This window comes from Halovulum marinum, assembly GCF_009697225.1.
In the GTDB taxonomy this organism is placed as follows: Bacteria; Pseudomonadota; Alphaproteobacteria; order Rhodobacterales; family Rhodobacteraceae; genus Halovulum; species Halovulum marinum.
The window spans coordinates 1-54,955 of the sequence record NZ_WIND01000019.1 but is presented as its reverse complement, the minus strand read 5'-3'; the positions used below and the strand labels follow the sequence as shown (position 1 = coordinate 54,955).

Genomic DNA, 54,955 nt, shown 5'->3' with positions numbered 1-54,955 from the left:
CGGCGTCGCAGAGGAAGCTTTGCGGCCGGTGCAGCCGCAGATAGGGCCGGTCCTCGCCGGCGACGAACTCCTCGGCGAAGCGCGCGAAGTCGATGCCGTCGGTCGAGACCTCCGGCTCCCAGTCGCCGGGCCGCGTGCGGTAGCGCCACCAGCTCTCCAGCCAGTCGACCGGGTGGCGCAGCTGGCAGACGGTGTCGATGTCGGCGATGCCGCTTTCGTCCAGCCACGGGCGCAGGAAACGTTCGAAGTGATGCGCGGGCATGTGCGTGGCGCGGTGGTGGCGGGTGAACATCACGTGGCAATGCCGGCGGATCGCGTTCTCGACCGAGGTCGAGCCGGTCTTGGTCATGGCCAGATAGGCAAATCGCCCGTCGATGTTCAGCAACACGCCCGCAGTCCTTTCCGCGCGAGCCGGTCGCGCCTTCACGCTTTGTTAAACCAAAGCCCCAAAGCTGGGGACAGTGAAAATTTGCCTTGCAATGTTCATCAATTGTCCTCATGTTCTCGAGAACAAGAGGCGAACAGAGCAGGATCCCGCCGCCCGATTGCAGGGCCGTGCGAGACGTGAAATAAGAGGTCGAACGCGATGGCAACCCCCCTTCTCGATTTGAAAGACAAGCGCAGCATGGACAAGCAGAAGGCGCTGGAATCGGCGCTCAGCCAGATCGAGCGCAGCTTCGGCAAGGGCTCGATCATGAAGCTCGGCCAGGGCGGCGCGGTGATGGAGATCGAGGCGACCTCGACCGGCTCGCTGGGGCTCGACATCGCGCTGGGCATCGGCGGCCTGCCCAAGGGCCGGATCGTCGAGGTCTACGGTCCGGAAAGCTCGGGCAAGACCACGCTGGCGCTGCATGTGATCGCCGAGGAGCAGAAGAAGGGCGGCGTCTGCGCCTTCGTCGACGCCGAGCACGCGCTGGACCCGCAGTACGCCAAGAAGCTGGGCGTGGACATCAACGAGCTGCTGATCAGCCAGCCCGACGCCGGCGAGCAGGCGCTGGAGATCACCGAGACGCTGGTGCGCTCGGGCGCGGTTTCCTGCGTGGTGGTCGACTCGGTCGCCGCGCTGACCCCGAAATCCGAACTGGAAGGCGACATGGGCGATCACCAGGTCGGCGCCCAGGCGCGGCTGATGAGCCAGGCGATGCGCAAGCTGACCGGCGCGATCAGCCGCTCGAACTGCATGGTGATCTTCATCAACCAGATCCGGATGAAGATCGGCGTCATGTTCGGCAGCCCCGAGACCACCTCGGGCGGCAACGCGCTGAAGTTCTACGCCTCCGTGCGGCTGGACATCCGCCGCATCTCCTCGATCAAGGACCGCGACGAGACGGTGGGAAACCAGACCCGGGTCAAGGTGGTGAAGAACAAGGTCGCGCCGCCGTTCAAGCAGGTCGAGTTCGACATCATGTACGGCGAGGGCATCAGCAAGATGGGCGAGCTGGTCGACCTGGGGGTGAAGGCCGGCGTGGTCGAGAAATCGGGCTCGTGGTATTCCTTCGGCGACGAGCGGATCGGCCAGGGGCGCGAGAACGCCAAGACCTTCCTGAAGGAGAACCCCGACATCGCGCTGGTGATCGAGGACAAGATCCGCGCCGCGCACGGGCTGGACTTCGCCATGGGCGAGGACACCGGCGAGGTGGTCGAGGACTGAACCGCGGCCGCCGCCGCGCCCGCCGCCGGGTCGCGGGCGAAACCGGGTGCGGGGCTTGTGGACAGCCCCGCCTATCCAAGCTAACACCGCTCCTTGACGATGGGCGCGCCGCTGCGGGCGCCGCCGACCGAGGAGTGCCATGACCAGCCTGAACGACATCCGCTCCACCTTCCTGGAGCATTTCCGGGCCGCCGACCACGAGGTCGTGCCCAGCGCGCCGCTGGTGCCGCGCAACGACCCGACACTGATGTTCGTGAACTCGGGCATGGTGCCGTTCAAGAACCTGTTCACCGGCGTCGAGAGCCGCGACTACACGCGCGCCACCAGCTGCCAGAAATGCGTGCGCGCCGGCGGCAAGCACAACGACCTGGACAACGTCGGCTACACCGCGCGGCACCACACCTTTTTCGAGATGCTGGGCAATTTCAGCTTCGGCGACTATTTCAAGGAAGCCGCGATCCCGCACGCCTGGGACCTGATCACCAGGGATTTCGGGATCCCGAAGGACCGGCTCTACGTCACCGTCTACCACACCGACGACGAGGCGGCGGAGATCTGGAAGAAGTACGCCGGCCTGCCGGACGAGCGGATCATCCGCATCGCGACGGACGACAATTTCTGGATGATGGGGCCGACCGGGCCGTGCGGGCCGTCGTCCGAGATCTTCTTCGACCATGGCGAGCACATCTGGGGCGGCCCGCCGGGCAGCCCCGAGCAGGACGGCGACCGGTTCATCGAGATCTGGAACCTGGTGTTCATGCAGTACGAGCAGTTCGAGGACGGCAGCCGCAGGCCGCTGCCCAAGCCGTCGATCGACACCGGCATGGGGCTGGAGCGGATCGGCGCGACCCTGATGGGCAGCCACGACAACTATGCCACCGACGTGTTCCGCGACCTGATCGAGGCCAGCGCCCACGCCACCTCGGTCGATCCGGACGGCGCGCAGAACGTGCACCACCGGGTAATCGCGGATCACCTGCGCTCGTCCTCGTTCCTGATCGCCGACGGGGTGCTGCCCTCGAACGAGGGGCGGGGCTATGTGCTGCGCCGGATCATGCGCCGGGCGATGCGGCACGCGCATCTGCTGGGCGCGCAGGACCCGGTGATGCACAAGCTGGTGCCGGTGCTGGTGCGGCAGATGGGCCAGGCCTATCCCGAGCTGGTGCGCGCGCAGAAGCTGGTCGAGGACTCGCTGCTGCGGGAGGAGACCCGCTTCAAGCAGACGCTGGACCGCGGCCTGACCTTGCTGGACGCCGAGCTGGAGCAGCTGACCGAAGGCGCGCCGCTGCCCGGCGCCGCGGCGTTCAAGTTGTACGACACCTACGGCTTTCCGCTGGACCTGACGCAGGACGCGCTGCGCGAGCGCGGCCGCGGGGTCGACGTCGAGGGGTTCGACGCCGCCATGGCCGAGCAGAAGGCCAAGGCACGCGCCGCCTGGGCCGGCTCGGGCGAGGAGGCCGACGCCAGCGTCTGGTTCGACATCACCGACCAGAACGGCCCGACGGAGTTTCTGGGCTATGATGCCGAGACCGCCGAGGGGCAGATCCTGGCGGTGGTCAAGGGCGGCACGCTGGCCAATGTCGCCGAGGCGGGCGACGCGGTCGAGGTGGTGCTGAACCAGACCCCGTTCTACGCCGAATCCGGCGGCCAGGTCGGCGATGCCGGCGAGCTGCGGACCGAGGACGCGCGCGTGCGGATCACCGACACCCGCAAGACCGCCGGCGTGTTCCGCCACATCGGCGAGGTCGTCGAGGGCACGCTGAAGCCGGGCGAGCCGGCCGAGCTGACCGTCGATCATGACCGTCGCAGCGCGATCCGCGCCAACCACTCGGGCACGCACCTGCTGCACGAGGCGCTGCGCCAGGCGCTGGGCGATCACGTCGCGCAGCGCGGCTCGCTGAACGCGCCGGACCGGCTGCGCTTCGACTTCAGCCACACCACCGGCCTGACCGGAGAGGAGCTGGACCGCGTCGAGGCCGAGGTGAACGCCTATATCCGGCAGAACGCGCCGGTCGAGACGCGGATCATGACCCCGGACGACGCCCGCGCGATCGGCGCGCAGGCGCTGTTCGGCGAGAAGTACGGCGACGAGGTGCGCGTGGTCTCGATGGGCCGTCAGGACGGCTCGGGCAAGGGGATCGACAGGACCACCTATTCGATCGAGCTGTGCGGCGGCACCCATGTCGGGCTGACCGGCGAGATCGGCCTGTTCGTGATCCTGGGCGAGAGCGCCTCGGCCTCGGGCGTGCGCCGGATCGAGGCGCTGACCGGCGAGGCGGCGCGCGCCTACCTGGAGGAGCAGGACCGCACCGTGGCCGAACTGGCGGCGCTGCTGAAGACGCAGCGCGCCGAGGTGCCGGGCCGGGTGCAGGCGCTGATCGACGAGCGCCGCGCGCTGCAGGCCGAGGTCGCCGAGCTGCGCCGCAAGCTGGCGCTTGGCGGCGGCGGCGCGGACGGACCGCAGGCCGAGGAGGTCGCCGGCATCAAGTTCCTGGCGCAGGCGCTGACCGGCGTGTCCGGCAAGGACCTGCGCGGGCTGATCGACGAGCAGAAGAGCCGGCTGGGCTCGGGCGCGGTGCTGCTGCTGGCGGACACCGGCGGCAAGGCCGCGATCGCCGCCGGGGTAACCGACGATCTGACCGGCCGCGTCTCGGCGGTGGACCTGGTGCGCGCCGCGGCCGAGGCGATGGGCGGCAAGGGCGGCGGCGGCCGGCCCGACATGGCGCAGGGCGGCGGGCCCGACCCGTCCAAGGCCGACGACGCGATCCGCGCCGCCCGTGCCGTGCTGGAGGCCTGAGGATGGCGGCCTATCTGATCGCGCAGATCACCGTGGACGATCCGGACGAGTACGTGAAGTACGCCTCGCAGACCGTTGCGCTGGCGGCGGAATTCGGCGGCAGGTTCCTGGCGAAGGGCGGCGGCGCCGAGCAGCTCGAGGGCAGCGGCCCGGAGCGCAACGTCATCATCGAGTTTCCCGACCGCGACGCGGCCCTGCGCTGGTACCGGTCGGACGCGTACCAGGCCCTGGCCGCGATCCGGCGGCGCGCGGCCAGCGTCTCGAACATGGTTGTCGTGGACGGCGTCTGACGCCGCCGAAGGAAAGGAAAACTCATGCCAGCACTCTGGATCGCCCATGCCGACGTCACGGACCCCGAGGCCTACGGCCGCTACGCCGAGGTCGCGAGCCGCGTGATCCCCGCCCATGGCGGCAAGTTCATCGCCCGCGGCGGCAAGTACCGGCAGCTGGAGGGCCGGGACTTTCCGCGCAACGTGGTCGCGCGTTTCCCCAGCTTCGAGGCCGCGGCCGGCTGCTACGATTCGCCCGAGTACCAGGAGGTCGCGGCGCTGGCCGCGGGCGCGGCGGAGCGCAGCGTGGTGATCGTCGAGATCGACGAATAGCGCGCTCCGGCCACCGCCGGGCTGCCTCGGGCAGGGATACTTCGCCAAACTAAGCCGCGCCTATTCCGCCGGCGTGTCGCGGGTGCGCCCGGCGCGCCGGGCGCGGGAGCGGTCGAGTTCGTCCTGCGACGGCACCGCGGGCCGCACATGGCGGAAATATTCGCGGATCAGCGCCAGCCGCATCGCCAGGCTGTCCTTGCCGGTGCGCATCTGGCCAAGCGTCAGCTTGCGCCGCCGCACCACGATGCGGGCGATGCGGTAGTCGAAGCGGCGCTTGCGGGCCAGGTATTCCGGCGGCAGCCGGTCGCGGATCATGCCCCAGATCCGGTATAGCTGCATGAAGGCGATGGTGCGGAACAGAAGCTTCTGCACCGTCTTCCAGATCATCGTGCCGAATGCCGTCGCGGCGGCGATGATCCAGAACGGCACCTGCACCGAGAAGATCAGCAGCCACAGGCTCATCGAGGTGATCGCCAGCGCCAGCGTCGCGCACATCGCGATCAGCACGCTGATCACCCTGACCGCCAGCGGCAGCTGCTTGTACCAGGCCATCATCGAGCGGTAGCGGCCGGTCGCCGCGGTCTTGAAGGCGGCGACGAAGCCGGCGATGCGGCGCTGGTTCGCCGCGCCGATCAGCATCGGCACCAGCGATTTCAGCACCCAGCGCTTGGCCAGTTCCACCCGGGCGAAGTTCATCCCCTGCGCCTTGAGCCACAGGACCAGACCCTTGCTGCCGATCGACAGGGTCTTGGCCAGCACGATCTTGGCTTGGCTGATGATCATCCCGAGCGCGGCCAGGACCTCGGCCCCGAACATGTAGCTGAGCGCCACCGAGGCGGAAGCGACGAGCCCGAGCAGGATCAGTGCGCGTAGCAGCATGCGTCATCCGTCGTTGCCGCGGCCCCCGGGCCGCGTCGGGTCATCTTGTGCGACTCAAGATGGGCGACAGGATGGCACGGCGGCAGGCCGCTGTCAGTGCCGGGCCGCACCCGAGAACAGCTGGATCACGACGATGCCGCACAGGATCAGCGCCATGCCCAGCAGCGCCGGCGTGTCCAGCCGCTGGCCGAACACCACGCGCCCGATGGCGGCGATCAGCACGATGCCCAGCCCCGACCAGATCGCGTAGGCCACGCCGACCGGGATCGTGCGCAGCACCAGCGACAGCAGGTAGAACGACAGCGCGTAGCCGATCACCACCAGCGCCGAGGGCAGCGGCCGGGTGAACTGCGCGCTGGCCTGCAGCGCGGAGGTGCCGATGGTCTCGGCGACGACGGCGAGGAACAGGAAGAGATAGGGCATGGCAGACCTCGGGTGGCGATGTAGCGGTCGCGTCGGTGGTTGATGACGATCACCAGGTTCAGAACCGCCGCGCCCGGCGGCGACGGCAGCACGGACCGGGCGGGAAACGGCAGCGCGGCGACGGCGAACGGCGCCGGGTCGAAGCGGAGCCGGGCATAGCCGACCCTGACGGGGCGGTGCGATCTGACTGCCCCTTACCGGATGTGTTGCCCCACACCGAGCAGCGCACATCTCTGAAGATTTCTGCGGGGCGCCGCCATCTCGAATGTCGGGTATGGGGGCCGAAGCTGCCGTTGGCCTCACTTTCCGGTGTCAATTCACATCAAGCTCGACGGTAAAGCCGCCTGCGATGAGTTTCTTGCCGTCGAAAATCGGCTCTTCGTCTACAGTGGCCTGGATGCGCGGGTCGGATACCGCTGCTTTTACACCACGGTCACGCGCTTTGCGGCTTGGCCACTCCGTGATGGTCAGGACAATGGTTTCGTCGCTCGCTGCGCCCGCTAGTTTGCGGAAATTTGGAAGGCTTCCAGTGTCATAGGTAGCCAATGCATTACCTGCATGGAAATTAGCGCCGTCGCTGGCATCTTCGTCTTGCCAGAAACCTGTGACGCGCGACGCTCCGAATTCGCGGTAGATCACTGCCATCCGTTCAGAAAACTTCTGATACGCACTCTTCTTCTCCGTCGGAACTGGCACGATTGAAATGTCACAGAAAGGCATGCCGAAACCTTTATCGAGTTCGCTTAGTTTCACATCCAGGTGGAGGATAGCACGGAATGAGCAGTGTTCTATTGGATGCGGGGATGTCGCTTGACGGCTTTTGGGCAGATGCGGATGGGACGAGCGTCTTCCCGGTAGCGGAGATGCGCGAGGCCGGTTTGATCGCACCTCTGGTATTGCGGACCGGTGCGGTGGTGATGAGCCGGACATCGTTCGACATGGCCGACGATCCCGACTGGTTTGCCGACAATTACGAGTATCAGGTTCCCATTTTCGTAATCGGGGGCGCGCCTCCGGCAAGACCGCCACGTGAGAACGGCCGAATTTCCTTCGATTTTGCGATGACCTTCAAGTCGGCCTTGGCTGCTGCGCGCAAAGCCTGTGGTGGTCGTGATGTCATGATCATCGGAGAGGCATGCGCTGCGCAAGCCGCAATGGCCAGTGGGGAAGTGGACGAAATCTACCTGCGGATCGTCCCGCGCGTCATGGGACGGGGGATTCCGCTTTTCGACGGATCTGCGCCAGACCGCGGCTATCTTCGCAGCAGCGTCACATTAACGGAAGAAGCGATACACATTCATTTGAGGGCGCGCCGTTAGGGCAGGCCATTTTCTTGCAGATTCGACCACGGCTGCACGGGACAAACCCGACAAAGGGCTCAAGGCGGCCAGTGCCCGCGTGCTGGTCGCGCAGGCGGTGGCGCGCGACCAGCAACACATCCGGCGAGGGGCTTGCCGAACCGACCGCCCCCCGGGAATTGCGCAACGGCGGCCTGCGTCAGCCGGCCAGCGCCTTGTTCAGGTTCTCGTCGACCTTCTCGAGGAAGCCCATGGTGGTCAGCCACTTCTGGTCGGGGCCGACCAGCAGCGCCAGGTCCTTGGTCATGAAGCCCGACTCGACGGTGTCGACCACCACCTTCTCGAGCGTCGAGGCGAAGGTCATCAGCGCGTCGTTGCCGTCCAGCTTGGCGCGGTGCTTCAGCCCGCCGGTCCAGGCGAAGATCGAGGCGATCGAGTTGGTCGAGGTCTCCTTGCCGGCCTGGTGCTGTCGGTAGTGGCGCGTCACCGTGCCGTGGGCGGCCTCGGCCTCGACGATCTTGCCGTCCGGGGTCATCAGCTGCGAGGTCATCAGCCCGAGGCTGCCGAAGCCCTGCGCGACGGTGTCCGACTGCACGTCGCCGTCGTAGTTCTTGCACGCCCAGACGTAGCCGCCGGACCATTTCATCGCCGCTGCGACCATGTCGTCGATCAGCCGGTGCTCGTAGGTCAGGCCGCGCTTCTCGAACTCGGCCTTGAACTCGGCGTCGTAGATTTCCTGGAAGATGTCCTTGAAGCGGCCGTCATAGGCTTTCAGGATCGTGTTCTTCGTCGACAGGTACACCGGGTAGTTCCGGGCCAGGCCATAGTTCAGCGAGGCGCGGGCGAAATCGCGGATCGAGTCGTCGAGGTTGTACATCGCCATGGTCACGCCCGAGCCGGGGGCCTGGAACACCTCGCGCTCGATGGTCTCGCCATCCTCGCCGACGAACTTGATCGACAGGGTGCCAGCGCCGGGGAACAGGAAGTCGGTGGCGCGGTACTGGTCGCCGAAGGCGTGACGGCCGACGATGATCGGCTGGGTCCAGCCCGGCACCAGCCGCGGCACGTTCGAGCAGATGATCGGCTCGCGGAAGATCACCCCGCCCAGGATGTTGCGGATCGTGCCGTTCGGGCTGCGGTACATGCGCTTGAGGCCGAATTCCTCGACCCGGCCTTCGTCGGGCGTGATCGTGGCGCATTTCACGCCGACGCCGATTTCCCTGATCTTCTCGGCCGCGTCGACGGTGATCTGGTCGTCGGTGCGGTCGCGTTCCTCGATGCCCAGATCGTAGTAGAGCAGGTCGATGTCGAGATAGGGCAGGATCAGCTTGTCCTTGATGAACTGCCAGATGATCCGCGTCATCTCGTCGCCGTCAAGCTCGACGACGGGGTTCTCCACCTTGATCTTGGTCATGTCTGTCCTCGTTGCGAAGGGATTCGTCGGCGCCGGTATAGGCGAAAGCGGAGCCCAGGGAAAGCCCGGTATACGCAGGTATACCGGTCGGTCATTTCGGCGGCAGGCCGGTGACGAAATCCAGCGCCAGGCGCAGCACCGCCTCGCGCCGGGCGTCGTCCTCGAGCAGCTCGCCCTCGGCCTCGACCATGCCACCCATCGGCCGCCCGGTGAAGGCCATCGGGCGCACGCCGTCGATCTTCAGCGCCGCGGCGTGGTTGTCCTTGCCGACGCGGAACATCGCGCCGCCCCTGTGCACGCCGCACAGCATGTTGCCCTGAAGCATGAACGCCAGACCGCCGAACATGCGCCTTTCCTCGATGCCCTGAAAGCCGTCGAGCCGGTCGCGCAGGATCTGCGCGCTGTCCTCGCTGTAGGCCATTGCCGCCCCCCTGGTGCCGGTCGGCGCGAGTCTAGCACGCGCGGGCGGCTTGCGCGCGCATCCGCGATCGACTAGGCCGCTGCCGCGGAGCGGAGGTGCGAGATGGCGGAAACCGGGACGGGGCAGGGCGAGGATCCGGGCGGGCCGCAGCCGGCGATGGTGCTGGTGCGTCCGCAGATGGGCGAGAACATCGGCGCGGCGGCGCGGGCGATGTGGAACTTCGGGCTGGACCGGATGCGGCTGGTGGCGCCGCGCGACGGCTGGCCGAACCCGGCGGCGGTGGCGATGGCCTCGGGCGCGTCGCTGGTGCTGGACGCGGCGCGGGTGCACGCCGACACCGACGCCGCGATCGCCGATCTGGCCTATGTCTACGCCACCACCGCGCGGCCGCGGGATCTGACCAAGGCCGTGTTCACCCCCGAGCAGGCGATGGCCGACGCCCGCGCCCGCGCCGCGCGCGGCGAGCCGGTCGGGGTGCTGTTCGGCGCCGAGCGCGCCGGGCTGGAGAACGCCGACGTGATCCGCGCCAACGCGGTGATCACCGTGCCGGTGAACCCGGCGTTCGCCTCGCTGAACCTGGCGCAGTGCGTGCTGCTGACCGCCTACGAGTGGCGCCGGGCCGGCGGCGCGGGCCTGCCCGAGCGCCCCGGCAAGGCGCGCCCCGCCACCCGCGAGGAGGTCACCCGCATGGTCGAGGAGTTGTCCCTCCGGCTGGACGCGCGCAACTTCTTCTGGCCCGCGCACAAGCGGCAGAGCCTGGAGGACAACCTGCGCAACCTGTTCCAGCGCATGGACCTGACCGATCCGGACGTGCGCACGCTTTACGGCGTGTTCCGCACCCTGGCCGAGAAGCCGCCGCGCGACTGAGCCGGCGCCGGCCGGATGCGCCGGTCTGTCCGCTTGCCTGCCTCGCGCCCCCGGCTTATGTCCGGGGCAGACGAGGAGCCGGGCATGAGCGAGAAACGCAGCATCTTCCAGGAGGTCGAGACGCGGGAGCAAGCCGCCCCCGCGCCGCGCCGCGCCGACCCGCGCGAGGGCGCGCGCGCCGCGATCCGCGCCTGGCTGCTGGTGCTGTTCGCACTGGTGGTGGTGATGATCGCCGTCGGCGGGCTGACCCGGCTGACCGACAGCGGACTGTCGATCACCGAATGGCGGCCGGTGACCGGGGCGATCCCGCCGCTGAGCGCCGACGACTGGCAGGCCGAGTTCGACAGGTACCGGCAGATCCCCGAGTTCCAGCTGCAGAACAGCGCGATGACGCTGGACGGGTTCAAGACCATCTACTGGTGGGAATGGGGCCACCGGCAACTGGGCCGCGTCATCGGCCTGGTCTGGGCTCTCGGCTTCCTGTGGTTCCTGGCGCGCCGCCGCATCCCCGCGGGCTGGACGCCGCGGCTGCTGGGGCTGGGCGTGCTGGGCGGGCTGCAGGGCGCGATCGGCTGGTGGATGGTGGCCTCGGGGCTGGGCGGCGAGCGGGTCGACGTCGCCTCGTACCGGCTGGCGACGCATCTCGGGCTGGCGTTCCTGATCCTCGGGCTGATCGCCTGGTACGCGTTCCAGCTGTCGCACAGCCAGATGGCGCTGATCCAGGCGCGGCGGCGGCGCGAGCCCGGGCTGGGCACGTTCGCCGGCGTGCTGGCGGCGCTGGTGTTCGGGCAGATCGTGATCGGCGCGCTGGTCGCGGGCATCGACGCCGGCCGCAGCTTCATCGACTGGCCGCTGATGTACGGGCAGGTGCTGCCGCCCGACATCTGGTCGCTGCGCCCCGGCTGGCGCAACCTGTTCGAGAACCCCGGCCTGGTGCAGTTCGTGCACCGGGTCTGGGCCTACGGGCTGCTGGCGGTCGCGGCGGCGCTGTGGTGGCGGGCGCGCCGCTCGCCGGTGGCGGCGGTGCGGCGCGGCGCGGACTGGGTCGCGGTCGCGGTGTTCGCGCAGGCGGTGCTGGGGATCGTGACGCTGATCAACGCCTCGCCCTGGCAGATCGCGATCCTGCACCAGCTGGGCGCGGTGGCGGTGTTCGTCGCGGTGCTGCGCGCGCGCTTTCTGGCGCTGTACCCGCCCGAGCAGCGGATCGCCCGTGGCTGACCGCCCCGTCGTGCTGCAGGCCGGGCCGCTGCTCGCCTATCTGGCCGAGGTGTTCCCGCAGATGGAGGGCCGCTTCACCATCCTGTCGCTGGAGCCCTGCCGCCTGGTCTGCGAGATGCGCGTCGGCGAGGCCGAACTGCGCCCCGGCGGCACGGTGTCGGGCCCGGCGATGTTCACCGCCGCCGACTGCGCCTTCTACATGGCGACGCTGGCGATGATCGGCACGCAGGCGCTGACCGTCACCACCAGCGCCACGATCAACTTCATGCGCAAGCCGGCGCCCGGACCGATCCGAGCCGAGGCGCGGATCCTGAAGCTGGGCCGCACGCTGAGCGTGGGCGACGTGCTGCTGTATTCGGCGCGGGACCGGGCGGGAGACGCGGCGCCGGTGGCGCAGGCCAGCCTGACCTATTCGATCCCGCCGGCGCGCTGAGACCGGCGCCGGAGCGATCAGCCGGCGCGGGCGGCCTGCAGCAGCCAGTCCAGCGCAATCCCGACCGAGCGCGCGCGCACGCCGGCGCGGCCGATCGCGCCGAACGCGACGCGCCGGGTCTGCACCGGGCGGCCGCGCAGCGCCAGGCCGAAGCAGACCAGCCCCTCGGGCTTGTGCGCGCTGCCGCCGGGGCCGGCGACGCCGGTGACCGAGACGGCGAGATCGACGCCGGCGCCGGCCAGCGCGCCGGCGGCCATCTCGGCGGCGGTCTGCTCGGACACCGCGCCGTGCGCGTCCAGCGTGGCCTGCGCCACGCCCAGCATCTCGGTCTTGGCGCGGTTGGAATAGGTGACGAAGCCGCGCTCGAGCACGTCGGAGCTGCCGGGAACCTCGGTCAGCGCGGCGGCGACCAGCCCGCCGGTGCAGCTTTCGGCGGTGGCCAGCATCCAGCCGCGCGCGCGGCAGGCGTCCAGCACCTGCGCCGCGGCGCTCATGCGCCGAACGCCCCGTGCGCGACCGCGGCTGCCAGCGCGACCGCCAGCGCCGCCAGCACGCCCGCGACGACGTCGTCCAGCATCACCCCCAGCGGCCCCGGCAGCGCGTCGGCGCGGCCCACCAGCCAGGGCTTCCAGATGTCGAACAGCCGGAACATCAGGAACGCGCCGACCCAGCCCGGCCAGGGAAAGGTCCACGGCGCCGCGCCGGCATACCACAGCCCCGCCGACAGCGGGAACAGCGCGATCCACTGGCCGGCGACCTCGTCGATCACCACCCAGGACGGATCGTGATCGCTGCCCGGCGGCAGCTTGCCGACCGCCCACAGCCCCAGCACGAACACCAGCAGCGTCGCCGCCGCCAGCAGCGGAAAGCCGCCCAGCGCATGCAGCACCCAGGCCCCAGGCAGCGCCGCCAGCGAGCCGAAGGTGCCGGGGGCGAACGGGATCAGCCCGACGAAGCCGACGCTGGCGATGGCGCGGATCATGCCGACACCAGCGTCGCGGTGGCCTGCGCGGCGATGCCTTCGCCGCGGCCGGTGAAGCCCAGCCGCTCGGAGGTGGTCGCCTTGACCGAGACCCGGTCCGCGTCGATGCCGCAGATCCGCGCCACCTGCGCGCGCATCGCCGCCGCGTGCGGGCCGATCTTCGGCCGCTCGCAGATCAGCGTGCAGTCGACATGCGTCAGGCGGAAGCCGCGTGCGGCGATGCGTTCCACCGCCCTGGCGAGGAACCGGCGCGAGTCGGCGCCCTTCCACCGCGGGTCCGAGGGCGGGAACCACTGGCCGATGTCGCCCTCGGCCAGCGCGCCGAAGATCGCGTCGGTGATCGCGTGCAGGCCGACGTCGGCGTCGGAATGGCCCTTCAGGCCGCGCTCGTGCGGGATCGCGACGCCGCACAGCGTCACCGCGTCGCCGGGCCCGAAGGCGTGCACGTCGTAGCCGTTGCCGGTTCTCACATCCATCGCCGCGGACCGCGCCTCCTGTTGCAGCAGCCGCTCGGCGCGGTCGAAGTCGCCGGGCAGGGTGATCTTGAAGTTGTTGCCGTCGCCGGGAACCACCGCGACCGGCAGCCCGGCGGCGCGGGCGATGGCGACGTCGTCGTCGGCATCGCCGTCGGCCGCCCGGTGCGCGGCCAGGATCGGTGCGAACGGGAAGCCCTGCGGGGTCTGCGCGCGCCACAGGTCCGCGCGCGGCTGCGGCGCGGCGACGATGCCGTCGCTGGCCCGCCACAGCGCATCGACGATCGGCAGCGCCGGGAACGCCGCCCGGTCCGGTGCCAGCGCCGCCAGCACGCGGTCGATGACCGCCGCGGTAACGAACGGGCGCGCGGCGTCGTGGATCAGCACCCGGTCCGGGGCGTGCGGCTCCAGCGCCTCGAGCCCCGCCAGCACCGAAGCGCGCCGCGTCGCGCCGCCGGGCACGGGCGGCAGCAACTTCGGCAACTCCCGCGCGGCCGCGCGGTACAGCGCCGCATCGCCGGGGTAGATCACCACCTGGACCGCGGTGCAGCCGGGATGCGCGGCCAGCGCCGCGACCGTGCGCGCCAGCACCGGCCGGCCGGCCAGCGTGCGGTACTGCTTGGGGATCTGCCCGCCGGCGCGGGCGCCGCGCCCGGCGGCGACGATCAGGGCGGCGAAGTGCATGGCGTCTCCGGGTTTTGCGCGCCATCTAGGGCGAAGCCGGGGCCCGGCACAAGTGGATTGCCGACGCCGCGCGCTTGCGCTAAACCGGCGGTATCGTTGCACAAGGTTTGAGCAGTTGTCCCCGAGCGTTGGATCAGAAAACCTGCAATCGCCTGTTTTTCTGGCACCCATGGCCGGAATCACCGATCTGCCGACCCGGCGCCTGGTCCAGGGCTTCGGCGCCGGGCTGGTGGTGTCCGAGATGGTCGCGAGCCAGGAAATGGTGCAGGCGCGGCCGCAGGCCCGCGCCCGGGCCGAGCTGGGCCTGGGGCTCGAGGGCACCGCGGTGCAGATCGCCGGGCGCGAGGCGCGCTGGATGGCGGAGTGCGCACGCATGGTCGCTGACATGGGTGCGCGGATCGTCGACATCAACATGGGCTGCCCGGCGAAGAAGGTGACGAACGGGCTGTCCGGCTCGGCGCTGATGCGCACACCGGACCACGCCCTGAGCCTGATCGAGGCGGTGGTGGGCGCGGTCGATGTGCCGGTCACGGTGAAGATGCGGCTGGGCTGGGACGATCGCAGTCACAACGCCGACCGCATCGCGCGGCGGGCACAGGATGCGGGCGTTTCGATGGTGACGGTGCACGGCCGCACCCGCTGCCAGTTCTACAAGGGCCGTGCCGACTGGGCCGCGATCCGGCCCGTGGTCGACGCGGTGGACCTGCCGGTGATCGCCAATGGCGACATCGTGGACGGGGCGACTGCCGCGCTGGCGCTGAAGAAATCCGGCGCGGTCGGCGTCATGGTCGGGCGCGGCGCGCAGGGGCGGCCGTGGCTGCTGGCGCAGATCGCGCACGGGCTGGGGCAGGGGCCGGCGCCGCATGTCCCGCAGGGCGCGGCGCGGATCGAGATGATCTGCGCCCACCACGAGGCGCTGCTGGCGTTCTACGGCACCGAGCTTGGCCTGCGTTGCGCCCGCAAGCACCTAGGCTGGTACATGGACGATCTGGACACGCCCCGGGCGCTGCGCCGCGAGGCGCTGACCGCCGCCACGCCGCGCGCCGCCGTCGCCGCGCTGCGCCGGCTGGACCCGGCCTGCGAGAGGGAAGCCGCATGAACCTGCACAGCGATCCGTTGTGGAGCGCCGTTCCCTACCCGGCGGTGCTGATCTCGGCCGAGGCGGCGGTGCTGTCGTGCAACGGCGCCGCCGAGAACGCGTTCTCGATGTCGGTGCGGCAGATGCAGGGCCGGCCGCTGGCCGCGTTCGTCGGCGCCGACAGCCCGATCATGGAGAGTATCGGCCAGACCCGCGCCGGCGTCGCCTCGGTGGTGCAGTACAACGTCGAGGTCGGCTGGGCCGAGCGCCCGCAGCGGCCCTACACGCTGCACGCGGCGCAGGTGCAGGATGGCACCGGCACCGTGCTGCTGCTGTTCCACCCGCTGGGCATGGCCGAGCAGATGGACCGGTCGCTGTCGCACCGCTCGGCGGCGCGCTCGGTCACCGGCATGGCGGCGATGCTGGCGCACGAGATCCGCAATCCGCTGGCCGGGATCTCGGGCGCGGCGCAGCTGCTGTCGATGAACCTCGGCGAGGAGGACCAGGAGCTGACCGAGCTGATCCGCGCCGAGACCGACCGCATCGGCAAGCTGGTCGAGCGGGTGGAATCGTTCGGCGACATCCGCCCGGCGGCGCGCAACCCGGTCAACATCCACGACGTCATCGACCGCGCCAAGCGCGCCGCCGAGGCCGGCTTTGCCCGCCATGTCCGCTTCATCGAAAGCTACGATCCGTCGCTGCCGCCGACGCTGGGCGATCCGGACCAGCTGATCCAGGTGTTCCAGAACCTGTTCAAGAACGCCGCCGAGGCCTGCCCGGCCGTGGGCGGTGTGATCCGGATCCGCACCGGCTACCAGCCCGGCGTCAAGCTGTCGCTGCCCGGCCGCCGCGCCGAGAGCCTGCCGCTGCTGGTGTCGATCGTCGACAACGGCGGCGGCATTCCCGAATCGCTGATCCGCGACGTGTTCGAGCCTTTCGTCAGTTCCAAGGCCAACGGCTCGGGACTGGGCCTGTCGCTTGTCAGCAAGGTGCTGAGCGACCACGGCGGCGTGGTCGAGGTCGACAGCCAGCCCGGCCGCACCGAATTCCGCATCCGCCTGCCGCTGATGACCGGCGCGGCCGATGCCCAGCAGGAGGTCGCCTGAATGGAAGGCACCGTCATCGTCGCCGACGACGACCGCACGATCCGCACCGTCCTGAGCCAGGCGCTGACCCGCGCCGGCTGCCGGGTGCGCTCGACCGGCACCATCAGCACGCTGTGGCGCTGGATCGAGGAGGGCGAGGGCGACTGCGTGGTCTCGGACGTGATGATGCCCGACGGCGACGCGCTGGACCTGCTGCCGGCGATCCAGCGCAAGCGCCCGGACCTGCCGGTGATCGTGATGTCGGCGCAGAACACGATGATGACCGCGATCCGCGCGACCGAGGTCGGCGCCTACGAATACATCCCCAAGCCGTTCGACCTGCGCGAGGTGCTGAGCCAGGTGAACAAGGCGCTGAACCGGCAGCGCCGGCCGCTGGCCCAGCCCGCCGCCGAGGAGGCCGCCGACGACCGCCAGCAGCAGCTGCCGCTGATCGGCCGCTCGCCGGCGATGCAGGACGTCTACCGCATCATGGCGCGGCTGATGACCACCGACCTGGGGGTGATGATCTCGGGCGAGAGCGGCACCGGCAAGGAGCTGGTCGCCCGCGCGCTGCACACCTTCGGGCTGCGCAAGGACGGCGCCTTCGTGGCGATCAACATGGCCTCGATCCCGCCCGACATGATCGAGGTCGAGATGTTCGGCACCGCGCAGATGAAGGGCGCCGAGGGCGCCGGCAAGTTCGAGCAGGCCGCCGGCGGCACGCTGTTCCTGGACGAGGTCGGCGACATGCCGCTGGCGGCGCAGACCCGGCTGCTGCGGGTGCTGCAGGACAGCGAGTTCAGCCGCGTCGGCGGGCGCGAGACGCTGATCGCCAACGCCCGGATCATCGCCGCCACCCACCAGGACCTGCGCCAGCTGGTCAACGAGGGCCGGTTCCGCGAGGACCTGTTCTACCGGCTGAACATCGTCCCCGTGCGCCTGCCGCCGCTGCGCGACCGGCTCGAGGACATCCCCGACCTGGCCCGCGCCTTCCTGCGCAACGCCGAGGCCGAGGGCCTGCCGCGCAAGACCATCAGTCACGAGGCGCTGGACGAGCTGCGCAAGCTGGACTGGGCCGGCAACGTGCGCGAGCTGGAGAACCTGATGAAGCGCCTGGCGGTGCTGTGCCCGGACGAGGTGATCTCGGCCGCGGTCGTGCAGCTGGAGATCAAGGCGCGGCCCAGCTCGGTCGCCGCGCCGCGCGGCGAGCACGGCCAGAAGCTGAGCCAGGCGATCGAATCGCACCTGAAGCGGTATTTCGACCTGCACGGCGACAACCTGCCGCCGCCGGGGCTGTACGAGCGCATCATCAAGGAGGTCGAGCTGCCGCTGATCGCGCTGTCGCTGGCCGCCACGCGCGGCAACCAGGTGCGCACCGCCGAGCTGCTGGGGATCAACCGGAATACGCTGCGGAAAAAGATCCAGGAGCTCGACATTTCGGTGACACGCGGAAAGAAAATGATGTAGGGTCGCCACAGTCACCGTCAGAACACGTGTCTGTACCCTACGTGCAACAGAGCCAGACCTTCCGCCTTTCATCCCTGGCCCTGGAGGCCCTGCGCACGCGGCGCGCGCGGAACGCGCTGACGCTGGCGCTGGTGTTCCTGGGACCGGTGCTGGCGCTTGCCACCGGTCTGGCGCTGAACCACGACGGCGTCGTGCTGGTCGACGTGCTGCGGCCGATCCTGCTGCTGGATTTCGTCTATGTGCTGGTCGTGCTGGGGCTGGTGGCGCAGCGCGTGGCGGTGACGATCTCGGCGCGGCGGCGCAAGTCGGCCGGCTCGCGGCTGCACATGCGGCTGATGGGGGTGTTCGCGCTGATCGCGCTGGTGCCGACGGTGCTGGTCGCGGTGTTCGCCACACTGACGCTGAACTTCGGGCTCGAGGGCTGGTTCTCGGACCGGGTCCGCAACGTGGTCGGCAACTCGCTGGCCGCGGCGCAGGCCTACGAGGAGGAACACCGCTCGAACCTGACCGAGGACGCCGAGCTGCTGGCGCGGTTCCTGAACGACCAGAAGGAGCGCTTTCCGCTGATCTCGCCGGCGCAGTTCCGGGAGTTGCTGAACCGCGGCCAGCTGCAGATGCCGCGCGAGCTGCCCGAAGCCTATGTGATCGACGGCGACGGCCAGCTGCGCGCCCGCGGCGAGCGCAGCTACCTGTTCGACTACGAGCGGCCGACGCCCGAGCAGATCGACCGCGCCCGCGCCGGCGAGACGGTGATCATCGAGGATCCGCCGAACTTCGAGTTCCGCGCGCTGGTGGCGCTGCCGGCCTTCGTCGACCGGTTCCTGTACGTCACCCGCGACGTCGACGGCGAGATCCTGCAGCTGCTCGACGAGACCCAGGAGACGGTGACGCTGTACCAGCAGCTGGAGCGCGACCGCGGCCGGCTGCTGTTCGAGTTCGCGCTGATCTACCTGGTGTTCGCCGCGATCGTGATCCTGGCGGCGATCTGGCTGGGGCTGTGGTTCGCCGAGCGGCTGTCGCGCCCGGTCGGCAAGCTGGCCGAGGCGGCGCAGCGCGTCGGCGCCGGCGATCTGGACGTGCAGGTTGCCGAGGACGGCGGCGACGACGAGATCTCGATGCTGGGCCGGGTGTTCAACCGGATGACCTACCAGGTGCGGGGGCAGCGCGACGCGCTGGTCGAGGCCAACGCCGAGACCGAGCGCCGCCGGCGGCTGTTCGATTCGATCCTGACCAGCGTCACCGCGGGGGTGATCGGGCTGGACGCCGAGGGCCGGATCGAGACCATCAACGCCGCCGCGACCGAAATCCTCGACCTGCAGACGATCCGCCCCGGCGAGGTCTCGCTGGAGGAGGCGGTGCCCGAGTTCGCCGGGCTCTACAACAAGCTGGAGCGCGAGATCGGCGCGGTTTCGCAGTCCGAGGTGCGGATGATCCGCTCGGGCGGCGAGGCGACGCTGCTGGTGCGGATGTCCACCCGCGCCGGCGTCGACGGCCAGGTCGAGGGCTATGTGGTCACCTTCGACGACGTCTCGGACCTGGTCAGCGCGCAGCGCATGGCCGCCTGGGGCGACGTGGCGCGGCGCATCGCGCACGAGATCAAGAACCCGCTGACCCCGATCCAGCTGTCCGCCGAGCGGCTGCGCCGCAAGTTCGGCCCCCGCGTCGGCGAGGATCGCGAGACGCTGGAGCAGTACTCGGACGTGATCATCCGCCAGACCAACGACCTGCGCCGGATCGTCGACGAGTTCTCGAAGTTCGCCCGGATGCCCGCGCCCGAGCGGCGCCGCGCAGACCTGATGGGGGTGATCCGCGACGCGGTGCTGCTGCAGGAAGGCGCGCGGCACGACATCCGCTTCGTGCTGGAGGCCCCGGACGGCGCGATCGAGGCCAGCATCGACGAGACGATGATCAACCAGGCGCTGACGAACCTTCTGAAGAACGCCTGCGAAGCAATTGACGAATATGTGGAAAAACAGCAGCCAGAGGACTTTGCGCCAGAGGTGCGGGTGATCGTGACCGACACCTACGGCGCGCTGCTGATCCAGATCCAGGACAACGGCGTGGGACTGCCGGCGCAGCGCTCGCGGCTGTTCGAGCCGTATGTGACGCACAAGTCGAAGGGCACCGGGCTGGGGCTGTCGATCGTGCGCAAGATCATCGAGGAACACGCCGGTCGGCTGGAGCTGATGGATGCGCCCAGCTTCAACGACGACGAACACCACGGCGCCGAGGCGCGGATCCTGCTGCCGATCGGCCAGGACGGGGTGGTGCCGGACCGGGCCGAGGTGGCCTGAACGGATGGATGCCGAATTGAACAGGATGAAATTTCTCAAGGGGGTACGAGGAGATGGGTGACATACTGGTCGTGGACGACGAGCGCGACATCCGCGAGCTGGTCGGCGACATCCTGGAGGACGAGGGCCACACCGTGCGCCTGGCCTGGGACAGCGACAGCGCCTATGCCGAGATCAACCGCGAGCCGCCGGACCTGGTCATCCTCGACATCTGGCTGAAGGACAGCAAGCACGACGGCATCGACATCCTGAAGTCGGTGCGCCGCGACAACCCGTCGGTCCCGGTGGTCATCATCTCGGGCCACGGCAACATCGAGATCGCCGTCGCTGCGGTCAAGCAGGGCGCCTACGACTTCATCGAGAAGCCGTTCAATATCGATCAGCTGATGGTGGTGATCACCCGCGCCATCGAGACCAGCCGGCTGCGGCGCGAGAACGCCGAGCTGCGCACCCGCGAGGTCGCGGCGCAGGAGATGCTGGGCACTTCGGCCGCGTTCCGCGCGCTCAAGAGCCAGCTGGAGAAGGTTGCGCGCGGCAACGGCCGGGTGATGCTGAGCGGCCCCGCCGGCTGCGGCAAGGAGGTCGCGGCGCGCTACATCCACCAGAAATCCGAGCGCGCCAAGGGGCCGTTCGTGGTCGCCTCGTCCGCCTCGATCGAGCCGGAGCGGATGGAGGAGGTCCTGTTCGGGCGCAACAGCCCCGAGCGCGGCCACGAGCCGGGCCTGTTCGAGCAGGCCCATGGCGGCATCCTGTTCTTCGACGAGGTCGCGGACATGCCGCTGGGCACCCAGTCCAAGATCCTGCGGGTGCTGGTCGACCAGAGCTTCCAGCGGGCAGGGGGCTCGGACACGGTCCGGGTCGACGTGCGGGTGATCTCGGCCACCAACAAGGACCTGAAATCGCTGATCACCATGGGCACGTTCCGCGAGGAGCTGTACCACCGGCTGAACGTGGTGCCGATCGACGTGCCCGGGCTGGACGCGCGCCGCGACGACATCCCCGAACTGGCGCGGCATTTCATCTTCGAGCTGAACGCCGCCCAGGGCCTGCCGCTGCGCGAGCTGTCGTCCGAGGCCGAGGCGCATCTGCAGACCATGTCCTGGCCCGGCAACATCCGACAGCTGAAGAACGTGATCGAGCGGGCGCTGATCCTGGGCCCGGACGGCGGCGCCATCGACCCGGCGGAATTCCCGGCCGAGAACAGCAGCGCCGGCGGCGATGGCGCCGGCTCGCTGATCTCGGCGATGTTCGCCGGCATGCCGCTGCGCGAGGCGCGCGAGCAGTTCGAGCGCGAGTACCTGGTGGCGCAGATCAACCGCTTCGGCGGGAACATCTCGCGCACGGCAAGTTTCGTCGGCATGGAGCGCTCGGCCTTGCACCGGAAGCTGAAATCGCTGAACGTCATCACCACCGCACGCGGCGGCGCGCGGATTGCCGACACGGCGGACATCGAAAGCAGCCTGTGAAAGCCCCTTCATGAAGGTCATCATCTGCGGCGCCGGCCAGGTCGGCGGCCAGCTGGCGCGCCATCTGGCGAAAGAGGACAACGACGTCACCGTCGTCGACCAGGACGACGTGCTGGTACGGCGGCTGATCGACCGGCTCGACGTGCAGGGGGTGACCGGCTTCGCCTCGCACCCCGACGTGCTGGAGCGCGCCGGCGCCCGCGATGCCGAGATGCTGATCGCCGCGACCCAGTCCGACGAGGTGAACATGGTCACCTGCCAGGTGGCGCACTCGATCTTCTCGGTGCCGCGCAAGGTGGCGCGGCTGCGCTCGAAATCCTACCTGGATGCGATCTACGCCGATCTCTACCGCCGCGACCACCTGCCGATCGACGTCGTGATCAGCCCCGAGCAGGAGGTCGCCGAGGCGGCGCTGCGCCGGCTGGCGGCGCCGGCGGCGTTCGACACCGAAAGCTTTCTCGGCGGCGCGGCGCAGCTGCTGGGGCTGGCGATCGAGCCGGACTGCGCGGTGCTGAACACGCCGCTGCGGCAACTGACCGAGCTGTTCTCGACCCTGCGCGCGGTGGTGGTCGGCATCCGCCGCGACGAGACCCTGTTCGCGCCCGAACCGGCCGACCAGCTGTACGCCGGCGACGAGATCTACGTGTTCGCCGCCACCGAGGACGTCGAGCGCACGATGGAGATCTTCGGCAAGCGCAACCGCAAGTCCGAGCGGATCATCATCATCGGCGGCGGCAACGTCGGGCTGGCGGTGGCGCGCGCGCTGGAGGAGGCGCCGATCAAGCGCCGCGTCAAGCTGATCGAGCTGGACCGCAACGTCGCCGAGGCCACCGCCGACGCGCTGAACCGGACCGTGGTGCTGCACGGCGACGGGCTGGACCTGTCGATGCTCGAGGAGGCCAACCTCAGCAAGGCCGACGCGCTGCTGGCGCTGACCGACGACGACAAGACCAACCTGCTGACCTGCGTGCGCGCCAAGACCGAGGGCTGCCCGCTGGCGATCTCGCTGACCAACGATCCGACGCTGGCGACGCTGAAGCGGCCGCTGAACATCGACGCGTTCATCAACCCGCGCGCCACCACCGTCAGCTCGATCCTGCGCCACATCCGCCACGGCCGGATCCAGGCGGTGTATTCGGTCGGCGACGCCGAGGCCGAGGTGATCGAGGCGATGGTGCTGGGCACCTCGCCGATCGCCGGGCGGCAGATCCGCGACATCGAGTGGCCCGAGGGCGCGCTGGTCGGCGCGGTGCAGAAGCGCGGCAAGATGGTCCTGCCGCGCGGCAACACCCTGATCGAGGAGGGCGACACCGTCGCCGTCTTCGCGCTGTCCAAGGACGTGGCCGAGGTCGAGCGGCTGTTTCAGGTCAGCCTCGACTATTTCTGACCGGCCCGCGATGCAACGCACCGGCCTCCGATTTCCGACCACGGTCAACCTGGTGCTGATCACCAGCGTGCTGATGCTGGCGCCGCTGGCGCACGCGATCTGGCAGGAGGACTGGCGTGCGGCGCGGGCGTTCTTCTACAGCGGCGCGCTGTCGGCGGTGATCGCGGTCATGGTCGGCCTGGCGCTGGCGGCGCGGGCGGCGCCCGCCTCGTCCACCGCGGTGCTGGTGCGGCTGCTGCTGGCCTATGCGCTGCTGCCGGCGGTGATGGCCGCGCCGGTCAGCCTGCTGGTGCCGTCGATCAGCTACGGCCAGGCCTATTTCGAGATGATGTCCAGCCTGACGACCACCGGCGCCACCGTGCTGTCCGACGTGGCAACGGTGCCCGAGTCGGTGCACCTGTGGCGCGCGATCTGCGGCTGGGCCGGCGGCCTGCTGATCCTGGTCGTCGCCGTCGCCATCCTGGAGCCGATGAAGCTGGGCGGCTTCGAGCTGGAGGCCGCGATCGCGCCCGGCCGCAGCCTGCGCCGGCAGTCGCTGGGCGGCGGCGGCACCGGCGAGCGGCTGTGGCACCACGCGCGCAACGTCGCCCCGGTCTACGCGGCGCTGACCGCGGTGCTGACCTTCGGCCTGCTGCTGGCCGGCGACCGGCTGCTGGTGGCGCTGAGCCATGCCATGTCGGTGATGTCGACCAGCGCGATCACGCCGCTCGAAAGCCTGTCGGAGGCGAAGTCCGGCTATGCCGGCGAGGTGCTGATCTTCTTGTTCCTGCTGCTGGCGCTCAGCCGCAACTCGATCCAGCTGTCGCGCTCGGAGTCCGGCCGCGGACCGCTGCGCGACCCGGAGTACCGGCTGGCGGCGGTGATCGTGCTGTCGGTGTCGGGGCTGCTGTTCGCGCGGCATTTCTTCGGCGCCGTCGACGTCGAGGAACAGGGCAATCTGCGCGCCGCCGCGACGGCGCTGTGGGGCGGGCTGTTCAACGTGCTGTCGTTCCTGTCGACCACCGGCTTCGAAAGCCGCGACTGGGCCGAGGCGCGCGACTGGTCGGGGCTGGAGACGCCGGGCCTGATCCTGCTGCTGCTGTGCCTGGTGGGCGGCGGCGTCGCCACCACCGCGGGCGGGGTCAAGCTGCTGCGGGTCTACGCGCTCTACAAGCATGGCGTGCGCGAGATGCAGCGCCTGATCCACCCGAACTCGGTCGGCGGCGCCGGGATCACCGCCCGGCGCATCCGCCGCGAGGGCGCGCTGATCGCCTGGGTGTTCCTGATGATGTTCCTGCTGGGCATGAGCCTGCTGCTGCTGGTGCTGACCGCGCTGGGCCAGAACTTCGACGACGCGCTGGCGCTGTCGGTGGCGGCGCTGAGCAACACCGGCCCGGCGGCGCAGCTGCTGAACCCGGAATTCAGCTACACCGCGCTGGACCCGGCGACGCGGGCGGTGCTGAGCGTGGCGATGGTGTTCGGCCGCGTCGAGGTGCTGGTGTTCGTGTCGCTGCTGAACCCGGATTTCTGGCGCCGGTGAGGGCATTTTGTTGCACTGCACATATTTTGTGGCGATTGCCTCTGGAAATCCGCCGGGAAAACCCCATACCTAGGCGTGCGACAACGATTGCGACAACGATAATGCCCGTCAGCGGGCAAACCAGAAACAAGGCTTATAAAAAATGGCTGCCGACAAACAGAATCTGCAGGACGCCTTTCTCAACAGCATCCGCAAGGCGAAGATCCCGGTCACGATCTTCCTGGTCAACGGCGTGAAGCTGCAGGGCGTCATCACCTGGTTCGACAACTTTTGTGTGCTGCTGCGCCGCGATGGCCAGTCCCAGCTTGTTTACAAGCATGCGATTTCGACGATCATGCCCTCGCAGCCGGTCCAGCTTTACGAGGGCGAAGGCAACGGGGCCTGAGTGCGCACGCGCGTCCTGCACCCGCACCTGACCGGCACGCAGACGCGCCGCGCTCCCGGACGCGCCCTGGACGAGGCAGTCAGCCTGACCGAGGCGCTTGACGAGCTCGAGCTCGTCGACGCGTTCGTGGTGCCGGTGCCGCGGCCGCGCCCCGGCACCCTGTTCGGGCCGGGCAAGGTCGACGAGCTGGCGGAAAGCTGCAAGGCCGAGGACATCGGCCTGGTGATCGTCGACGGCCCGCTGTCGCCGGTCCAGCAGCGCAACCTGGAGCGCGCCTGGAAGGTCAAGATCCTCGACCGCACCGGGCTGATCCTGGAGATCTTCGGCGAGCGCGCGCAGACCCGCGAGGGCGTGCTGCAGGTCGACCTGGCGCATCTGGAATACCAGAAGACCCGGCTGGTGCGCAGCTGGACCCACCTCGAGCGCCAGCGCGGCGCCCTGGGCTTCGTCGGCGGTCCCGGCGAGACGCAGATCGAGTCGGACCGCCGCGCGCTGAACGAGCGGATCGTCCAGATCCGCAAGCAGCTGGCCAAGGTGGTCAAGACCCGCACCCTGCACCGCGCCGGGCGCAAGAAGGTGCCGTTCCCGGTGATCGCGCTGGTCGGCTATACCAACGCCGGCAAGTCGACGCTGTTCAACCGCCTGACCGGGGCAGGGGCGCTGGCCGAGGACATGCTGTTCGCGACCCTTGATCCGACGATGCGCGGCATCACCCTGCCGGGCGGCCGGCGGGTGATCCTGTCGGACACGGTGGGGTTCATCTCGGACCTGCCGACGCAGCTGGTCGCCGCGTTCCGCGCCACGCTGGAGGAGGTTCTGGACGCCGACCTGATCCTGCACGTGCGCGACATCGCGCACCCGGAGTCCGAGGAACAGGCCGAGGACGTCTACGCGATCCTGAACGAACTGGGCATCGACGAGGCGCGGCAGGAAACCATCGTCGAGGTGCTGAACAAGGTCGATCTGCTGGACGACGAGGCGCGCGCCCGGCTCGGGCGGCAGAGCGACCGCCAGGCGCGCCGGGTGACGCTGTCGGCCGTGACCGGCGAGGGCATCGACCGGCTGGTGGCGGCGATCGACGAGGTTCTGGGCGAGCCCGTGACCGAGGACCGGCTGCACCTGGAGTTTGTCCAGGGCAGGGCGCGCGCCTGGCTGCACGAGCAGGACGTGGTGCTGGACGAGACCCAGGACGAGACCGGCTTCGCGCTGTCCGTGCAATGGACCGAGCGGCAGCAGAAGAAGTTCAGGGAACTCTTCTAAAGCATTGAAATGATGCAATCTGCCGTGTCTGGATCGGCGGCCGACCTGGCCTCGACCGGGGTCCAGTCGTGCATGTTCGATCGGAACCAGGTGCGCTGCCGTTTGGCGTACTGCCGGGTCGCGACCACGCCGCGATCGACGGCTTCCTGCAGCGTCAGCTTGCCGTGCAGATGCGCCATCAGTTCGGGCGCCCCCAGCGCGCGCGACGCCGGCAGGCCTTCGTCCCACCAGTCCTGCGCCGCCGCGACCTCGTTCAGCGCGCCGCCGCCAATCATCGCCTCGAACCGGGCCTCGATCCGGTCGGCGAGCCATCCGGCGTCGCTTTCAAGCTTCAACTTCACCGCGTTGCGCTTTGAAATCATTGGCTCCGGCGTCTTCTTCTGCCATTCGGAAAGGGGCGTTCCGGTGGCGCGATGAACCTCCCAGGCGCGTTGCAGGCGCATGCCGTTGTTCAGGTCCAGACGCGCGTGCAGCGCCGGATCGTGCCGGCGCAGGTAGTCGCGGAACGCGTCCAGCCCGCGATCCTCGCGCAGGCGGTCGCCCTCGGCGCGGATCTCGGGCGGCGTGTGCGGCACCGGCGCCAGCCCGCGGGTCAGCGCCGACAGGTACAGCCCGGTGCCGCCGACGATGATCAGCGGCGTGCCGGCATCGACCAGCGGCTTCAACTCGCGCAGCCAGGCGCCGACGGAATACGCGGTTTCCGGCGGCACATGTCCGTACAGCGCGTGCGGCGTGCGGCCTTCCTCGTCCGGGGACGGCCGCGCGGTCAGGATCCGCCACGCGTCATAGACCTGCAGGGCATCGGCATTGACCACGGTCGCGCCGATGCGCTCCGCCAGCGCCAGCGCCAGGGCAGACTTGCCGGACGCGGTCGGTCCGGCGATCAGGATCGGCTTGCAACGGGCTGTCGACATTTCCGGACATGTTGTTGAGTTTGCGAACCGCAGTCCAGTGCTTCCGTCAATCGGCGTATTTAACATAATAATGATTATCGGACTTTGCTGTGCGGCTAGCTGTGCGGCTAGCTGTGCGGCGATCGGATCACCCTCGCCCCGGGCAACGGTCGCCATGCCCGCACAACGGTTGTTTCCGGATGACGGTTGCGGCTAGGCTTGCGTTCCCCGGACGATCGCCTGCACGCAACGACGGAGACGCGCAAGAATGAACGGTGTCCTGCCGCTGATCGGAAAACGCCTGCTTCTGGGCCTGGGCACCCTGCTGGTGGTGTCGATCATCATCTTCGGCGCGGTCGAGCTGCTGCCGGGCGACGTCGCGCAGGAGATCCTGGGCCAGAGCGCCACCGAGGAGACGGTGGCCGAGCTGCGGCGCCAGCTCGGGCTCGATCAGCCGGCCTACATCCGCTACTTCCAGTGGCTCGGCAACGCGCTGCAGGGCGATTTCGGCACCTCGCTGGCCAACAAGCGTTCGGTGGCCGAGCAGCTGGGTCCGCGGTTCCTGAACACGCTGTTCCTGGCCGGCATGGCGGCGCTGATCTCGGTGCCGCTGGCGATCGGCCTGGGCGTGCTGGCGGCGCTGATGCGCAACTCGATCTACGACCGGGTCGCCAACGCGCTGAGCCTGGTGTCGATCTCGAGCCCGGAATTCTTCCTGGGCTACATCCTGATCGTGTTCATGGCGGTGCAGAACCCGTGGTTCCCGGCGATCGCCAACGTCACCCCCGAGATGGACCTCGGCACGCGGATCTACCGCAGCACCCTGCCCGCGCTGACCATGGCGCTGGTGGTCACCGCCTACATGATGCGGATGACGCGCGCGGCGATCATCAACCTGCTGGCCAGCCCCTACATCGAGATGGCGCGGCTGAAGGGCGTGCCGAACCGGCGCGTGATCCTGCGCCACGCGCTGCCCAACGCGCTGGCGCCGATCATCAACGTGGTGGCGCTGAACCTGGCCTACCTGGTCACCGGCGTGGTGCTGGTCGAGGTGGTGTTCGTCTACCAGGGGGTCGGCCAGCTGCTGGTGGACAGCGTGTCCAAGCGCGATTTCCCGGTGGTCCAGGCCAGCTGCCTGGTCTTCGCGGCCACCTTCATCCTGTTCAACCTGATCGCGGACGTCGGCGCCATCCTGTCGAACCCGCGGCTGCGGCACCCGAAGTGAGGGCGACGACATGAGCTGGTTCACCCTCGCCTTCTTCGCGGTCCTGATCCTGGGCGGCGTCATCGCCGGCATGCTGCAGCGCCGCGGCCCGCTGCTGCTGATGTTCGTGCTGCTGTGCGTCTCGGGGCTGGCGGCGATGATGATGGGGCCGGGCGTGCTGAAGTCGATCAGCATCGGCGCCGGCATCCTGGCCGCGGCGGCCGGCATTTCCTATATGGTCCGCGAGAGCCTGGCGCTGCTGCTGCCCGAGGGCGGCGCCCGGCTGATCAAGACCGCGCCGCTGACCGCGGTCTTCGGCATGCTGGTGATCGCGGTCTACATCCTGACCGCGGTGTTCGCCCCGGCGATCGCCCCCTACGGCGAGGCCGAGGTGGTCGGCGCGTCGTTCCAGCCCGCCGACGAGACCATGCTGCTGGGCGGCGACCAGCTGGGGCGCGACCTGTTCAGCCGGCTGATCTTCGGCGCGCGCAACACCGTCGGCATCGCGCTGGTGACCACCGCCATCGCCTTCGTCATCGGCACGCTGACCGGGCTGATCGCGGCCAGCATGGGCGGCTGGGTCGACCAGATCCTGGGCCGCATCGTCGACACGCTGCTGGCGATCCCGCAGCTGATCTTCGCGCTGCTGCTGCTGACCATCACCGGGCCGAGCGTGCGCAACCTGACGCTGGTGATCGCCCTGCTCTATGCGCCGCTGATCTTCCGGCTGGCGCGCGCGGTCGCCGGCGGCATCGTGGTGATGGACTACATCGAGGCGGCGCGGCTGCGCGGCGAGCGCACCTGGTACGTGATCATGAAGGAGGTGTTGCCGAACGTCACCGCGCCGCTGGCGGCGGAGTTCGGGCTGCGGTTCTGCTTCGTGTTCCTGGCGATCTCGGCGCTGTCGTTCCTCGGCCTCGGGATCCAGCCGCCGACCGCCGACTGGGGCTCGATGGTGCGCGAGAACGCGACGCTGATCAGCTTCGGCGCGATCACCCCGCTGATCCCGGCGGCGGCGATCGCGCTGCTGACGGTGGCGGTCAACTTCGTGGTCGACTGGATGCTGCACATCTCCTCGGGGCTGAAGGAGTAGACCATGGCGAAGGACAAGGATCTGCTGCTGGACATCCGCGATCTGCGGATCGAGGGCTTCGCCGACGACAGGTGGTTCGAGATCGTCCACGGCATCGACCTGCAGCTGCACCGCGGCGAGGTCATGGGCCTGATCGGCGAGAGCGGCGCCGGAAAGTCGACCATCGGCCTGGCGGCCATGGGCTTCACCCGCGACGGCTGCCGCTTCGCCGGCGGCGAGGTGGAGTTCGACGGCATGGACCTGACCTCGGCCAGCGAGGCCGAGAAGCGTGCCCTGCGCGGCAGCCGCATCGCCTATGTGGCGCAGTCGGCGGCGGCCTCGTTCAACCCGGCGCACAAGCTGATCGACCAGCACGCCGAGGCGCCGGTGCTGCACGGCCTGATGAGCCGCAGGGAAAGCGAGGCCGACGCGATCGAGCTGTACCGCCGCCTGCGCCTGCCCAACCCCGACGAGATCGGCTTCCGCTATCCGCACCAGGTCTCGGGCGGGCAGCTGCAGCGGGCGATGACGGCGATGGCGATGAGCTGCCGGCCCGACCTGATCATCTTCGACGAGCCGACCACGGCGCTGGACGTGACCACGCAGATCGAGGTGCTGGCCGCGATCCGCGACATCGTCGACCAGTTCAACACCGCCGCGCTGTACATCACCCACGATCTGGCGGTGGTGGCGCAGATGGCCGACCGCATCAAGGTGCTGCTGCGCGGCGACGAGGTCGAGGAGGCCCCGACCCGCGAGATGCTGTCCGACCCGAAGCAGGACTACACCAAGTCGCTGTGGGCGGTGCGCAGCTTCAAGCGCGAGCAGAAGCCGCGCCCGCCCGAGGGCACCACGCCGCTGCTGTCGGTCCGGAACGTCTCGGCCGCCTATGGCGACACCAGGGTGCTGGATGGCGTCAGCTTCGACATCCACCGCGGCCGTACCGTGGCGGTGGTCGGCGAATCGGGCTCGGGCAAGTCGACCACGGCGCGCTGCATCACCGGCCTGCTGCCGCCGCTGGAGGGCGAGATCCTGTGGGACGGCACCCCCCTGCCCCCGCGCTACCAGGACCGCAGCAAGGAGCAGCTGCGCCAGGTGCAGATGATCTACCAGATGGCGGACACCGCGCTGAACCCGAAGAAGACCATCGGCCAGATCATCGGCCGGCCGCTGCGCTTCTACCAGGGGCTGCGCGGCGCGGCGCTGAAGAAGCAGGTGGACGGGCTGCTCGACCAGATCGAGATGTCGCCGTCGAAGTTCTATCACCGCCTGCCGTCGGAGCTGTCGGGCGGGCAGAAGCAGCGCGTGGGCATCGCCCGGGCGCTGGCCGCCGGGCCCGAGCTGATCATCTGCGACGAGGTCACCAGCGCGCTGGACCAGCTGGTCGCCGAGGGCATCCTGCGGCTGCTGGACACGCTGCAGAAGGAGCTGGACCTGGCCTTCATGTTCATCACCCACGATCTGGCGACGGTGCGCGCGATCGCCGACGAGGTGGTGGTGATGAAGGAGGGCGAGGTGGTCGAATCCGGCCCCAAGGACCAGATGTTCCGGCCGCCGCACCATCCCTATACCGACCTGCTGCTCAGCTCGGTCCCCGAGATGGATCCGGACTGGCTGAGCAACCTGCTGGAGGAACGCGGCCGCGACAACATCGGCGAGGCCGCAGGCAGCGCGGGCGCCTGAGCGGCGCCCGCGGCCAGGTTCACTCGGGCGCCGGGTCCGGGTTCGGCTTCGGGTTCGGAGCCTCGAAGTCGATCGCCCGGCGGTAGAGGTGCCAGGTGGCGTGGCCGAGGATCGGCACCACCAGCGCCAGCCCCAGCAGCGCCGGGATCGCGCCCAGGGCCAGCGACAGCGCGACCACCAGCCCCCATTGCGCCATCGTCCACGGGTTGCGCGCGACCAGCGTCACCGACGTGACGACCGCCAGCGGCAGGCCGACGTCGCGGTCCAGCAGCATCGGGAACGACACCACCGAGATCGCCAGCGCGACCACGGCGAACACGAAGCCGACGCCGAAGCCCAGAACGATCATCGCCCAGCCGGCGCCGGTGGTGAACACGTCGGCCAGGAAGGCGCCGGTCGAGGCGGGCGGCTCCGGCCCCAGCGTCATCGCGTAGATGAACCAGGCCGCGAACAGCCAGGCGACGAAGATCGCCAGCAGGTAGATCCCGAGCATGACGATCGGCGCCAGCGCCGAAGAGCGGAACACGGCCAGCGCATCGCCCCAGTTCGGGTGCAGCCCGCGCTCGCGCCGGCGGCTCATCTCGTAGAGCCCGACCCCGGCCAGCGGTCCGACCAGCGCGAAGCCCGACAGCATCGGGAACAGCAGCGGCAGCAGGTTCCGGTCCAGCGCGAACCAGACCAGCACGCCGCCGATCACCGGGTAGAGCAGGCAGATCGCCACCACGTCGGAGCGGAAGGCGGCGAAATCCTCGACGCCGCGGCGCAGCGCCTCCTTCAGGTCCTCGGTGCCGATCTTTCGCACCACCGGTACGCCCGACTCCTCGACGCCGCCCAGGCGTTCGGCGAGGTGAGAGGCGCCGCGACCGGCCCCCTCCAGTGCGCCGACGCTCCAGGACAGCGGATTTCCGATCGTTTTGACCATGCCATGCCCTCCGGTTTCCGTTTCCGGCGGCCGAGGCCACGATGCGGTTCGGCCTGCGGGTTCAGGGCGCAGGCGCCGATCTGGGCGGCCAAGGCAGCCCATGCGCACAAACTAGCAGGAAAAACCGGAAGATGCATCAACGCTGCGTGAGCCGTCCGGCGGAAGACGCGCGGGGCCGGGGGCGCAGCCCCCGGCCCCGCGGCCGGCTCAGCCCTCCAGCGTCGCCGACAGGGTGATGTCGGCGTTCAGCAGCCGCGAGACCGGGCAGCCGGCCTTGGCGCCCTCGGCGGCTTTCTGGAAGGCGGCGTCGTCGGCGCCGGGAACCTTCGCCGACACGTCCAGATGCACGGCGCTGATCGAGAACCCGGCGTCGCCCTTCTCCAGGCTGACCGTCGCGGTGGTGGCGATGCGCTCGGCGGTGAAGCCGGCCTTGTCCAGCTCGCCCGACAGCGCCATCGAGAAGCAGCCGGCGTGGGCGGCGCCGATCAGCTCCTCGGGATTGGTGCCCGACCCCTCCTCGAAGCGGCTCTGGAAGCCGTAGCGGTTCTCGTTCAGCACCCCGCTGGCGCTGGAGACGGTGCCCTTGCCGGACTTGAGGTCCCCGGTCCAGACCGCCGATCCCTTGCGTTTCATCAGTATCTCCCTTGTTCGGAACGTGCGCGCGCCAGCGCACCGGACGGGCGCCGGCGCGCAGGTTCAGGCTTCGGTGCCGGCGGACCCGGGCGGCAGCGCCCGGGCCGGTCGCCGGATCAGGCGAACCACCAGCGTTGATAGGCCCGGGCGCCGTCCAGTTCCCAGTTCGAGGCGATGCTGTCCTCGTGCATGACGTTGTCGCGCCGCGCCATCACCCGGTTGTTGAACACCGGCACGATGGTGCCGCCGTCGTCGCGGCACAGCAACTGCATCTCGGCGTACATCTCGGCGCGCTTCGCCTCGTCCAGCTCGGCCTTGGCCAGCAGCAGCAGCTCGTTGAAGCGCTCGTTCTGCCAGTGGCTCTCGTTCCAGGCGGCATCGGCCTTGTACGCCAGCGAGAACATCACGTCCGGCGTCGGCCGCGCGCCCCAGGCGACGAAGACGAACGGCTTCACCAGCCACACGTTCGACCAGTAGCCGTCGTTGGGCTCGCGCACGACCTCGATGTTGATGCCGGTGGGGCGCGCCTGCTCCGAGAACAGCACGCACATCTCGACCGCGCCCGAGAACACCGAATCGGCCGAGGACAGCTGCACGTTCAGCGAATCCATCCCGGCTTCCTTCAGGTAGAAATTCGCCTTGTCCGGATCGTAGGTGCGCTGCTCCAGATCGGCGTGGAACGGCAGCGACGGCGCGATCGGATGGTCGTTGCCGATGGTGCCGTGGCCGAACAGGATCTTGTCGATGATCTCCTGCCGGTTGATCGCGTGCTTCAGCGCCAGACGCACGTTCAGATCGTCGAACGGGGCGACGTCGACGAACATCGGCAGCGTGATGTGCGCGCCCGAGGCGACATCGTCGATCAGCACCCCCGGCGCGCGCTGCAGCAGGCCGACGGTCTTCAGGTCGACCAGGGACACGGCGTCGATCTCGCCGGTGATCAGCGCGGTCTGGCGCGCGTTCGGATCGTTCAGCGCCAGCATCGAGACGCCGTCGAACCAGGCGCCCTCGCGGTGCCAGCCGTCGTGGCGCTCCAGTTCGCTGCGCACGCCGGGCTCGTGGTTGACGATCTTGTACGGCCCCGACCCGACGCCGCTTTCCCAGTCGATGCCGCCGTCGGGCTTCGCCGGCAGGATCACCAGGTGGTAGTCCGACATCAGGTACGGAAGGTCGGCGTTGCCGGACGCCATGGTGACGACCACGGCGTTGTCGCCGTCGGCCTTCACGTCGCTGACATCGGTCAGCAGCGCCTTGGCGGCCGAGGCGGTCGCCTCGCCGCGGTGGAAATTGATCGACGCCACGACGTCTTCGGGGGTGACCTTGTTGCCGTTGTGGAAGGTGGCGTCCGGGTTCAGCACGAAGCGCCATTCCGAGGCGTCGTCTTGCGTCGCCTCCCAGCTGTCGGCCAGGTCGGGGCCCAGCTCGTTGGTGTTGGTGATCTCGGTCAGGTAGGACCGCGTGGCGTGGTTCAGCTGGATCATGTAGACCGATTCCGTGGTCCCCGGATCCAGGCTGTCGGCGGTGTTGCCGTCGTGCAGCCCCGCGCGGAAGGTGCCGCCGCGCTTCGGCGTCTGGGCGGCGACCTTGCTGCCCCACAGCGCACTCGCGCCGGTTACCGTGGCGCCGGTCGCCAGCATGCCCTCCATGAAGCCGCGCCGGCCGATCTTGCGCGCCCGCGCCTGGGCCATGATCTCGGCGACGATCCTGTCGATCTGCTTGTCGGACATGATCTCTCCCTGATGTCTTTTTCCGTTCCGGCACTAGGGTAGCCCAGCGTGCGGGAAATGAAAGACACAGTTTGCCGGCGCTGCCGCCCGCCGGTCGCGTTGCGCGGACCGGCCCGGTGTGGGACAAGGGGAAGGCAGGGTGCCGCACCCGCCCCGGCGCCCGGCTTTCGCGCACGCGCCCAGCCGAAAGGACCCGCGCCATGGCCCGACCCGCCCCGCCCCGCCCCGTCCCGCCCCGTTCCGCCCTGCGGGCACATCTGCGGGCGCTGCGCAGCGGTCTGATCGGCCGGCGCGAGTTCCTGGCCGGGGTCACGGCGCTGGGCACCGGCGCCGCGGCGGCGCACGCGCTGCTGGGCCTGCCGGCGCCGCGCCGCGCCCGCGCCCAGGACACGAACGAGGCCGCGCCCGCGGCCGCGCTGCGCTGCCAGATGAAGGTGCTGCCGCTGGACGATCCGCGGCTGTTCGACTGGTCCGAGAAGGCCAACGTGGCGCGCGGCACGCTCGAGAACCTGGTGCGCTACACCCATGACTTCACGCTGGAGCCGTGGCTGCTGCGCGCGTGGGAGCTGTCGGAGGACGCGCGCCGCTACACGCTGCACCTGCGCCCCGGCGTGCGCTGGTCGAACGGCGACCCGTTCACCGCCGCCGACGTCGCCTTCAACGTGGCGCGCTGGGCCGACGCCTCGGTTCCCGGCAACTCGATGGCGGCGCGGATGGCGGCGCTGGCCGATCCGGACACCGGGCGCCTGCGCCCGGACGCGGTCGAGCAGGTCGACGCGCTGACCGTGCGGCTGCACCTGTCGGTCCCCGACGTCACCCTGATGGCGGGGATGGCCGACTATCCGGCGCTGATCGTGCACCGCGACTTCGACCCGGCGGCCGGGGTCGGCCCCGGCACCGTCGGCACCGGCCCCTACGCGCTGGAAAGCGTGACGCCGGGGGTCTCGGCCTCGCTGGTGCGGCGGCCCGGCTGGTGGGGCGGCGCGGTGGCGCTGGCGCGGATCGACTACCTCGACCTCGGCACCGACCCGTCGGATTTCGTCGCCGCCTTCGAGGCTGACGCCATCGACATGGTGCACGAGACCACCGGCATCTACGTCGAGCTGTTCGACACGATGGGGCTGGAGCGCAGCAGCGTGCTGTCCGGCGCGACGCTGGTCGCGCGCGCCAACCGCGACACCGGCCCCGCGCCCTACCGCGATGCGCGGGTGCGGCGTGCGCTGGCGCTGGCGGTCGACAACCCGACGATCCTGGAACTGGGCTATGCCGGGCTGGGCCTGCCCGCCGAGAACCAGCATGTCGGGCCGATGCACCCGGACCACGCCGGGGTCGCCGCCCCGCCCGGCGATCCTTCGGCGGCGCTGGCGCTGATGCAGGCGGCCGGCGCGCAGGATTTCGAGCACGAGCTGCTGGCGGTGGACGACGACTGGACCCGCGCCAGCGCCGACGCGGTGGTCGCGCAGCTGCGCGACGCCGGCATCCGGGCGCAGCGCCAACTGCTCGACGGCGACAGCTTCTGGCCCGGCTGGGCGCGGCACCCGTTCAGCTGCACGCAGTGGAACATGCGCCCGCTGGGGGTGCAGAACATGGCGCTGGGCTACGCCTCGGGCAGCGCCTGGAACGAGACCGGCTTCGCCGACCCGGCGTTCGACGCCGCGCTGGCGCGGGCGCAGGCCGAGCCCGACCCGGTGGCCCGGCAGCCGCACATGGCCGAGATGGCGCGGCTGCTGATCGCCGACGGCGCCATCATCCAGCCGTACTGGCGCGAGCTGTTCCTGCACCACCGCCAGGGCGTGCTGGGGGTCGAGCGGCACCCGATGAACGAGCACCACCACGACCTGTGGGCGCTGGCCGGCTGAACGGAAATTGGGCGCCCCGACGGGACGCCCCCTTGTCTGCACACCGGCGCCGGGCTCAGCCGCGGGCGGTGCCCACCAGCCGCCACAGCACCGGGAACAGCATCGCCGCCAGCGCCAGTTTCAGCGCGTCGAACACCAGGAAGTTGGTCATGCCCCAGGTCATCACCCACTCCCAGCCCCTTTCGGCCAGGAACAGCTGCGCCATCCACGGCACGCCGAAGGCATAGACGATGACGTTGCCGACCAGCATCGCCGCGGCCATGCGCGCGAACGAGCGGTCCCAGCCGCGGCGCGCCAGCCAGCCCATCACGCCGGCGGCGGCGACGAAGCCCACCAGGTAGCCGCCGGTCGGTCCGGCCATGTAGGCCAGCCCGTTCGAGGTCGCCGACGAGCCGGTGAACACGTCGTAGCCGAACGCGCCGATCAGCAGGTAGCCCAGCATCGTCGCCAGCCCCAGCCGCAGCCCGTAGGCGGCGCCGACCGACAGCACCACGAAGGTCTGCATCGTGCCCGGCACCGGCCACATCGGCACGCGGATCTTCGCCGCCAGCGCCATCGCCGCGATGCCGGCGGCAACCAGCACCGCGCGCTTGACCCACAGACCCGTGCCGTGCGCCGGACCCAGATCGGCCAGCACCTTGTCGGTTGTCGCGATTGCCATGTCTTCCCCTCGTCCGGTTGTCTTTGCGGGGATTTGGCACGAGCGGACTTCGCAGTGCAAGCCGCAATCAGCCCGCCGGGCGGTAGTGGCTGCGCATGACGTAATCCTTGCGCGGGCCGCGCACGGTCCACTCCGCGCGCCACGCCGGCCAGTGCGAAAAGTCGTACGCGACCGCATAGGCATCCGGCGCGCAGGCGTGCGCGGCCCGCGCCGACGCGCCCGGGGCGAAGTCGTGGAACGGCCGGCCGTCGGCGAACAGCACCCGGATGCGCCCGCCTTCCTGCCGCCACAGGTAGCGCCGCGTCGCCGCCATCGGCGGCTGGCCGGGACGGACCAGCGTGCCGGCCTCGTCGCAGGTCAGCCCGTGCCCGTCGTCGGCGAAGCGCGCGGTGCCGGTCAGCGTCAGCACCGCGCCCGCGCGCGCATCCTCGATGCGGCGGGACAGGGACCACAGGCCCCGGAAGTCGGCAAGGCTTGTCACGCTCATGCCCCTGCCCTATCAGAGCGCGCGTCCGTTACGAAAGGCCCGCCGATGATCCCGCGCTATTCCCGCCCCGACATGGTCGCCATCTGGTCACCCCAGACAAAGTTCCGCATCTGGTACGAGATCGAGGCCCACGCCTGCGACGCGCAGGCCGAACTGGGCGTGATCCCGAAAGCGTCGGCCGAGGCGGTCTGGAAGGCCAGGGACGTCGAGTTCGACGTCGACCGGATCGACGAGATCGAGCGTACCACCAAGCACGACGTCATCGCCTTCCTGACCCACCTGGCCGAGATCATCGGCAACGAGGAAGCCCGCTTCGTGCATCAGGGCATGACCAGCTCGGACGTGCTGGACACCACCTTCAACGTGCAGCTTGTCCGCGCCGCCGACATCCTGCTGGCCGACATGGACGGCCTGCTGGAGGCGCTGAAGCGCCGCGCGCTGGAGCACAGGGACACGATCCGCATCGGCCGCAGCCACGGCATCCACGCCGAGCCGACGACCATGGGCCTGACCTTCGCGCGCTTCCATGCCGAGATGAAGCGCAACCGCGAACGTCTTGAAACCGCTCGCAAGGAAATCGCCACCGGCGCGATCTCGGGCGCCGTCGGCACCTTCGCCAACATCGACCCGGCGGTCGAGGCGCATGTCTGCGAGAAGCTGGGTCTGGCGCCCGAGCCGATCAGCACCCAGGTGATCCCGCGCGACCGGCACGCCGCGTTCTTCGCCGCGCTGGGCGTCGTTGCCAGCAGCATCGAGAACGTCGCCACCGAGATCCGCCACATGCAGCGCACCGAGGTGCTTGAGGCCGAGGAGTTCTTCTCGAAGGGGCAGAAGGGCAGTTCGGCGATGCCGCACAAGCGCAACCCGGTGCTGACCGAGAACCTGACCGGTCTCGCCCGGCTGGTGCGCATGACCGTGGTGCCGGCGATGGAGAACGTCGCGCTGTGGCACGAGCGGGACATCTCGCACAGTTCGGTCGAGCGCAACATCGGCCCGGACGCCACGGTGACGCTGGACTTCGCGCTGGCGCGGCTGACGCAGGTGATCGACAGGCTGGTGATCTATCCCGACAACATGATCGCCAACATGAACAGGTTCCGCGGGCTGGTGCACTCGCAGCGGGTGCTGCTGGCGCTGACGCAGAAGGGCGTCAGCCGCGAGGACGCCTACCGGCTGGTGCAGCGCAACGCCATGAAGGTGTGGGAACAGGGCGCCGATTTCATGGAAGAACTCAAGGCAGACGCCGAGGTGACGGCGGCCCTGTCCCCGGCCGAGATCGAGGACAAGTTCGACCTCGGCTACCACACCAGGCACGTCGACACGATCTTCGCCCGGGTGTTCGGCGACGGCTGACCGCGCGGCGGATCAAATCGGCCTTTCCCACGTTGGGCTGCCGGGTGCTATCGTGCACCCGCCATTCAAGGCAAGGGGAGGACTACCGATGCCACGCCTGACTGCTGCCACCGCCATCGTCCTGCTGCTGGCCGCGCCCGTCGCGGCGCAGTCGCCGGGTGCGAGCGCCGAGATGACCGATGCCGACGGCAATCCGGTCGGCACCGTGACCTTCACCGAAAGCGGCCACGGGGTGCTGGTGCGCGCGGAACTTCAGGGCCTGCCCGAGGGCTGGCACGGCTTCCACCTGCACCAGACCGGCAGCTGCGAGCCGGACTTCGCCGCCGCCGGGGATCACTACAACCCCGCCGACGCGGGCCACGGGCTGCTGACCGGGGGCGCGCACCACGCCGGCGATCTGACCAACATCTGGGTCGGCGCCGACGGCGCCGCGAAGGCCGACATGTTCACCACCGACGTCACGCTCGAGACCAGCGGCGAGGCGACGCTGAACGACGACGACGGCACCGCGGTGATCGTGCACGAGAACCCGGACAGCTATGGCGAGGATGCCGGCGCCGGCGGCCGGATCGCCTGCGGCGTGGTCAGCTTCGGCACCTGACCGGACCCGCGGCCGGGGCCGGCGGCCGGTCCGCACAGCGGATCCGGCAACGTCGGCCCCGGCGACCGGGCCGGCTGCTTCAGTCGCCGGCCTCGGTCATGATCTGTTCCTTGGCGAGCACCAGCAGTTGCGCCATCTTCTCGCGCACCTCCTCGTCCGAGGCCATCTCGCCCAGATCGCCCGAGACCTTGCGCACCACGTCCTCGTGACCGGCCTCCAGGAAATCCGCCTTGATCACCTCGCGCGCATAGGCGTCGGCCTCCTCGCCGCGCCTGCCCAGCAACTCTGCCGCCCACAGGCCCAGCAGCTTGTTGCGCCGTGCCTCGGCCTTGAACTGCATCTCGGCGTCGTGGGCGTACTTGTTCTCGAAGGCCCGTTCCCGATCGTCGAAGGTCGTCATCTGTCTCTCCTGTGGCCGTCCAGGCCGGTAGCGCCTGTGATCCTTCATATATCGGGAAGAATCGCCCGATGCACCAGTGGCGGCGGCGCGCCGGCGGCCCATGTTGCCGCAGGCCCGGCGCGCCCGGGCCGCGCACGCAAGTCCCCTTGCTCCCCGACCGCCCCTGCCCTATAGCTGCGCGCACTTCACCGCATCGGAGCACTTCAATGGCACGCCGCCGCATGATCTATGAAGGCAAGGCCAAGATCCTCTATGAGGGGCCGGAGCCCGACACGCTCATCCAGTACTTCAAGGACGACGCGACCGCCTTCAATGCCGAGAAGCACGCGGTGATCGAGGGCAAGGGCGTCCTCAACAACCGCATGTCGGAATTCTTCATGACCGGTCTGAGCCAGATCGGCGTACCCAACCACTTCATCCGCCGCCTGAACATGCGCGAGCAGCTGGTGCGGATGGTCGAGATCATCCCGCTCGAGGTCGTCGTGCGCAACGTCGCCGCCGGCAGCATGGCCAAGCGCCTGGGCATGAACGAGGGCACCGAGCTGCCGCGCCCGATCATCGAGTTCTACCTGAAGGACGACGCGCTGGGCGACCCGATGGTCACCGAAGAGCACATCATCGCCTTCAACTGGGCCAGCCAGCAGGACATCGACGACATGATCGCGCTGGCGCTGCGCGTCAACGACTACATGTCGGGCCTGATGTACGGCGTCGGCATCAAGCTGGTCGATTTCAAGATCGAGGTCGGCCGCGTGTTCGAGGGCGATTTCCAGCGCCTGATCGTCGCCGACGAGATCAGCCCCGACAGCTGCCGCCTGTGGGACATCCAGAGCGGCCGCAAGCTGGACAAGGACGTGTTCCGCCACGAGCTGGGCGACCTGTCCGAAGCCTATACCGAGGTCGCGCGGCGGCTGGGCGTGCTGCCTCGCAACGGCGCGACCACCAAGGGCCCGAAACTGGTGCAGTGAGGACGATGCAGGCAAGGATTTACGTGACCCTCAAGCAGGGCGTTCTCGACCCCCAGGGCGAGGCGGTGCGCCACGCGCTGGGCGCGATGGGGTTCGACGGCGTGCACGGCGTGCGCCAGGGCAAGCTGCTGGACGTCGAGCTGGACGCCGCCTCGAGGGACGAGGCCGAGGCCAGGCTGCGCGAGATGTGCGAGAAGCTGCTGGCCAACACGGTGATCGAGGATTTCCGGGTGGAGCTGCTGTAGGATGCGCGCCGCGGTGATGGTCGAATACAACGCGGATCTGGAAATCCAGTCGCTGCCCGATCCCGAGGTGCCCGAGGACGGCGTCGTGCTCAGGACCCTCGCCTGCGGCATCTGCCGCTCGGACTGGCATGGCTGGGTCGGCGAGCATCCGCGGGTGAAGCCGCCGCAGATCCCCGGCCATGAATACTGCGGCGAGGTGATCGCCGCCGGGCCGCGGGCAACCCACCGGATCGGCGACCGGCTGATCGCGCCGTTCATCCTGTCCTGCGGCACCTGCCCCGCCTGCCGCGCCGGCGAGCAGAACACCTGTGCCGACCAGCGCCTGCCGGGGTTCATCGAGCCGGGCGCGTTCGCGGACCTGATCGCCGTGCCGCGCGATCACAACCTGTCGCTGCTGCCCGAGGACATGTCGCCGGTGCTGGCGGCGGGGCTGGGCTGCCGCGTCACCACCGCCTGGCACGCGCTGACCGGGCGCGCCAACCTGCACCCCGGCGAATGGCTGGCGGTGCATGGCACCGGCGGCATCGGCCTGTCGGCGATGCTGCTGGGCAAGGCGCTGGGCGCGCGCGTGGTCGTGGTCGACATCGTTGACGAAAAACTGAACCACGCCAGGCAGTTGGGCACCGATGCGGCGGTCAACGCCAAGACCGAGAACACCGCCGAGGCGATCCGCGAGATCACCGGCGGCGGCGCCCATGTCTCGATCGAGGCGCTGGGGCATCCGGCGGTGGCGAACGCCTCGCTGGAATGCCTGCGGCCGCTGGGCCGGCACGTGCAGGTCGGCATGCCGGTCGGCCACACCGCGCGCATGGAGATCAACATGAGCGCGGTCTACATGGGCAACCTGGCGCTGTACGGCTCGCGCGGGATGCCGACGCGGGCCTATCCGCCGCTGTTCAACCTGATCCGCTCGGGCGCCGTCGACCTGTCGCCGCTGATCGGCCGCGAAGTGGCGCTGTCGGACGCCTCGGCCGAGCTGCGCGCGTTCAACGGGCCGACCGCCCCCGGCGTGGCCGTCATCACGAGGTTCGACGCATGAAAACCGCCGTCATCGTGTTTCCGGGCTCGAACTGCGACCGCGACATGGCCGTGGCGCTGGAGCAGGCCACCGGCCGCAAGCCGCAGATGGTCTGGCACAAGGATGCCGCCCTTCCGCAGGGACTGGACCTGGTGGCGATCCCCGGCGGCTTTTCGTTCGGCGACTACCTGCGTTGCGGCGCCATCGCCGCGCAGGCGCCGGTGATGCGCGCGGTCGTGGCGTTCGCCAATAGGGGCGGCCATGTGCTGGGCGTGTGCAACGGCTTCCAGGTGCTGATCGAGGCCGGGCTGCTGCCGGGCGCGCTGATGCGCAACGCCGGGCTGACCTTCGTCTGCCGCGACGTGACGCTGGAAGTGGCGACCGCCGACAGCGTGTTCACCAGCGCCTACGCCCGCGGCCAGGCGCTGACCGTTCCGGTCGCGCACCACGACGGCAACTACGTCGCCGACGCCGCGCTGCTGGAGCGGCTGCGCGGCGAGGACCGCATCGCCTTCACCTATCGCGACAACCCGAACGGCTCGACCGCCGACATCGCCGGCGTGCTGTCCGGCAACCGCCGGGTGCTGGGCATGATGCCGCACCCCGAACGGGCCGTGGATCCGGTGCTTGGCGGCACCGACGGCACCGCGCTGTTCGACTCGATCGCGGCGGCGGCGCGCATCGGCGCCTGACCGCGCGCGTGCCCGGGTCCCCTTGCCGCCCCAACGCCTTCGGCCTAGCCTTTGTACATGAACCAGACGGCGCGCCAGGACAGCCTGCGCATTCACAAGCTGAGGACCAGCATGTCGCCCCGGATGCGGATCGCCGCCGGGGTGCTGCTGGTGCTGTCGATCGCGCTGATGCTGGCGTCGAACCACTGGCTGACGCTGCGCTTCTCGGAGTCGCTGCGCGCCGAAAGCCAGCTGCGCGCGGCGCTCTACTCCGGCAACATGGTCACCCTGCTGCGCCAGCAGTCGCTGGTGCCGCAGCTGCTGGCGCGCGACCCGGTGCTGATCACCGCGCTGCAGAGCAAGGACTACACCAACACCTCGCAGCGGCTGATCGAGGTGGCCGAGGACATCAACGTCGAGCGCATCCTGCTGCTCGACCAGCAGGGCCGCGTCGTCGCCAGCTCCGAGCGGCGCGAGCTGGGCGCGGCGATGGCCGAGCAGCCGTTCTTCAACACCGCCCTGCGCGACCAGGCGACGATCTTCACCGTCACCGGCGAGGACAACGGCGGCGACATCCGCTTCCATTACGCCCGCAAGGTGACCGACGGGCCGAACGCCATCGGCGTGGTCGCGGTCGAGGTCGACATGCGCATCGTCGAGATGAGCTGGCGCAACCGCAACGACATGGTCGCGGTGACCGACGCCTCGGACCGGATCGTGCTGGCCTCGCGCCCCGAATGGCGCAACAACACGCTGACCAACGTGCTGGCGTCCGAGCCGCCGCCGTCGAACCTGCGCCAGGCGTTCAGCGTCCAGTACCGGGACACCGCCGAGGACAACCCCTATGTGTTCATGGACGGCCAGCAGCTGCTGCGCACCGAGATCAAGACCGGCTTCCGCGGCTGGCGGCTGACGTTCTTCGCCACGCTGCAGGAAGTGCGCACCAAGGTGATCGGCTATCTGGCGCTGGAGGGGCTGGTGCTGGCGCTGCTGATGGCCGGGCTGCTGTTCCTCGCCAACAAGCAGCTGCAGCAGCAATCCCGGCTGATCGCCGAGGAGTCCGACCAGCTGCGGCTGCTCAACGCCCGCCTCAGCAACGAGATCGAGGAGCGGCAGAAGGCCGAGCGCAACCTCGAGGTCGCCGAACAGAGCCTGGAACAGGCGTCGAAACTGGCCGCGATCGGGCAGATGTCGGCCGCCGTCAGCCACGAGCTGAACCAGCCGCTGGCGGCGATGCGCACCTATCTCGCCGGCGCCCGCCTGCTGCTGCAGCGCGACCGCATCGACGAGGCGCTGAGCTCGTTCCACCGCATCGACGACCTGCTGGAGCGGATGGGGAAGATCACCCGGCAGATGAAGAGCTACGCCCGCAAGGGCGCCGACACGCTGGTCGAGGTCGACATCCGCGACGCCGTCGAGGGCAGCCTGTCGATGATGGCGCCGCAGCTCGGCCAGACCCAGGTCGAGATCCGCAAGACCATGCCCAACGTGCCGGTCCGGGTGCTTGCCGACCCGGTGCGGCTGGACCAGATCATCGTCAACCTGCTGCGCAACGCGCTCGAGGCGGTGACGGACGAGGAGCAGCCGATGATCGACCTTCTGGTCGTGCAGGGGCGGCAGGTCTCGCTGTCGGTGCGCGACAACGGCCACGGGATCAAGGATCCGGACGCCCTGTTCGAGCCGTTCTACACCACCAAGAAACCCGGCGAGGGCGTCGGCCTGGGGCTGGCGATCTCCGCCGGCATCGCCAAGGAGCTCGGCGGCCGCCTGCTGGCGCGCAACGCCGAGCCGCAGGGGGCCATATTCGAATTGCGCCTGCCGCGGGCCGACGCCCGCGCCGCGCAAGCCGCGGAGTGAGGGAACCATGAACAGCAAGACACCCGTCGCCATCGTCGACGACGAGGCCGACATGCGCGGCTCGATCGCCCAGTGGCTGAACCTGTCCGGCTACGACCCGGCCAGCTTCGACTCGGGCGAGGCCGCGCTGAAGGCGATCCGCGCCGATTTCCAGGGCGTGGTGATCTCGGACATCCGCATGCCCGGCATGGACGGCATGGCGCTGCTGCGCCGCCTGCAGAGCATCGATGCCGGCCTGCCGGTGATCCTGATCACCGGCCACGGCGACGTCAGCCTGGCGGTCGAGGCGATGCGCTCCGGCGCCTACGACTTCATCGAGAAGCCGTTCGACCCCGAGCGCCTGGCCGAGATGGTGCGCCGCGCCTCGGTCACCCGCCGCCTGACGCTGGACAACCGCAACCTGCGGCGCGAGATGACCGACGGCTCGATGCTGCTGCGCCGGCTGGTCGGCTCGAGCCATGTGATCGAGAAGCTGCGCGAGTCGATCCTCGACCTGGCGCAGGCCGACGGCCATGTGCTGATCACCGGCGAAAGCGGCACCGGCAAATCGCTGATCGCGCACGCGCTGCACGCCTGCGGCCCGCGCAAGGGCAAGCCTTACGTCTACCTGAATTGCGCCGCACATCCGGCCGAAGAGATGGAGAAAATCCTGTTCGGACCCTCGACCGAACCGGAGGACCGGCCGGCGATCGAGGCCTCGGACGGCGGCACGCTGTGCCTGGAGCACATCGAATGCCTGCCCGACGCGCTGCAGGCCCGGCTGGTGTCCGAGCTGCGCCGCGGCGAGACCGCCGACGTCGAGCAGGCGCCGCGGAACCTGCACATCATCTCGATCTCCAGCCAGATCACCTCGACCGACACCCCGCCCGAGGAATTGCGCGACGAGCTGTTCTTCCGCCTCGGCGCGCTGCACCTGTCGACGCCGCCGCTGCGCGACCGCGGCGAGGACATCCTGCTGCTGTTCAACCGCTTCTGCGCCCGCTTCGCCGAGGACTACGGCTGCGAGCCGCCCGAGGTCTCGGCCGAGGATGCGGCGCGGCTGATCCAGGCGCAGTGGCCGGGCAACATCCGCCAGCTGATGAACGTGGCCGAGCGCGCGGTGCTGCAGAAGCGCCGCGGCGAGGAAGGCATCGCCAACCTGCTGGACGAGGGCGCGGCGATGCCGAACGCGACGCCGAACATCATGGTCGAGAAGCCGCTGCGCGAGCATGTCGAGGCGTTCGAGAAGATGCTGATCGACAACTCGCTGCGCCGGAACCGCGGCGCCGTCTCGGCGGTGATGGAGGAACTGGCCCTGCCCCGCCGGACGCTGAACGAGAAGATGGCGAAGTACGGGCTGGTCCGGGCGGAATACATCTAGGCCGCAGTCACGAATCCGGGCGCGGATCCCGGCGCGAACCGGGCGCGGCGGGTCAGGCCCGCTGCGCCAGTTCCGTCGCCAGATCGCCGTAGCCGGTAAAGCGGTAGCGGTATTCCAGCCCCAGCCGGCGCGCCGCGTCCCGCGCCTGCGCCTCCAGCGCCGGTTCGCGGGTCTGCGCCAGGTAGACCAGGCGCTCGTAGTTGCCGAACAGCATGTCGCGCAGCTCCGGGTGCCGGTCGAGCCCCATCGGCCGCCAGACGAAGGCGTCGAACTGGCGCACCAGGAAATCGGTCAGGTAGAAGCTGGTCACCTCGTCCTCGGCGCGGGCGGCGAAGGCGTCGTTGCCGTCGAAGAAGCTGTAGCAGTGCGGGCCCGGCACCATCTCGACGCCCAGCTGCGCGCAGCGCGCCTGCAGCAGCCCGCCGGTGCCGCAGTCGGCGTAGACCACGAAGATCCGCTCGTAGCGGCCGCGCGCCTCGGCCACCGCGGCCGCGACCGCGTCCGGCAGCCGGTCCGGGGTCAGGTGCAGCTTCGCCGGCAGGCACTGCAGGTCCATGTGCGTCCAGCCGTTCGCCGCGCGCAGCGCCAGGATCTCGCGCGCCAGCGCACCGCAGGCGATCAGCAGCAGCGGCGCCGCGCCCTGCCTGAGATCCAGTCCGCGTTCCGCCAGCACCTCGTCGCGCAAGCGCATGGTGCGCCCTCCTGCAGCCTCGGCGCAGTGTGTGTTCGCCGGCGGCGCGATGCAATGCCCTGCGGGTGCCGCGGCAGCGCATGGCCGACGCGCACACGCCATCTTTACCGGCGCGAGGGATCGGGTAGACAGGGAGCGGGCAGCCCCGGGAGAACGCGATGAAGCTGAAGAAACGCCTGCGCAAGATGGTCAAGTACGGGCCGTGGGGCTACCGGTTCTGGCGCGAGCTGATGCGCAGGCCCTACGAGCGGGCGTTCCCGACCCCGGCGGTGGCGGAGGATCTGCTGGCGGCGTTCCCCGCCGCCGCCGAACTGCGTGCCAACTTCGATGCGTTCCGCGCCGAGGCGCTGGCGGTGGCCACCGGCCGCGACCTGCCGGCGAACCACGAGATCATGCCCGAGCAGACCACCTTCTACGAGCACGACAGGATCCCCTGGAAGATGGTCGCGCTGCGCGCCTACAGCTACGACTACCGGGCGAACCTGGCACAGATGCCGCTGATGGCGGATTTCCTGCGGCGCAACCCGCGCGTGGTCTCGGCCACGGTGTCGGTGTTTCCGGGCGGCAAGCACCTGCGGCCGCACCGCGGCCCGTGGAAGGGCGTCTGGCGCTACCACCTGGCCTATCTGGTCGAGGATCTGGGCGAGGGCCGCACCTCGGCCGAGCTGCAGATCGACGGCAATACCCACTACCTGCGCACCGGCGACGACCTGCTGTGGGACGACACCTACATGCACGCCGCGATCAACCGGGCCGAGACGCCGCGGATCGTGCTGCTGCTGGACGTGCTGCGCGAGCATCCCTGGTGGCTGGGCTGGATATCGGGCACGGTGCTGCACGTGGCGCGGATCGCGCAGGGCGTGCGCGGCATGGACCGGCGCGCCGCGGTGGCGCGCTGATCCGGCGGCGGCTCAGCCCGCGGCGACGGGCTGGTTGTGCTTGCGGGCCATGAATTCCTTGGCGGTCTCGACCGCGACGGCGGCGTCGCGGCAGTAGGCGTCGGCGCCGATCGCGCGGCCGAACTCCTCGTTCAGCGGCGCGCCGCCGACCAGCACGATGTAGTCCTCGCGCAGCCCCTTCTCGACCAGCGTGTCGATCACCACCTTCATGTACGGCATCGTGGTGGTCAGCAGCGCCGACATGCCCAGGATATCGGGCTGTTCGCGCTCCAGCGCCTCGAGGTAGGTCTCCACCGGGTTGTTGATGCCCAGGTCGATCACCTCGAAGCCGGCGCCCTCCATCATCATCGACACCAGGTTCTTGCCGATGTCGTGGATGTCGCCCTTGACCGTGCCGATCACCATCCGGCCCAGCCGCGGCGCGCCGGTCTCGATCAGCAGCGGCTTCAGGATCCCCATGCCCGCCTTCATCGCGTTCGCCGCCAGCAGCACCTCGGGCACGAACAGGATGCCGTCGCGGAAATCGATGCCGACGATGCGCATGCCCTCGACCAGCGCCCTGGTCAGCACGTCGTAGGGTTGCCAGCCGCGGTCCAGCAGGATGTGCACCGCCTCCACGATCTCGTCCCTCAGACCGTCGTAGAGGTCGTCGTGCATCTGCTGCACCAGCTCGTCGTCGTCGAGCTCGCCGAGGACGATGTCGTCGCCTTCGTCTGACATGCTCCGGGTCTCCGCCTGTGGCCGCGCTACCGTTCCTTTTGGCGTGACATGAATTGCGCCCCGGCGGGTGGCCGATTTGCGACGCGGAACCGTCCGCCGGCGACGCCGGCACCCGGCGGCCGCCGGTCTGGCGCTTTTGTTCACTTTATGTTCTTGTTCCGGCATGTCGAAGGTCGAATCAGATCGGGTCCTGCCCGGCGCCGCGCGCGGCCGCGGCGCGCTGTCCAACGCCCCCGGCCGGTTCGAGCCGCACCGCCGCCTGCACGCGGACGACGGCTGGGGCCGGGAGCCGGAGCCGCAGGTGCGCACCCAGGTGACCGAGGACGGCAGCCGCAGCATCCTGGCGCGAAACACCTCGCCCGATATCCCGTTCGACCGCTCGATCAACCCGTACCGGGGTTGCGAGCATGGCTGCATCTACTGCTTCGCCCGGCCCTCGCACGCCTATCTGGGCCTGTCGCCGGGGCTGGATTTCGAGACCCGGCTGTTCTCCAAGCCGCGCGCGCCCGAACTGCTGCGCAAGGCGCTGTCGGCGCGGCGCTACCGGCCCGACGTGATCGCCATCGGCACCAACACCGACCCCTACCAACCGGTCGAACAGCGGCTGCAGATCATGCGCGGCGTGCTGGAGGTGCTGAACGCGTTCCGCCACCCGGTGTCGATCGTCACCAAGGGCGCGCTGATCCGGCGCGACCTGGGGCTGCTGGCCGAGATGGCGGCCGACGGGCTGGCGCACGTCGGCGTGTCGCTGACCACGCTGGATCCGAAGCTCAGCCGGCGGATGGAGCCGCGCGCCGCCGCGCCCGCGCACCGGCTGCGCAGCATCGGGCTGCTGGCCGAGGCCGGGATCCCGGTGCGGGCGATGATCGCCCCGGTGGTGCCGGGGCTGACCGACCACGAGCTGGAATCGCTGATGCAGGCCGCCGCGGACGCCGGCGCCACGGCGGCCAGCTACATCGTGCTGCGGCTGCCGCTCGAGGTCTCGCCGCTGTTCCGCGAGTGGCTCGAGGAGGTCTATCCCGACCGCGCCCGCCGGGTGATGGGCCGGGTGCGGGAGCTGCACGGCGGCCGCGACTACGACCCGGAATGGGGCCGGCGGATGCGCGGCCAGGGGCTGTGGGCCGATCTGCTGGCGAAGCGGTTCGCGGTGGCGCTGGGCCGCACCGGCCTGTCGCGGCAACTGCCGGCGCTGCGCCGCGATCTGTTCCGGGTGCCGCCGCGGCCGGGCGAGCAGCTGTCGTTGTTCTAGCCCCGCCGCCGCCGCCGGGGACGCGCTTGGGCCGGCGCGCCGGTGCCGTCGCCGTCGGACGAGAACGCCCCCAGCCGCGCCGCGATCTGGTCGAGCGCGGGCAACTCCCCCGCCCCGTCCAGCGCCTCGAGCCGCACGCGCATAGCCGCCAGGTGCGCCGGCCCGGTGCCGCAGCAGCCGCCGATGATTCGCGCGCCGCAGGCCAGCGCCAGCTCGGCATAGTCCGCCATCAGCGCGGGCGTGCCGTCGTAGTGCACATGTCCGTCGACGAAGCGCGGCACGCCGGCGTTGCCCTTGGCGATCAGCGGCATCCGCGCCCCGGCCGCGGACATGCCGCGCACCGTGCGCAGCAGATCCGAGGCGCCGACGCCGCAGTTCGCGCCGAACGCCAGCGGCGGCGGCGCCAGGTCCGCCACCAGCGCCACCATGTCGGCCGAGGTCACGCCCATCATCGTGCGCCCGGCGGTGTCGAAACTCATTGTGCAGCACCAGGGCGCGCCGGTGCGGCCGACCGCCAGCGCCGCGGCGCGCAACTCCTCGGGGGCGGAGATGGTCTCGACCCACAACACGTCCGCGCCGCCGTCGAGCAGGCCGCGCGCCTGCGCCTCGAACATCGCCGCGGCGTCCTGGATCGGCAGGCTGCCGACCGGCTCCAAGATTTCGCCGGTCGGGCCCATCGAGCCGGCGACCACCAGCGGCCGGTCGGCGGCGTCGGCCACCTCGCGCGCCAGAGCGGCGGCGGCGCGGTTCAGCTCGTGCACCCGGTCCTCGGCATGGTGCAGCTTCAGCCGCGCCGCGGTGCCGCCGAAGCTGTTGGTCAGGAACAGATCGCAGCCCGCATCCACCGCGCCCTGGTAGAGCGCGCGGATCCGCTCCGGCGCGTCCAGGTTCCACAGCTCGGGCGCATCGCCCGCCTGCAGCCCCATGTCGAACAGCGTGGTGCCGGTGGCGCCGTCGGCCAGCAGCCAGTCGCGGCGCGCCAGCAGCGCCTCGAGACCGGTTCTCACGCGGCTTCCCGCACCTGCGCGGCGATCGCCTCGACGCGGCCGATCATCGCCCGCAGCCCGTTCGATCGCTGTGCCGACAGATGCTGCTGCAGCCCCAGCTCGCCCAGCCGGGCATGGGCGTCGATGCCGGCGATCTCGGCGGCGGTGCGGCCGTTGTAGAGCGCCCGCAGGATCGCGATCAGCCCGCGCACGATCAGCGCGTCGCTGTCGCCGTCGAAGCTGATCCGCGCGCCCTGCCCGTCGCCGTCGACCCGCGGCACCAGCCAGACCTGGCTGGCGCAGCCCTCGACCTTGGTGGCGGGCACTTTCTGCGTCTCGTCGAGCGGCGGCATCTCCTTGCCCAGCTCGATGACATAGCGGTAGCGGTCCTCCCACTCGTCGAGGAAGGCGAAGTTGTCGGCGATCTCGTCGAAACTGGCGGTCATGGCGCTGCGCTCCGGCATTTTCTGCCTCTTAGGTAAGACTTCGCGCCGCGCGCGTCCAGTCGCGGCTTTTCAACGCGGCAGGGCTTCAGTACACCGGACATGGAGTTGATTTCCGGGAGGAAAAGGATGCGTTGGGTTGCGGTGCTTGCGGTCATGGGCCTGACGGGCTGTTCCTGGCTCGGGTTCGGCGGGGGCGATACGCGCGACGCGGGCGCGGTGGCGGTGTCCTCGCGCGGGCTGTCGGTGGAGCAGGTCGCGGCCACGGTGGCGGCGGACGGCTCGGTGCTGGTCGACAGCCTGGCCGAGGTGGTGCCCGAGCCGGCGCTGCGCGGCGTGATCCTGCGCGCCAGTTCGGTCGCGCCGACCCAGGGCTACTACGGCGCGGCGCTGGTCGCGGCGAACCGCGGCGCGCCCGACGCCGACGGCATCGTCACCTACGCGTTCCGGGCGCTGCCGCCGCCGGGCGAGGCGCCGGTCGGTCCGGCGCGCTCGCGGCTGCTGACGGCGGCGGTGTTCGTGCCCGATGCCGCGCTGGACGAGATCCGCGGCTTCCGCGTGCTGTCGCGCACCGGTACCGTCGACCTGCGTCGCTGACGCGGCCGCCGGGCGCGCGTCAGATCTCGACGATGCGCACCTTGTCGCCGTCGGCGGACAGGGCAATGGCGCCGGCGCGCAGGCGCAGCGCGTCGGCGCCGAACACCTCGTGGCGCCAGCCCGACAGCACATGCGATTCCTCGCCGCTGGCGATGTCGTCCAGGTCCGAGCTGGTCGCGATCAGCTTCTGCGCGACGCCGGCGGCATCGGCGCGCGCCTTCAGCAGCACGCGCAGCAGGTCCGACAGCGCCTCCTGCCCGGGCTTGCGCACCCTCGGCTCGGGAACGCTGGGCAGCTGGTCCTTGGGCAGTTCCATCGCGCCCTGGACCGCGGCGAGGATGGCGTCGGCAAGCTCGCCGCGCCGGGCGTCGCGCTGCAGCAGGCGGGATTTTCCCAGATCCTCGGGCCGGGTCGGCCGGGTCGCCGCCAGTTCCACGATCACGTCGTCCTTGAACACCCGGTTGCGCGGGATGTCGCGGCTTTGCGCCAGCCGCTCGCGCAGCGCGGCCAGCGCCTGCACCACGGCCAGGAACCGCGGCGAGTTCGACCGTGTCTTGACCCGCTTCCAGGCGTCCTCGGGCCGCATCGTGTAGGTCTCGGGGCTGGTCAGCGCGGCCAGTTCCTCCTGCAGCCAGGCGGCGCGGCCGTTTTCGGCCAGCTGCTGCGCCAGCGTCAGATAGATCTGCCGCAGGTGGGTGACGTCGGCCAGCGCATAGGCCTTCTGCTTCTCGCTCAGCGGCCGGCGGCTCCAGTCGGTGAAGCGCGACGACTTGTCGACGCCGGTCTGGCAGATCTTGCGCACCAGCGTCTCGTAGCCGACCTGCTCGCCATAGCCGCAGACCATCGCCGCGACCTGGGTGTCGAACAGCGGCGTCGGGATCCGGCCGGAGGCGTGGAAGAAGATCTCCAGGTCCTGCCGCGCGGCATGGAACACCTTGACGATGGCGGGGTCCGCGAACAGCGCCCACAGCGGCGCCAGGTCCAGCCCCTCGCTCAGGGTGTCGACCAGCACCGCGTCGCCCTCGGCGTCGCCGGGAAGGGCCAGCTGCACGAGGCAGAGCTGGGCGTAGTAGGTGCGCTCGCGCAGGAACTCGGTATCGACCGTGACGAATGGCTGGCCGGTCGCGCGCCCGCAGAATTCTGTAAGCGCGTCCGTCGTGGTAATCGTGATCATGGCGGGTTTTATATCGCCCCCGCCGCGGCTTGACCATTGCATTGTGCAGCGCCGGCGCCGGTCCGCCGCCACGTCATCCGGCGCGGTCCGGCAGCTCGAGGGTGATGCGGGTGCCGCCGCCGCCCGGGCCGGGCCCCAGCTCAAGCAGTGCGCCCGTCCGGGCCGCCAGTTGCCACAGGTGGACCATCGCCGGTCCCGCGTGCGGTCCGGTGAACAGCGCCGCGCGATCCGGCTCGGCCGGCGGCGCGACATCGTGCAGCACCGACAGCCGCACCCGGTCCCGCCGTGTCAGCACCCGCAAGGTCAGCGCGCTGCCCGGGCTGGCGCGGGTGGCGTCGAGCCCGGCGTCGATCAGCGCGTTCACCGCCGCCGACAGAAGGGCGCGGTCCAGGCGCAGCGCCGGGATCGTCGCGTCGACCGCGACCCGCCGGCCGGTGGCCAGGCCGCGCATGGCGGCGATGTGGCCGATCGCGGCGGCGGCGTCCGGCTCCGGCGTGCCGGGCGCGGCCTCCAGCGCCGACAGATCGCCGTGCCGGCGCAGCGCCGACTCGATCCGGTCGGCTTGCGCCGCGAACGCGTCCAGCGACGCTTCGGCGGCGGTGCGCACATGCGGCGGCGCGGTGCTCAGATCGTCGCGCATCAGCCGCGGCAGGTTGCGGATCACGCGCACGGCGGCGCCGATCTCGGCGCGCATCGACGCCTCGGCGTCGCGCTCGCCGCGCGGCGCCCCGGCCGCTGCCGGCCGCAGCACGGTCGCGGCCTGCGCCGGTGCGGCGGCTGGCGGCGGTCCGCGCCGCCGCGGGTTCGAAATCGATCGTGTCATGCCCCCTCCGAGCCGGTTCGGTCCGGTTATCGGCGCGCGGGGGTTAAGACCGGGTTAGGCCGCCGCCCGGCACCGGCCGGGCGGCGGTCGGGTCGGCTCAGTCGCCGAGGCCGATGCGCTCGATGAACGCCTTGTGGCTTTCGACGAACTTGCGGGTCTCGGGCGTGCGCTCGGCCCACTCCTCCCAGGTGGTCTGCGCGGCGGTGCGGAACGCGGCGCGGTCCTCGGCCGACCAGTCGTAGATGGTCACGCCCTTTTCGGGCAGCGCCGACAGCGCCTCGCCGTTCTCGACCAGGGTGGCCATCATCAGGTCGAACGCCAGCACCTTCTCGGCCGACTCGATGATCGCCTTGTGCGCGTCGGGCAGCGATTCCCATACGTCGGTGCGGCAGGCCAGCTGGTCCGAGGACATCGAGTGGAAGCCCGGATAGGTGGTGTGCTTGGCGATGTCGTAGATCCCCAGGCCGACATTCACCGCCAGCGACGAGGCGTCGGCGCCGTCGATGATGCCGGTCTCGAGCGCGGTGAAGATCTCGGTGAAGTCCATCACAATCGGCGAGGCGCCCAGTTCGGCGAAGATCTCGGATTCCATCCCCGGCGGCGAGCGGAATTTCCAGTCCTTCAGATCCTCGGGGCCGGCGATCGGCTTGGTCGAGTTCAGCGATTCCTGGCCGCCGACGTGGGCGCCGATGAAGGTCATGCCGTATTCGGAATAGAGCTCGTTGATCAGCTCCTTGCCGCCGCCGACGTTCACCCAGGCCTGGTACTGCAGCGGCGTGTCGTAGCCGCCCATGGTGTCGGCGACGAACTGGAACGCCGGGTTCTTGCCGGTCTGGTACGAGCCGTTGGTCATGTCGCAGTCGAGGATGCCGTCGGCGGCGGCGTCGAAGGTCTCGGCCGAGGCGACGACGGCGGAGGAGTAGAACATCTCGATCTGGATCTCGCCGTCGGACATGCGCTGCACGTTCTCGACGAAGTCGGCGATCATGCGGCCCGAGGTCGACTCGGGGGCCTGGTGGTTCTGGATCCGCAGGGTGGTGGTCTGCGCGCCGGCCGCCGCCCCCAGCCCGAGGGCAAGCAGGCCTGCAAGCGCTGTCGTGGTCGTGAGTCGCATGGTTTCCTCCGTGGTGTTCGGCGGTGGATCCGCCCTTGGAATATCTGGAACTGGTGCCTTCGCGTCGGTGGTCCGGGGCATCGGTCTGGTGATCTTCGTGTTCGTTCCGTCCCCGTCATTCGTCGCCGCGCCGGTCGCCGCGCCGGTCGCCGCGCAAGGCCCCGCCTGCCCCGACGTCATGTCGCGGGGTCGCGTGGCCGGGCCCGCGTCGCGACACGCGCGGCCCCGGACCGGTCGGCGGAACCATCGGCGGCGCGGCGGGGCGCTGTCAAGAACGCATTGGCCCCGCCGGTGCGGCCAGATCCGAAGCGGAACCGCCGCAGCCGCCCGTACGCGGCGCAGGCTCGGGAGACGACGAGGCCGGTGCCCACGAGGGCCTTCGGATCGATCCGCCATTTCGCATGGCCGACGACCCTGGCGGTGCCCGGGACCGCCGGGATCACCGCGCTTGCTGCCCGGCATGGTCTCGCCCGGCAGTTCGCCCTTAACAGGCTGCTGAAAAAGGCCGGTCTCGACGCGGTTTCGAGAACATGATTCACTTCCGGCACGGCAGCGGCAGCGG

General features: G+C 70.0%; 56 protein-coding genes (1 of these 56 cut by a window edge). 32 read left to right on the top strand and 24 right to left on the bottom strand.

Translation table 11 applies throughout. The features are described from left to right. Positions 1–388 carry the 5' portion of a hypothetical protein gene (locus tag GE300_RS17865; protein WP_154448589.1) on the bottom strand. 254 nt of this gene lie to the left of the window's left edge, so the window shows 388 of its 642 coding nt (coding positions 1–388); the start codon lies at positions 386–388; the stop codon falls past the left edge of the window. Between the two features lie 198 nt (positions 389–586). On the opposite strand from GE300_RS17865, the gene recA reads away from it, so the two are divergent. The 4 genes from recA (at position 587) to GE300_RS17845 (ending at position 5,050) form a co-directional block, all read left to right on the top strand. Continuing rightward, positions 587–1,651, top strand: coding sequence for a recombinase RecA (recA, locus tag GE300_RS17860; RefSeq protein WP_154448587.1), 1,065 nt, complete (start codon positions 587–589; stop codon positions 1,649–1,651). 139 nt (positions 1,652–1,790) lie between these two features. Continuing rightward, positions 1,791–4,448 (top strand): alanine--tRNA ligase, encoded by a 2,658-nt coding sequence (alaS, locus tag GE300_RS17855; RefSeq protein WP_154448585.1) that lies wholly within the window; start codon positions 1,791–1,793, stop codon positions 4,446–4,448. A gap of 2 nt (positions 4,449–4,450) precedes the next feature. Further along, positions 4,451–4,738, top strand: coding sequence for a DUF1330 domain-containing protein (locus GE300_RS17850; RefSeq protein ID WP_154448583.1), 288 nt, complete (start codon positions 4,451–4,453; stop codon positions 4,736–4,738). A gap of 24 nt (positions 4,739–4,762) precedes the next feature. Next, positions 4,763–5,050: a DUF1330 domain-containing protein gene (locus GE300_RS17845; RefSeq protein WP_154448582.1), complete on the top strand. Its 288-nt coding sequence runs from the start codon at positions 4,763–4,765 to the stop codon at positions 5,048–5,050. Between the two features lie 60 nt (positions 5,051–5,110). On the opposite strand, the gene GE300_RS17840 is transcribed toward GE300_RS17845, so the two are convergent. The 3 genes from GE300_RS17840 to GE300_RS17830 form a co-directional block, all read right to left on the bottom strand. Then, complete coding sequence (locus GE300_RS17840; RefSeq protein ID WP_154448580.1) at positions 5,111–5,929, bottom strand: hypothetical protein; 819 nt, start codon at positions 5,927–5,929, stop codon at positions 5,111–5,113. A gap of 93 nt (positions 5,930–6,022) precedes the next feature. Next, entirely contained in the window at positions 6,023–6,352 is a 330-nt protein-coding gene (locus tag GE300_RS17835) for a DMT family transporter (protein ID WP_154448578.1), read from the bottom strand. Between the two features lie 312 nt (positions 6,353–6,664). After that, complete coding sequence (locus tag GE300_RS17830; RefSeq protein WP_325063305.1) at positions 6,665–7,105, bottom strand: DUF1428 domain-containing protein; 441 nt, start codon at positions 7,103–7,105, stop codon at positions 6,665–6,667. A gap of 23 nt (positions 7,106–7,128) precedes the next feature. Here GE300_RS17830 and GE300_RS17825 point away from each other — a divergent pair, with 23 nt between their 5' ends. Next, the gene (locus GE300_RS17825) at positions 7,129–7,671 is read left to right on the top strand and encodes a dihydrofolate reductase family protein (RefSeq protein WP_154448574.1); all 543 of its coding nucleotides are present in this window, start codon (positions 7,129–7,131) and stop codon (positions 7,669–7,671) included. 178 nt (positions 7,672–7,849) lie between these two features. Here GE300_RS17825 and GE300_RS17820 read toward each other — a convergent pair whose 3' ends face one another. Continuing rightward, a complete protein-coding gene (locus tag GE300_RS17820; RefSeq protein ID WP_154448572.1) occupies positions 7,850–9,064 on the bottom strand; it encodes an NADP-dependent isocitrate dehydrogenase in 1,215 nt (404 codons plus the stop codon). A gap of 91 nt (positions 9,065–9,155) precedes the next feature. Further along, positions 9,156–9,485, bottom strand: coding sequence for a TfoX/Sxy family protein (locus GE300_RS17815; protein WP_154448570.1), 330 nt, complete (start codon positions 9,483–9,485; stop codon positions 9,156–9,158). Between the two features lie 102 nt (positions 9,486–9,587). Between GE300_RS17815 and GE300_RS17810 the strand changes: the two genes are divergently transcribed. From GE300_RS17810 to GE300_RS17800, 3 genes are all read left to right on the top strand, one after another. Further along, positions 9,588–10,352, top strand: a complete 765-nt coding sequence (locus GE300_RS17810) for an RNA methyltransferase (RefSeq protein WP_154448568.1) — start codon at positions 9,588–9,590, stop codon at positions 10,350–10,352. Between the two features lie 84 nt (positions 10,353–10,436). After that, a complete protein-coding gene (gene ctaA / locus GE300_RS17805) occupies positions 10,437–11,570 on the top strand; it encodes a heme A synthase (RefSeq protein ID WP_154448566.1) in 1,134 nt (377 codons plus the stop codon). A gap of 61 nt (positions 11,571–11,631) precedes the next feature. Then, positions 11,632–12,003 carry a PaaI family thioesterase gene (locus GE300_RS17800; protein ID WP_154448633.1) on the top strand — a complete coding sequence of 124 codons (372 nt, stop codon included), beginning with the start codon at positions 11,632–11,634 and terminating at the stop codon, positions 12,001–12,003. A 17-nt stretch (positions 12,004–12,020) separates the two neighbouring features. Here GE300_RS17800 and GE300_RS17795 read toward each other — a convergent pair whose 3' ends face one another. The 3 genes from GE300_RS17795 to GE300_RS17785 are packed head-to-tail and all read right to left on the bottom strand — an operon-like array spanning position 12,021 to position 14,142. Then, positions 12,021–12,497, bottom strand: coding sequence for a CinA family protein (locus GE300_RS17795; protein ID WP_154448564.1), 477 nt, complete (start codon positions 12,495–12,497; stop codon positions 12,021–12,023). Further along, complete coding sequence (locus tag GE300_RS17790) at positions 12,494–12,985, bottom strand: phosphatidylglycerophosphatase A family protein (RefSeq protein WP_154448562.1); 492 nt, start codon at positions 12,983–12,985, stop codon at positions 12,494–12,496. The genes GE300_RS17795 and GE300_RS17790 overlap by 4 nt, the downstream gene beginning before the upstream one ends. After that, entirely contained in the window at positions 12,982–14,142 is a 1,161-nt protein-coding gene (locus GE300_RS17785) for a bifunctional 2-C-methyl-D-erythritol 4-phosphate cytidylyltransferase/2-C-methyl-D-erythritol 2,4-cyclodiphosphate synthase (RefSeq protein ID WP_154448560.1), read from the bottom strand. The genes GE300_RS17790 and GE300_RS17785 overlap by 4 nt, the downstream gene beginning before the upstream one ends. 115 nt (positions 14,143–14,257) lie before the next feature. Between GE300_RS17785 and dusB the strand changes: the two genes are divergently transcribed. From dusB to hflX, 9 genes are all read left to right on the top strand, one after another. Next, positions 14,258–15,241: a tRNA dihydrouridine synthase DusB gene (dusB, locus tag GE300_RS17780; protein WP_154448558.1), complete on the top strand. Its 984-nt coding sequence runs from the start codon at positions 14,258–14,260 to the stop codon at positions 15,239–15,241. After that, positions 15,238–16,326, top strand: a complete 1,089-nt coding sequence (locus GE300_RS17775; protein ID WP_154448556.1) for a two-component system sensor histidine kinase NtrB — start codon at positions 15,238–15,240, stop codon at positions 16,324–16,326. Before dusB ends, GE300_RS17775 begins: the two co-directional genes overlap by 4 nt. Further along, entirely contained in the window at positions 16,327–17,772 is a 1,446-nt protein-coding gene (gene ntrC, locus GE300_RS17770; RefSeq protein ID WP_154448554.1) for a nitrogen regulation protein NR(I), read from the top strand. It begins immediately after the preceding gene. 41 nt (positions 17,773–17,813) lie between these two features. Further along, positions 17,814–20,066: a sensor histidine kinase NtrY-like gene (locus GE300_RS17765; RefSeq protein WP_325063307.1), complete on the top strand. Its 2,253-nt coding sequence runs from the start codon at positions 17,814–17,816 to the stop codon at positions 20,064–20,066. Positions 20,067–20,119: 53 nt separating this feature from the next. After that, positions 20,120–21,532 (top strand): nitrogen assimilation response regulator NtrX, encoded by a 1,413-nt coding sequence (gene ntrX / locus GE300_RS17760; protein WP_154448551.1) that lies wholly within the window; start codon positions 20,120–20,122, stop codon positions 21,530–21,532. A gap of 10 nt (positions 21,533–21,542) precedes the next feature. Then, the gene (gene trkA, locus GE300_RS17755; protein ID WP_154448549.1) at positions 21,543–22,919 is read left to right on the top strand and encodes a Trk system potassium transporter TrkA; all 1,377 of its coding nucleotides are present in this window, start codon (positions 21,543–21,545) and stop codon (positions 22,917–22,919) included. Positions 22,920–22,929: 10 nt separating this feature from the next. Continuing rightward, entirely contained in the window at positions 22,930–24,438 is a 1,509-nt protein-coding gene (locus tag GE300_RS17750) for a potassium transporter TrkG (RefSeq protein WP_154448547.1), read from the top strand. A gap of 142 nt (positions 24,439–24,580) precedes the next feature. Continuing rightward, complete coding sequence (hfq, locus tag GE300_RS17745) at positions 24,581–24,823, top strand: RNA chaperone Hfq (RefSeq protein WP_154448545.1); 243 nt, start codon at positions 24,581–24,583, stop codon at positions 24,821–24,823. Beyond that, positions 24,824–26,083 carry a GTPase HflX gene (gene hflX, locus GE300_RS17740; protein ID WP_325063304.1) on the top strand — a complete coding sequence of 420 codons (1,260 nt, stop codon included), beginning with the start codon at positions 24,824–24,826 and terminating at the stop codon, positions 26,081–26,083. Here the strand turns inward: hflX and miaA are convergent. Next, positions 26,080–26,997 carry a tRNA (adenosine(37)-N6)-dimethylallyltransferase MiaA gene (gene miaA, locus GE300_RS17735; RefSeq protein WP_154448543.1) on the bottom strand — a complete coding sequence of 306 codons (918 nt, stop codon included), beginning with the start codon at positions 26,995–26,997 and terminating at the stop codon, positions 26,080–26,082. The genes hflX and miaA overlap by 4 nt on opposite strands. A 247-nt stretch (positions 26,998–27,244) precedes the next feature. Between miaA and GE300_RS17730 the strand changes: the two genes are divergently transcribed. The 3 genes from GE300_RS17730 (at position 27,245) to GE300_RS17720 (ending at position 30,935) form a co-directional block, all read left to right on the top strand. Further along, positions 27,245–28,201 (top strand): ABC transporter permease, encoded by a 957-nt coding sequence (locus tag GE300_RS17730; RefSeq protein ID WP_154448541.1) that lies wholly within the window; start codon positions 27,245–27,247, stop codon positions 28,199–28,201. Between the two features lie 214 nt (positions 28,202–28,415). After that, complete coding sequence (locus tag GE300_RS17725) at positions 28,416–29,273, top strand: ABC transporter permease (protein ID WP_407647734.1); 858 nt, start codon at positions 28,416–28,418, stop codon at positions 29,271–29,273. Positions 29,274–29,276: 3 nt separating this feature from the next. Next, positions 29,277–30,935, top strand: a complete 1,659-nt coding sequence (locus GE300_RS17720; RefSeq protein WP_154448537.1) for an ABC transporter ATP-binding protein — start codon at positions 29,277–29,279, stop codon at positions 30,933–30,935. Between the two features lie 19 nt (positions 30,936–30,954). On the opposite strand, the gene GE300_RS17715 is transcribed toward GE300_RS17720, so the two are convergent. The 3 genes from GE300_RS17715 to GE300_RS17705 form a co-directional block, all read right to left on the bottom strand. Continuing rightward, positions 30,955–31,857: a DUF2189 domain-containing protein gene (locus tag GE300_RS17715; protein WP_154448535.1), complete on the bottom strand. Its 903-nt coding sequence runs from the start codon at positions 31,855–31,857 to the stop codon at positions 30,955–30,957. A gap of 207 nt (positions 31,858–32,064) precedes the next feature. Next, positions 32,065–32,490, bottom strand: coding sequence for an OsmC family protein (locus GE300_RS17710; protein ID WP_154448533.1), 426 nt, complete (start codon positions 32,488–32,490; stop codon positions 32,065–32,067). Positions 32,491–32,606: 116 nt separating this feature from the next. Beyond that, positions 32,607–34,217 carry an ABC transporter substrate-binding protein gene (locus tag GE300_RS17705; protein WP_154448531.1) on the bottom strand — a complete coding sequence of 537 codons (1,611 nt, stop codon included), beginning with the start codon at positions 34,215–34,217 and terminating at the stop codon, positions 32,607–32,609. Positions 34,218–34,417: 200 nt separating this feature from the next. On the opposite strand from GE300_RS17705, the gene GE300_RS17700 reads away from it, so the two are divergent. After that, positions 34,418–36,076 carry an ABC transporter substrate-binding protein gene (locus GE300_RS17700; RefSeq protein ID WP_154448529.1) on the top strand — a complete coding sequence of 553 codons (1,659 nt, stop codon included), beginning with the start codon at positions 34,418–34,420 and terminating at the stop codon, positions 36,074–36,076. A 55-nt stretch (positions 36,077–36,131) separates the two neighbouring features. Here GE300_RS17700 and GE300_RS17695 read toward each other — a convergent pair whose 3' ends face one another. Continuing rightward, entirely contained in the window at positions 36,132–36,737 is a 606-nt protein-coding gene (locus tag GE300_RS17695; RefSeq protein WP_154448527.1) for a biotin transporter BioY, read from the bottom strand. Positions 36,738–36,804: 67 nt separating this feature from the next. Continuing rightward, positions 36,805–37,224, bottom strand: a complete 420-nt coding sequence (locus tag GE300_RS17690) for a DUF6314 family protein (protein WP_154448525.1) — start codon at positions 37,222–37,224, stop codon at positions 36,805–36,807. 45 nt (positions 37,225–37,269) lie between these two features. Here GE300_RS17690 and purB point away from each other — a divergent pair, with 45 nt between their 5' ends. Together purB and GE300_RS17680 are read left to right on the top strand one after the other, a co-directional pair. Continuing rightward, positions 37,270–38,577 (top strand): adenylosuccinate lyase, encoded by a 1,308-nt coding sequence (gene purB / locus GE300_RS17685; RefSeq protein ID WP_154448523.1) that lies wholly within the window; start codon positions 37,270–37,272, stop codon positions 38,575–38,577. An 88-nt stretch (positions 38,578–38,665) separates the two neighbouring features. Beyond that, positions 38,666–39,178, top strand: a complete 513-nt coding sequence (locus GE300_RS17680; protein ID WP_154448521.1) for a superoxide dismutase family protein — start codon at positions 38,666–38,668, stop codon at positions 39,176–39,178. 79 nt (positions 39,179–39,257) lie between these two features. Here the strand turns inward: GE300_RS17680 and GE300_RS17675 are convergent, their stop codons facing one another. Further along, positions 39,258–39,578 (bottom strand): DUF1476 domain-containing protein, encoded by a 321-nt coding sequence (locus GE300_RS17675; protein WP_154448519.1) that lies wholly within the window; start codon positions 39,576–39,578, stop codon positions 39,258–39,260. Positions 39,579–39,784: 206 nt separating this feature from the next. Between GE300_RS17675 and purC the strand changes: the two genes are divergently transcribed. The 6 genes from purC to GE300_RS17645 are packed head-to-tail and all read left to right on the top strand — an operon-like array spanning position 39,785 to position 45,697. After that, the gene (gene purC, locus GE300_RS17670; protein WP_154448517.1) at positions 39,785–40,546 is read left to right on the top strand and encodes a phosphoribosylaminoimidazolesuccinocarboxamide synthase; all 762 of its coding nucleotides are present in this window, start codon (positions 39,785–39,787) and stop codon (positions 40,544–40,546) included. Between the two features lie 5 nt (positions 40,547–40,551). Continuing rightward, positions 40,552–40,791 carry a phosphoribosylformylglycinamidine synthase subunit PurS gene (gene purS / locus GE300_RS17665; RefSeq protein ID WP_154448515.1) on the top strand — a complete coding sequence of 80 codons (240 nt, stop codon included), beginning with the start codon at positions 40,552–40,554 and terminating at the stop codon, positions 40,789–40,791. A 1-nt stretch (position 40,792) separates the two neighbouring features. After that, the gene (locus tag GE300_RS17660) at positions 40,793–41,830 is read left to right on the top strand and encodes a zinc-dependent alcohol dehydrogenase family protein (protein WP_154448513.1); all 1,038 of its coding nucleotides are present in this window, start codon (positions 40,793–40,795) and stop codon (positions 41,828–41,830) included. After that, positions 41,827–42,501, top strand: a complete 675-nt coding sequence (gene purQ / locus GE300_RS17655) for a phosphoribosylformylglycinamidine synthase subunit PurQ (protein WP_154448511.1) — start codon at positions 41,827–41,829, stop codon at positions 42,499–42,501. The genes GE300_RS17660 and purQ overlap by 4 nt, the downstream gene beginning before the upstream one ends. A 57-nt stretch (positions 42,502–42,558) precedes the next feature. Continuing rightward, complete coding sequence (locus tag GE300_RS17650) at positions 42,559–44,337, top strand: sensor histidine kinase (protein WP_233417159.1); 1,779 nt, start codon at positions 42,559–42,561, stop codon at positions 44,335–44,337. 7 nt (positions 44,338–44,344) lie between these two features. Further along, positions 44,345–45,697, top strand: coding sequence for a sigma-54-dependent transcriptional regulator (locus tag GE300_RS17645; protein ID WP_154448509.1), 1,353 nt, complete (start codon positions 44,345–44,347; stop codon positions 45,695–45,697). A 52-nt stretch (positions 45,698–45,749) separates the two neighbouring features. Here GE300_RS17645 and GE300_RS17640 read toward each other — a convergent pair whose 3' ends face one another. Further along, on the bottom strand, positions 45,750–46,388 hold the full coding sequence (locus GE300_RS17640; protein ID WP_154448507.1) for a DUF1638 domain-containing protein: 639 nt from the start codon (positions 46,386–46,388) through the stop codon (positions 45,750–45,752). A 158-nt stretch (positions 46,389–46,546) separates the two neighbouring features. Between GE300_RS17640 and GE300_RS17635 the strand changes: the two genes are divergently transcribed. Further along, positions 46,547–47,287 (top strand): aspartyl/asparaginyl beta-hydroxylase domain-containing protein, encoded by a 741-nt coding sequence (locus GE300_RS17635; RefSeq protein ID WP_154448505.1) that lies wholly within the window; start codon positions 46,547–46,549, stop codon positions 47,285–47,287. 12 nt (positions 47,288–47,299) lie between these two features. On the opposite strand, the gene GE300_RS17630 is transcribed toward GE300_RS17635, so the two are convergent. Next, positions 47,300–48,007 (bottom strand): corrinoid protein, encoded by a 708-nt coding sequence (locus GE300_RS17630; protein ID WP_154448503.1) that lies wholly within the window; start codon positions 48,005–48,007, stop codon positions 47,300–47,302. 163 nt (positions 48,008–48,170) lie between these two features. On the opposite strand from GE300_RS17630, the gene GE300_RS17625 reads away from it, so the two are divergent. After that, a complete protein-coding gene (locus tag GE300_RS17625) occupies positions 48,171–49,256 on the top strand; it encodes a PA0069 family radical SAM protein (RefSeq protein WP_154448501.1) in 1,086 nt (361 codons plus the stop codon). Here GE300_RS17625 and bmt read toward each other — a convergent pair. Both bmt and GE300_RS17615 read right to left on the bottom strand, forming a co-directional pair. Then, positions 49,253–50,263: a betaine--homocysteine S-methyltransferase gene (bmt, locus tag GE300_RS17620; RefSeq protein ID WP_325063303.1), complete on the bottom strand. Its 1,011-nt coding sequence runs from the start codon at positions 50,261–50,263 to the stop codon at positions 49,253–49,255. The genes GE300_RS17625 and bmt overlap by 4 nt on opposite strands. Further along, positions 50,260–50,706 carry a SufE family protein gene (locus GE300_RS17615; protein WP_233417158.1) on the bottom strand — a complete coding sequence of 149 codons (447 nt, stop codon included), beginning with the start codon at positions 50,704–50,706 and terminating at the stop codon, positions 50,260–50,262. Before GE300_RS17615 ends, bmt begins: the two co-directional genes overlap by 4 nt. Positions 50,707–50,814: 108 nt before the next feature. Here GE300_RS17615 and GE300_RS17610 point away from each other — a divergent pair, with 108 nt between their 5' ends. Beyond that, on the top strand, positions 50,815–51,282 hold the full coding sequence (locus tag GE300_RS17610; RefSeq protein ID WP_154448497.1) for a hypothetical protein: 468 nt from the start codon (positions 50,815–50,817) through the stop codon (positions 51,280–51,282). Between the two features lie 19 nt (positions 51,283–51,301). Here GE300_RS17610 and rnd read toward each other — a convergent pair whose 3' ends face one another. The 4 genes from rnd to GE300_RS23245 form a co-directional block, all read right to left on the bottom strand. Continuing rightward, positions 51,302–52,456, bottom strand: coding sequence for a ribonuclease D (gene rnd / locus GE300_RS17605; protein WP_154448495.1), 1,155 nt, complete (start codon positions 52,454–52,456; stop codon positions 51,302–51,304). A 73-nt stretch (positions 52,457–52,529) separates the two neighbouring features. Further along, positions 52,530–53,279 (bottom strand): hypothetical protein, encoded by a 750-nt coding sequence (locus tag GE300_RS17600; protein WP_154448493.1) that lies wholly within the window; start codon positions 53,277–53,279, stop codon positions 52,530–52,532. 97 nt (positions 53,280–53,376) lie between these two features. Continuing rightward, positions 53,377–54,393: a TRAP transporter substrate-binding protein gene (locus GE300_RS17595; RefSeq protein WP_154448491.1), complete on the bottom strand. Its 1,017-nt coding sequence runs from the start codon at positions 54,391–54,393 to the stop codon at positions 53,377–53,379. Positions 54,394–54,569: 176 nt separating this feature from the next. Then, positions 54,570–54,955 (bottom strand): hypothetical protein (locus tag GE300_RS23245; RefSeq protein WP_233417157.1); only part of this gene is annotated, 386 nt, incomplete at its 5' end.

Bases quoted from the DNA above. Each gene is read 5' to 3' on its own strand.
- recA (WP_154448587.1), top strand. From the start codon at position 587: ATGGCAACCCCCCTTCTCGATTTGAAAGACAAGCGCAGCATGGACAAG.
- alaS (WP_154448585.1), top strand. From the start codon at position 1,791: ATGACCAGCCTGAACGACATCCGCTCCACCTTCCTGGAGCATTTCCGG.
- GE300_RS17850 (WP_154448583.1), top strand. From the start codon at position 4,451: ATGGCGGCCTATCTGATCGCGCAGATCACCGTGGACGATCCGGACGAG.
- GE300_RS17845 (WP_154448582.1), top strand. From the start codon at position 4,763: ATGCCAGCACTCTGGATCGCCCATGCCGACGTCACGGACCCCGAGGCC.
- GE300_RS17840 (WP_154448580.1), bottom strand. From the start codon at position 5,929: ATGCTGCTACGCGCACTGATCCTGCTCGGGCTCGTCGCTTCCGCCTCG.
- GE300_RS17835 (WP_154448578.1), bottom strand. From the start codon at position 6,352: ATGCCCTATCTCTTCCTGTTCCTCGCCGTCGTCGCCGAGACCATCGGC.
- GE300_RS17825 (WP_154448574.1), top strand. From the start codon at position 7,129: ATGAGCAGTGTTCTATTGGATGCGGGGATGTCGCTTGACGGCTTTTGG.
- GE300_RS17820 (WP_154448572.1), bottom strand. From the start codon at position 9,064: ATGACCAAGATCAAGGTGGAGAACCCCGTCGTCGAGCTTGACGGCGAC.
- GE300_RS17815 (WP_154448570.1), bottom strand. From the start codon at position 9,485: ATGGCCTACAGCGAGGACAGCGCGCAGATCCTGCGCGACCGGCTCGAC.
- GE300_RS17810 (WP_154448568.1), top strand. From the start codon at position 9,588: ATGGCGGAAACCGGGACGGGGCAGGGCGAGGATCCGGGCGGGCCGCAG.
- ctaA (WP_154448566.1), top strand. From the start codon at position 10,437: ATGAGCGAGAAACGCAGCATCTTCCAGGAGGTCGAGACGCGGGAGCAA.
- GE300_RS17800 (WP_154448633.1), top strand. From the start codon at position 11,632: ATGGAGGGCCGCTTCACCATCCTGTCGCTGGAGCCCTGCCGCCTGGTC.
- GE300_RS17795 (WP_154448564.1), bottom strand. From the start codon at position 12,497: ATGAGCGCCGCGGCGCAGGTGCTGGACGCCTGCCGCGCGCGCGGCTGG.
- GE300_RS17790 (WP_154448562.1), bottom strand. From the start codon at position 12,985: ATGATCCGCGCCATCGCCAGCGTCGGCTTCGTCGGGCTGATCCCGTTC.
- GE300_RS17785 (WP_154448560.1), bottom strand. From the start codon at position 14,142: ATGCACTTCGCCGCCCTGATCGTCGCCGCCGGGCGCGGCGCCCGCGCC.
- GE300_RS17775 (WP_154448556.1), top strand. From the start codon at position 15,238: ATGAACCTGCACAGCGATCCGTTGTGGAGCGCCGTTCCCTACCCGGCG.
- ntrC (WP_154448554.1), top strand. From the start codon at position 16,327: ATGGAAGGCACCGTCATCGTCGCCGACGACGACCGCACGATCCGCACC.
- ntrX (WP_154448551.1), top strand. From the start codon at position 20,120: ATGGGTGACATACTGGTCGTGGACGACGAGCGCGACATCCGCGAGCTG.
- trkA (WP_154448549.1), top strand. From the start codon at position 21,543: ATGAAGGTCATCATCTGCGGCGCCGGCCAGGTCGGCGGCCAGCTGGCG.
- GE300_RS17750 (WP_154448547.1), top strand. From the start codon at position 22,930: ATGCAACGCACCGGCCTCCGATTTCCGACCACGGTCAACCTGGTGCTG.
- hfq (WP_154448545.1), top strand. From the start codon at position 24,581: ATGGCTGCCGACAAACAGAATCTGCAGGACGCCTTTCTCAACAGCATC.
- miaA (WP_154448543.1), bottom strand. From the start codon at position 26,997: ATGTCGACAGCCCGTTGCAAGCCGATCCTGATCGCCGGACCGACCGCG.
- GE300_RS17730 (WP_154448541.1), top strand. From the start codon at position 27,245: ATGAACGGTGTCCTGCCGCTGATCGGAAAACGCCTGCTTCTGGGCCTG.
- GE300_RS17725 (WP_407647734.1), top strand. From the start codon at position 28,416: ATGGTCCGCGAGAGCCTGGCGCTGCTGCTGCCCGAGGGCGGCGCCCGG.
- GE300_RS17720 (WP_154448537.1), top strand. From the start codon at position 29,277: ATGGCGAAGGACAAGGATCTGCTGCTGGACATCCGCGATCTGCGGATC.
- GE300_RS17715 (WP_154448535.1), bottom strand. From the start codon at position 31,857: ATGGTCAAAACGATCGGAAATCCGCTGTCCTGGAGCGTCGGCGCACTG.
- GE300_RS17710 (WP_154448533.1), bottom strand. From the start codon at position 32,490: ATGAAACGCAAGGGATCGGCGGTCTGGACCGGGGACCTCAAGTCCGGC.
- GE300_RS17705 (WP_154448531.1), bottom strand. From the start codon at position 34,217: ATGTCCGACAAGCAGATCGACAGGATCGTCGCCGAGATCATGGCCCAG.
- GE300_RS17700 (WP_154448529.1), top strand. From the start codon at position 34,418: ATGGCCCGACCCGCCCCGCCCCGCCCCGTCCCGCCCCGTTCCGCCCTG.
- GE300_RS17695 (WP_154448527.1), bottom strand. From the start codon at position 36,737: ATGGCAATCGCGACAACCGACAAGGTGCTGGCCGATCTGGGTCCGGCG.
- GE300_RS17690 (WP_154448525.1), bottom strand. From the start codon at position 37,224: ATGAGCGTGACAAGCCTTGCCGACTTCCGGGGCCTGTGGTCCCTGTCC.
- purB (WP_154448523.1), top strand. From the start codon at position 37,270: ATGATCCCGCGCTATTCCCGCCCCGACATGGTCGCCATCTGGTCACCC.
- GE300_RS17680 (WP_154448521.1), top strand. From the start codon at position 38,666: ATGCCACGCCTGACTGCTGCCACCGCCATCGTCCTGCTGCTGGCCGCG.
- GE300_RS17675 (WP_154448519.1), bottom strand. From the start codon at position 39,578: ATGACGACCTTCGACGATCGGGAACGGGCCTTCGAGAACAAGTACGCC.
- purC (WP_154448517.1), top strand. From the start codon at position 39,785: ATGGCACGCCGCCGCATGATCTATGAAGGCAAGGCCAAGATCCTCTAT.
- purS (WP_154448515.1), top strand. From the start codon at position 40,552: ATGCAGGCAAGGATTTACGTGACCCTCAAGCAGGGCGTTCTCGACCCC.
- GE300_RS17660 (WP_154448513.1), top strand. From the start codon at position 40,793: ATGCGCGCCGCGGTGATGGTCGAATACAACGCGGATCTGGAAATCCAG.
- purQ (WP_154448511.1), top strand. From the start codon at position 41,827: ATGAAAACCGCCGTCATCGTGTTTCCGGGCTCGAACTGCGACCGCGAC.
- GE300_RS17650 (WP_233417159.1), top strand. From the start codon at position 42,559: ATGAACCAGACGGCGCGCCAGGACAGCCTGCGCATTCACAAGCTGAGG.
- GE300_RS17645 (WP_154448509.1), top strand. From the start codon at position 44,345: ATGAACAGCAAGACACCCGTCGCCATCGTCGACGACGAGGCCGACATG.
- GE300_RS17640 (WP_154448507.1), bottom strand. From the start codon at position 46,388: ATGCGCTTGCGCGACGAGGTGCTGGCGGAACGCGGACTGGATCTCAGG.
- GE300_RS17635 (WP_154448505.1), top strand. From the start codon at position 46,547: ATGAAGCTGAAGAAACGCCTGCGCAAGATGGTCAAGTACGGGCCGTGG.
- GE300_RS17630 (WP_154448503.1), bottom strand. From the start codon at position 48,007: ATGTCAGACGAAGGCGACGACATCGTCCTCGGCGAGCTCGACGACGAC.
- GE300_RS17625 (WP_154448501.1), top strand. From the start codon at position 48,171: ATGTCGAAGGTCGAATCAGATCGGGTCCTGCCCGGCGCCGCGCGCGGC.
- GE300_RS17615 (WP_233417158.1), bottom strand. From the start codon at position 50,706: ATGCCGGAGCGCAGCGCCATGACCGCCAGTTTCGACGAGATCGCCGAC.
- GE300_RS17610 (WP_154448497.1), top strand. From the start codon at position 50,815: ATGCGTTGGGTTGCGGTGCTTGCGGTCATGGGCCTGACGGGCTGTTCC.
- rnd (WP_154448495.1), bottom strand. From the start codon at position 52,456: ATGATCACGATTACCACGACGGACGCGCTTACAGAATTCTGCGGGCGC.
- GE300_RS17600 (WP_154448493.1), bottom strand. From the start codon at position 53,279: ATGACACGATCGATTTCGAACCCGCGGCGGCGCGGACCGCCGCCAGCC.
- GE300_RS17595 (WP_154448491.1), bottom strand. From the start codon at position 54,393: ATGCGACTCACGACCACGACAGCGCTTGCAGGCCTGCTTGCCCTCGGG.